Source organism: Ruminococcoides sp., assembly GCF_057037865.1.
In genome coordinates, this window is the sequence record NZ_DBLZMS010000008.1 from 57,672 (window position 1) to 115,342 (window position 57,671).

The following is a 57,671-nucleotide window of genomic DNA, read 5'->3' on the forward strand; positions in this document are numbered from 1 at the left end:
GATATTCTCCGCACCTTCGATTACATGGTAGTTTGTGATGATGTAACCGTCCTCGGAAATGATAACACCTGAACCTGCACCCTGCTGAACATACTGCTGAGCAAATCCGCCTGTTACAACGCTTTCGGTAGCAATTTCAACTACGCTGTCGGCTGTTTTCTTAACAATTTCGGAAGTTGTTCCGCTGAGAGCGGCATTGCTTGTGGTTGATGTGCTGTTTGCGGATGCCTGTTTGATGTTTACACTTGAAGATGAGTTGTTGTTAAGTGATGATGCAAGCATACTGCCACCGAATCCTGCACCGCCGCCGAGAATGATTGCAGCTACAAGCATTGCGGCTACAAAACCCTTTGATGCGGGTTTCTTCGGCTTTTTAGGCTTTTTAACTTTTACTTTCTTAGCCTTTGGTGCGGAATACTGTTGATTTGCATACGGTGAACCCGACTGTGAGCCGTATGGATTCTGTGACGGATTGCCGTATGAATAGTTGTTAGTCTGCTGTGAAGAATATGGGTTTGAAGAATACTGTGAACCGTATGAATCAGATGAGTAGTTCTGTGAAGATGTACCCGATGCTGCGTTTGAAGAATAAGCGCTTTCATAACGGTTAGGGTTGTGTGACGCATTCTCGTTGTTACCGTTTATATACGAATGGCGGTACTCACCCGAATTTACACTTGATGTTGAATTTGTGTTCCATTCATAAGAGCTTTCTGTGTTTTCTGCAGTTGATGCGGACTGTGAATCTGATGATGAATGAATATCCTGATAGTTGTTGTCAGCAGTATTATTATCTGACGAATAACCGTCATAACCGTTTTTATTGTTTTCAAAGTTATCGTTCATAACTGTACCTCCGATTAAAAGTTATATTTTCAAAAGACTTCATCGAATGTCGGTGTTGTTTTTTGATGTTGTAGATATAATAAAGCCCCAAAGTGAAAAGTATATGAAATACGGCTGAATTAATGTTGAAAGCAAGAAAATAGTATGTGAAAATTCAGTGTGCGTTGTGAGGAGTACGACACAATCATCTGTATTCACGAAAAAAGGGCAGAACAAAACGCTCTGCCCTATATAATGTTTAAGATAATAACAATTTTAAATATCAGTTATCCTTAATCTGATATTTACTAAATAACCCGTCAACAATACTTTTCATATTATTGAAGAACCTATTAGTAAGTTGTATGAACACACAAAAGAATATAATCACAAAGCCTACACCTTTAAAACGAGGATTAAGCGTTCCTGTCAAAATAAGATTACAACCGATAAAGAAGAGAAACGAAAAGATTATGAAAGCAACAACAATCATCGGACTTGGAATCATTCTGATTGTTAAATCAGAATATCCACAATCTTCCTCTATCTTACCTGAAAAAATCGGACTCAGACTATAAATTCCACCGTAATTTTTAGCCGGTACAAATTTCATTTTAAAGCCCTTATCCGTAAATTTTACATCATAGGAGTAATCCTCTCTCTTAATGTCAGCACCATACTTAGAATTACTTTTAATTATATCATTTATATGTTCTTCGGATAAAGAAAGTTTATAATGAAGTTTATCAAAGAATTTTATAATCATAGAAATAACTCCATATACAAAAGGCACTCAGTTTGCCGAAACGGTGTTGACCTGTTCTTTTGTTTCGGGCTTCTTTTCAACCTTTTCGTTAAGCTTTTTCTTTACCGAAACTTCGTCAAACTTCTTTTTGAAGGATACTCTGCCGTTGAACTTCTTTCTGCAATACTTGCATGAAAATTCGGCGGTAAAGCTTTTGTTGTGAAGTCGCCACTTTGAAAGCTGAACAAGCGGTTTTCCGCAATCTTCACAATCGAAAAACATAACGCTTTTGTCAACATCGGGACTGTTGATATCTGTAACAAAATGATTTTTGAACAGCAATCTGTCATAGAATTCGTCACAAACAGCATCCTTAATGTACGGCTTTAACGGATACTTACCGTAAAAAGCCTTCATACATTCCAATGTTAGGTACACATCGGCAAGCGCCCTATGCTGATCATCTTCCGAAAAATCAACACCTGCCATTTCGGCACAGGCACCAAGTCCCAGCTGACAAGATGAATCGTGCAAATCAAGACAATCTTCACAATAGCTTTGCAGATTGCAATAGCGTGAGAGAAACGGAAGTCTGGTTCTGCCCGTGTAGTAGCTGTAGTTTTCGATAAGAGCATGAAGGTCGGAGTCGCTCCATGTCATAAGCACACCGTCACCCAGAAAATCCGAGAACAGGCTGATTGCTTTGATAAAGCTGACGCCATCGTCCTTCAACTCTTCATTTGTTATTTTAGTAAGCTGTTTTACCTTACTGCATAGCTTTTTGCCGATTTTCGGAGCAACAAGCATTGTGAAGGTGTCACATACATTCAGTTCATCATCAAGCTTAACCGCACCGATTTCAATTATTTCATTGACAAATTTGTGCAGAACCTTGCTGTATGAACCGTTCCATTCAAGGTCAAGAATTACATAACTCATTATTTTAATTATTTCTTACGGAACGCCTGTTTCATACGCTGTTCTTTTGAAAGAATACGCTTACGCATACGGATATTTTCGGGAGTAACCTCAACAAGCTCATCATCAGCAATGAATTCAAGGCACTGTTCAAGCGACATAATTGTCGGAGGTGTAAGCTTGAGGGCATCATCAGAACCCGATGCACGGGTGTTTGTGATGTGTTTTTTCTTGCAGACATTAACTGTGATATCCTCAGACTTAGGACTTGCACCTACAATCATACCCTCATAAACAGGAACACCGGGTCCGATAAAGAGTCTGCCTCTTTCCTGAGCGGCATAAAGACCGTAGGTTACAGTTTCGCCTGTTTCAAAAGCGATAAGTGAACCCTGATGGCGGGTTACGATTTCACCCTTGTATGGCTCATAACCGTCAAATACATGGTTCATAATACCGTTACCGTTTGTATCTGTAAGAAATTCGGGGCGATAACCCATAAGACCTCTTGACGGGATTCTGAATTCGATGTGAGTAACACCGCCTTCACGAGTACCCATATTGATAAGCTCACCTTTTCTTGAACCGAGCTTTTCCATTACAGGACCGACATATGTGTCGGGAACTTCGATGATAAGAAACTCCATAGGCTCATGAAGCTTGCCGTCAATCATCTTTGTAATAACCTGCGGACGGGAAACCTGAAATTCATAATTCTGACGGCGCATTGTTTCGATAAGGATTGAAAGGTGGAGTTCACCTCTGCCCGATACCTTGAATGTATCGGCGCTGTCTGTTTCTTCAACACGAAGAGCAACATTTGTTTCAATTTCCTTGAAAAGTCTGTCACGGAGGTTACGGGAGGTTACATACTTACCCTCTCTGCCTGCAAACGGTGAGTTGTTTACGATAAAGTTCATTGAAACCGTAGGCTCGTCAATCTTTACGAATGGGAGCGGCTCAACGCAATCGTTTGAACAGATTGTTTCACCGATGTTGATATCCTGAACACCGCTTACGCAAACGATGTCACCGACTGTTGCAGTGTCACATTCAACTCTTTTAAGTCCTTCAAACTGATAGAGCTTTGCAATTCTTACATTCTGAGTTGTACCGTCTGTGTGACAAAGAACAGCAGCCTCTCCGTTCTTTGCAGTACCTCTTTCAACACGGCCTACACCGATTCTGCCGACAAACTTATCGGAGTCAATGTTTGAAATAAGGAGCTGGAGTCCACCGTTCATATCACCCTGAGGAGCAGGGATTTCTTTTACAATTGCGTCAAAGAGAGGTTTCATATCCGTACCGGGTTCATGATAATCCTCTGATGCATAGCCGTCACGGGCAGACGCATAAATTACAGGGAATTCAAGCTGATCTTCGTCGGCACCGAGTTCGATAAAGAGGTCGAGAACCTCGTCAACAACCTCCTCGGGTCTTGCACCGGGACGGTCGATTTTGTTAAGAACAACAAGCGGCTTTTTGCCGAGGCCGAGTGCCTTTTTAAGAACAAATCTTGTCTGCGGCATACAACCCTCAAATGCGTCAACAAGCAATACAACACCGTCAACCATCTGGAGAATACGCTCAACCTCACCGCCGAAATCGGCATGACCGGGGGTGTCAACAATGTTAATTTTGATGCCGTTGTACATTACGGCTGTTGGCTTTGAAAGGATTGTGATACCTCTTTCACGCTCAAGGTCATTAGAGTCCATTACTCTTTCTTCTACATTTTCATTTGCTCTGAAAACACCGCTCTGCTTCAAAAGCTGGTCAACCAGAGTAGTTTTGCCGTGGTCAACATGGGCGATAATTGCAATATTTCTTAAATTCTCTCTTACATCCATAAAAATACCTCGTTTTGCTAAAATCACTTAAATCTTATTGCATACATCAAGCATTATAACACTATAAAAGCTAAAATTCAATTTATATTTTTCATCACCTTTTATGCTAATATCCGACACTTTTTGAACATTTTTCCGATAGAAAACCGCAAAAAATATTTTTTAGTGAAAAAATAACGATTTTTGCTCATTTCGTGTGATTTTTTCTTTACAATATCTCAAGATTGTTATATAATTAACATAGTGTTTTGCATTTTTTTGCAGGACTGAATTATGATAGGCATTAATTTTTAGGAGGTAATATTATGGGCTACACGATTGCGCAGAAAATCATCAAGAATCATCTTGTCTGCGGAGAAATGACCGTTGGCAGTGATATCGGTCTTAAAATTGACCAGACTCTTACTCAGGATGCAACAGGCACTATGGCTTATATCGAATATGAGGCTATGGGCATTCCGAGAGTAAAAACAGAAAAAAGCGTTGCTTACATTGACCACAACACACTTCAGACAGGTTTTGAGAACGCCGATGACCACAGATTCATTCAGTCTGTTTGTAAAAAACACGGTATCTATTTTTCAAGACCCGGCAACGGCATTTGTCACCAGGTTCACCTTGAAAGATTCGGTAAACCGGGAAAGACTTTAATCGGTTCTGACAGCCACACTCCGACGGGTGGCGGTATCGGTATGCTTGCAATCGGTGCAGGCGGTCTTGATGTTGCTGTTGCAATGGGCGGCGGCGCATACTATATTACTATGCCGAAAATGGTAAGAGTTAATCTTACAGGCAAACTCAGTCCGTGGGTTTCTGCAAAAGATATTATTCTCGCAGTTCTTCGTGTTATGAGCGTTAAGGGCGGCGTCGGCAAGATTGTTGAGTACGGCGGAGAAGGTGTTGCCACACTTACAGTTCCCGAAAGAGCAACAATCACAAATATGGGTGCAGAGCTTGGTGCTACAACCTCTGTATTCCCGTCTGATGAAACAACAAGAAAGTTCCTCAAGGCTCAGGGCCGTGAGGAAGACTATACAGAGCTTAAGGCTGATGATGACGCTGTTTATGATGAGGTTATCGAAATCAACCTTTCAGAACTTGAACCTCTTGCTGCTTGTCCTCATTCACCTGACAATGTTAAGCCAATCAAAGAGCTTGAGGGCAAGAAGATTGATCAGGTTTGTATCGGTTCATGTACAAACTCAAGCTACCTTGACCTTATGAGAGTTGCTCACATTCTCAAGGGCAAAAAGGTTGCAGACAATGTATCGCTCGCAATTGCTCCGGGTTCAAAGCAGGTATTCAATATGCTCGCTCTCAACGGCGCACTCGGTGATATGATTGCGGCAGGTGCAAGGATTCTTGAAAGTGCTTGCGGTCCTTGTATCGGTATGGGTCAGTCACCTAACAGCGGCGGTATCTCACTCAGAACATTCAACCGTAACTTTGAAGGCAGAAGCGGAACGGCAGACGGTCAGATTTATCTTGTATCTCCGGAAACTGCGGCTGTTTCTGCAATCAACGGCGTATTTACAGATCCGAGATGTCTTGGTGCGGCTGCTGAGATTGAAATGCCCGAAAAATTCCTTATCAATGACAATATGGTTATTGATCCCGCTCCTGTTGAAGAAATGGACAGCGTAGAAATTCTCCGTGGCCCTAACATCAAGAGCTATCCCGAAACTCATCCGCTCACAGATTCTATCGAGGCATCGTGTTCACTCAAGGTCGGCGACAACATTACAACCGACCATATTATGCCTGCAGGTGCAAAGATTCTTCCGCTCCGTTCAAATATTCCGAAAATTTCAGAGCATTGCTTTACAGTATGCGACAAGGAATTCCCAACCCGTGCAAAGACACTCGGCAAGAGCATTATTGTCGGCGGTGAAAACTACGGTCAGGGTTCATCCCGTGAGCATGCGGCTCTCGCTCCCCTTTTCCTCGGTGTTAAGGCTGTACTCGTAAAGAGCTTTGCAAGAATTCACAAGAGCAACCTTATCAATGCAGGTATTCTTCCGCTTACATTTGTAAACGCAGAAGATTATGATAAAATCAAGCTTGGCGATATGCTTGAACTCCCGAATGTTAAGGACGAAATTGCAAACGGCAAGCAGGTTACTATTGTAAACAAGACAACAGGCGACACAATTGTTGCTGACTGTGAGCTTTCAGACAGAACAAGAAACATTATCATTGCAGGCGGTCTGCTTGACTACACAAAGGAGAACAGCTGATATGGAAAAAATTAAAATGGTCACTCCTCTCGTAGAGATGGACGGCGACGAGATGACAAGAGTCATCTGGAAACAGATTAAAGACATTCTCATCACACCTTATGTTGACCTCAAAACAGAATATTATGACCTCGGTCTTGAGCACAGAAACGAAACAGACGATCAGGTTACGGTTGACAGCGCCAACGCAACAAAAAAATACGGTGTTGCCGTTAAGTGTGCCACAATCACACCTAATGCCGCAAGAATGACAGAGTACAACCTCAAGAGTATGTGGAAATCACCTAACGGTACGATTCGTGCTATCCTTGACGGTACGGTATTCAGAAGCCCGATTCTTGTTAAGGGCATTGTCCCCTACATTCCTACATGGAAAAAGCCAATCTGCATTGCCCGTCACGCATACGGTGATGTTTATAAGAACACAGAGATGAAGGTTGAGGCAGGAAGCAAGGCAGAGCTTTGCGTTACAAAACCTGACGGTACCGAGGAAAGAAGCACAATCTTTGACTTCAAGACTGACGGTATTATTCAGGGTATGCACAACATTGACAAGAGTATCTCATCATTTGCCCGTTCATGCTTTAACTATGCACTTGATCAGAAGCTTGATGTTTGGTTTGCTACAAAGGATACAATCAGCAAGATTTATGACCACAGATTCAAGGACATCTTCAACGAAATCTTTGAGAATGAGTACAAAGAGAAGTTTGAGAACGCAGGTATTACATATTTCTACACACTTATTGATGACGCTGTTGCAAGAGTTATCAGAAGTGAAGGCGGCTATATGTGGGCTTGTAAGAACTATGACGGCGATGTTATGAGTGATATGATTGCAACTGCATTCGGTTCGCTCGCAATGATGACAAGCGTGCTTGTTTCTCCCGACGGCATCTATGAATACGAGGCTGCTCACGGCACAGTTCAGCGCCACTACTACAAGTATCTCAAGGGCGAAGAAACTTCCACAAACTCTGTTGCAACATTGTTTGCATGGACAGGCGCCCTCCGCAAAAGAGGCGAGCTTGACGGTCTTGACGATCTTATGAAGTTTGCAGACAAGCTTGAGGCAGCAACAATCAAGACAATTGAGGACGGCGTTATGACAGGCGATCTCTACGCTATCTCGACACTTGAGAACAAAAAGAAAGTAAACACAGAAGAATTTCTCAAGGCTATTGACGAGCGCCTTGCAGCATCTCTCTGATTTTAAAGTTAAAGGAGCATAGTGAGTAATGTCTAAGAATGACAGTATTTCAATGTCGGTTATCAGGCGTTTGCCAAGATATTACCGCTTTTTATCAGAACTGAATGACCAGAACATTGACAAAATTTCTTCAACTAAGCTTGCGCAAATTATGAATGTGACCGCCTCACAGGTAAGGCAGGATCTTAACTGCTTCGGCGGATTCGGTCAGCAGGGTTACGGTTACAGCGTAAGTCAGCTGAAAGAGGAAATCAAGAACATTCTGGGACTTAACAACGATTACAAGGCCATTCTTATCGGTGCGGGTAATCTTGGTAAGGCCGTTGCAATGCATATGAATTTTGAAAAACTCGGTTTTGAGCTTATCGCTTGTTTTGACAGCAACGAACAAAAAGTCGGTTCAAAGCTCAACGGAATTACAGTTAAAAACGAAAGTGAACTTGACGATTTTTGTAATAAAAATCATATTGACACAGCGTTTTTGTGCATTCCCCGTGTTTGTGTTGAAAATGTTCTCGATAAGCTATATTCACACGGAATCAAGAATTACTGGAATTTCAGCCACTATGATATAAATGCTCGTTATAATGATACTATGGTAGAGAATGTTCATCTCAGCGACAGCCTTATGACTCTCTGCTACAGAATGAACAACAACTGATAAACCAATGACTCCCCGACAGTTTTATAAACTGTCGGGGAGTTTTCCGTTACAGAGCAATAATAACCTTTTTTAGCGATTAAAAGGGCTGACCGTTTAAGGTCAGCCCTCTTTTGCAATTTGTGTTTGTGATTTAAGATTAACCGAGTGTAACCTGCTCAGCGATTGGAGCGTTGGGGTTAGTATCAGGGTTATCTGTGTAGAATGTAAGGTATGTACTGCCCATAACAGCAGAGTCATCAATTACAATCCACATTTCGTTATCTACAAAGCCCTTGTAGTCAATTGTTTGGTTAGTAGCGTTATCGGATACAATTACATTGTATGTACCTGCTCCCTTATATGTGAAGCTGTAATCAAACCAACCGTTTTCACCTTTAGTCATAGGATCACCCGGCCACTCTGACATAAAGTTGCCTGAGTCTTTGCCCTTGAGGTCTGAACCCCATATCCAGAGATATGGCGTCCATGTAAGTGAACCGTTGTGCTTTACGTGAAGTGTGATGTCAAGGCTTGAAGCGATGTAGTAGTAGTTTACCTCAGCATCACCGTAAGGAATTAAGCCAGACTGATTTTCCGGCATTCTGTCAGGATCAACAGCGTAGCCAACAACCTTGAATGCAGTTGACTTATATGTGCTGCCTGCTCTGCCTGCGAATACGATTGAATCAGTAAGCTTCTGCTGTTTTCCGTCAGCGTCTGTGTAGTAGTAGTTTACTGTTACTTTACCGGAAGATACAGGAATTCCAACAACATACTTCATTATCATTGTTGAATCTTCAACGTTGAAAGTACCATCATAGTTTAGGTCAAGAACTGATTCATCAACTGTAGGAGTTTCAAGCTTTACAATATACTTCTGAAGAAGTGTAGCGTCAATTACATTAACTTCACCGTCACCGTTGAAGTCAGCGTTCTTGAGTGATTCAGGAATGTAGTCTGTGTAGTAGTATGTAACCTCCTGCATATCGGAAGTATATTTGCCTTCTGCATTTCCGCCAATACGACTTACGATGTATGTATCGGGAACAACTGCACTCGGAACTGTTACATAACCTGAGCCTACAGGACCCTGAAGGATTACAGAATCTTCAAGCTTTTCGCCTGTTGCTTCGTAAACATAGTTAACCTTAACCTTACCGTTTGAAGATTTGATGCCTGCTGACTCATAGCCTGCCTTGTCAACAGCTACGATAGCCGAACGAGCAGGAACTGTGAATGTTGAGCCTGTCACCTCGCCGAGTGAGTCAAGACCTGCTGTTTCACCGTTAGCGATAACAACCCAATCTGTTACGGATGTGTCCGAAAGGGTTACATCTGCAGCTGTGGTTGCATTGTTATAAATAACAGCCATCTTGTTCCATTCACCCTCAACATCGTTCTGAATTGTGAATGAAATCTGATTTGTTGAAGCAGAAACCTTTTTTGTGAATGTGTATTTGTCAGCATATGAATTATCCATAGCTGTGAGAGGCGAGAATGCTGACTTAATCTGCATCATACCCTTGTAGTAAGAAACTACATCGGCATAGTCAACAACATTCTGCCATTTAATCATATTAAGGTCAGCTGCCGACTTGTAGCTGTTTGTGTCACCGTCTTTTGAACGAGCCATTTCTTCACCGGCAAGTGTGAATGAAATACCCTGTGATGTGTAGATAATTGCACTTGCAAGCCTGTTCATCTTAACAGCCTCGGAATTTCTCTCTCCGTAGTCTGCCAGACCTGTTGACGCAATAATCTGATCGTAAAGTGTTGCGTTATCGTGACACGCATCATAGGTTACGCACTGTGAAGGAGCCTGAGCCTTCCACTTGTATGTACCTGAGCTGTTGGCACGAACACCGTAGCTTACACCCTTTGCGGATGACTTTGAGCCCTGTATAAAACCAACATCGTTGATTTCCATTGCACTTCCCTTTATACCGTCACGGATGCCGTCATTGAAAATAGCGATTCTGTCGCTGAGTCTTGACGCATTAGCCTGTGTTGCAGGATAGAATTTTGTGCCTGAGCAAGTGTTAGTCGGGTGGTAGGAGTCACCGCCTGCCCAGCCTTCACCCCACATTGTGATTCGTGGGTCAATTTGGTCAAGCGCTTCTCTTGCCATATTCATTGTTTCAACATCCATAAGACCCATAAGGTCAAAACGGAAGCCGTCAACATGGTATTCGTTTACCCAATACTTGAGTGAATCAATAACATACTGTCTGTACATTGCACGCTCTGTTGCACCTTCGTTGCCGCAACCCGAACCGTCTGAGAATGCGCCTGTTGTTTTCATTCTGTAGTAGTAGTTAGGAACTGTGTACTGGAAGCATGAATCAGTTGAATAAGTATGATTGTAAACAACATCCATTACAACAGAAATGCCGGCGTCATGGAGAGCCTTGATCATTTCCTTGCACTCTTTGATTCTTACTTTACCGTCATACGGATTTGAAGAATACGAACCCTCCGGAACATTGTAGTTTACCGGATCATAACCCCAGTTAAACTGAGAATCATCGCCTGCCTCATTTACTGACTGGAAGTCATAGAACGGGTTAAGCTGTACTGTTGTTACACCGAGTTCCTTGAGGTAATCAATACAGGTTGAAACCTTGCCCTCGCCGTTAAGAGTTGTACCTGATTCTGTGAAAGCAAGGTACTTACCTCTGTTAGCGTCGCTTACGCCCGAAGCCTTGTCATAAGAAAAGTCTTTGATATGGAGTTCCCATACTGATGACTTTGTTGACTTGTCAAGAAGAACATGGCTGTCGTTTGACCAGCCCTCAGGATCTGTCTCGTCAAGGTCAACAATCATTGAGCGCTTGCCGTTTACGCCTGTTGCCGTTGAGTATACATCCTGTGTTTCATAAGTCTTTGTTGCATCTGAACCGATGTGTGTTGTGTCTGTTGTTGTGACTGAGTATGTGTAATAATAATCCTTCCATTCGCCGACGAGTGTAATCGTCCAAACACCGTTCCACTCACCGTCAACGAGCATTTTTTCAAGTGTGTAGCTGGCAACTTTAGATGCACCCTGCTCGTCATCCGAACCTTTTGTAAAGATATTGAGCTTAACACCGGTTGCTGTCGGTGACCAAACCTTGAATGTTGTAGCATCTTTTGTGTAAGTAACACCAAGATCATTACCGGAATAAGCATACTGAGCGTCAATATCTTCAGCAGCCTTTGTGTAAGAATTGTCTCTTGCGTAGTCGCTTGAAACTGCCGAACTGTCATCGGCTGTTGCGGCAAAGCTTGATACAACCGCTGTTGAGGCAAGCATGCACGCTGCAAGAACTGCAGAAACAATTTTCTTCGTAGTTCTCATAGATAATATTCCTCCTTATTAATTTTTATAATCTATTCCGTCAGCATACGGAAATAACTACCTTTAATTAATCTTCTTCAATATCAATCTTCTTCAATGTCAAGCTCTGACATAATGCGTTTTTTACGCTTGTTTGAAGAATAAATAACCGACGCCGCACACAGAGCAATTATAAGACCGGTGCCGACATACACAAACGGAAGCATCTGCTTGAGCGGATCGGGGTTTGACGAGTAACTGAACACTACATTGATTTCGCCCGATTTAAATGTTCCGTTTGCCTTTTCGGGAACGCTTACAAGATCTTTTTCCTCATATGTATTTTGAGAAAGTGAATAAGCCTGTCCTTCAACACCTGTGATTGTCTTTGTATCAAGAATTTTACCTGAATCGTCCATATAAATGGCATTGACTCTGCAAACAGTCTTATCCTCATCATCAGTTACACGGGTATATTTGTACGTAACGGTCTTGCTTGCGGAATCAAGCTTGCCTGCACCGTTTGTCGGGAGGTCGTCAAGAACAAGCTTGTAATTTTTAATTGACGGAAGGTCGGGAGTATAATACTGCTCGCCCTTTCTGTTTTTTACAAGAAAAGAATCTTCAATTTCCGTATTATTTGTTTCGTCAACAAACTTTACGGTAACCGTTGACATCTCGCCGTCATATTCTTCAACATAAACCTTTGCATGACCTACCTGATCCGTGAACACACCTTTGATTTCACCGTCGGTTTTCTTAACATCATAATTAAGAGTTGACGCAAGATTTGTCACATCATAGCTTGTGCCGAGTTCGCCTGTGAGCGTCTGTGACTTGATGAGTTTTTCGGTTTTGTTGTCATAATAATCAATGACAACAGCGCCCTCATCATCCATAATTCCCGCAGAATCATAGCTCTTTGTGTCAACCATAATAACGGCTGAATGCACCTCAACCTTTACGCTGTTTGTAACATTCTTTATGTTGCGAAGTCCTGCTGTCTTGTTATCTGCAAGAACAACCCAGTCACCTTTTGCGGTAACATTCTGTGCAGAATCGGAGCCGTTGAAGATTACGCACATCTGACTCCATTTTCCGCTCTCAGTGTTATTTATTGTGTAGCCCATAACACCCTTTGGAACATCGGAAAGATATGTAAGGCTGTTGGCTGTTTCAGCAGTAGAATCCGAGAATGCCGCAAAAGCGTCACGGATTTTATAAAGGCCTCTGTAATATTCAATTACATCTGAATAGAGATCGACATTTTCCCAGTCAAGCATATTTTCTTTTCTGCTTGACGCATAGCTGTTTTCATCACCGTCTTTACTGCGACAAAACTCCTCACCGCCGAGTGAGAACGGAATACCCTGTGAAGTAATAACAATTGCCGCAGAAAGCTTGTTCATTGCAACAAGATCTTCATATCTTTTGCGATATTTACCATCGGCACCGTAAACCGAGCCGACAAGCTTATCGTAAAGACAAAGGTTATCGTGACATGATGCATATGTTACACATTGCGACGGAACATTTGCCCAGCCTGTTGTTGTGTCACTCTGACCTGCTATACCTGTTTTCAGGTTGGCTCTGCGTGAACCTTCCTGAACAAAAGCACCGTCCGTACCGCCTGTACTGCCCTTGATTGCATCACGGATTGTATCATCAAACGCACCGATGCGGTCGCTCAACTGCTTGAGATTTTTCTGACTTGCCAATACTGTGCCTTCGTCACAATTGGTTGCCATATCCCACGCCTCACCGTACATAAGAATCTGACTGCCGCTGCCGTCTGCATAAAGATTGTCAAGTGCGGTACGAATTGAATTCATAGTTGTTACATCATGAAGTCCCATAAGGTCAAAGCGGAAACCGTCAATGTGATATTCGCTTGCCCAATATGTAACGGAATCAATCATATACTTTCTGAACATAAGATGTTCGCTTGCTGTATCGTTTGAACAGCCCGAACCGTTTGAGAAAGTTCCGTCATTGTTCATTCTGTAGTAATAATTCGGAACTGTTCTCTGAAGCCAAGAATCAGAGGTGTAGGTGTGGTTATAGACAACATCCATAATTACACCGATTCCGGCATTATGAAGTGCCTGAATCATCTGCTTACATTCCTTGATTCTCACTTCACCCTTTTTAGGATTTGATGAATAAGAACCCTCGGGGCAGTTGTAGTTGACGGGATCATAGCCCCAGTTGTACTGGTCCATAATGTTCTTGCTCTCGTCAACAGAACCGAAATCATAGAACGGCATAATCTGCACATACTTAACGCCGAGCTTTTTCAGATAGTCAACGCAGGTTGAAGATGCACCCTGAACACCGTTGACTGTTGTACCTTCTTCGGTAAAAGCAAGGTACTTGCCACGGTTAGCCTCACTCACGCCGCTTGATTCGGATGATGAAAAGTCTGCTACAGAGATTTCCCAGACCGACGCATCAGTCTGATTCTGTACAAGCACATGCTTATCATTTTCCCAACCATCGGGATTGGTTGTGCTTAAATCGACAACCATTGAGCGTTGACCGTTCACACCGCACGCCTTTGCATAGACATCAGCCGTTTCCTTGGTAGTTTTTCCGTGTGTTACCGAGTAGGTATAATATTTGTTAAGCAGGTCACCGTTAATTGTAACGGACCACACGCCCGTTGTTTTGTCAAGCGACATGGCTCTTGACATTATAGAACCTGCATCTCCCTCATTATCACTGCCGTGTTCAAAAATATTCACACGAACAGACGCCGCATTAGGCGACCATACCTTGAAGGTAGTTGCCTTTTTTGAGTAAGAAGCTCCCAAATCATTACCTGAATATGCCGACTTATCCAGATTTGCAGCATATGCCTGATAATCTGTTACAGTTTTCTTTTCCGCTGCCGAAACATCAGCCGCACACATTCCTGTAATCATCATAGCTGTCATTACTCCTGCCAATAATCTTTTTAGAAACAATCAAAAATGCCTCCTGACTTATTCGGATATGAGCAAAACAAAGGTTACAATCAGCACTGTTTTACAATAGTCCATACGAATTCCAATGTTAGCATTTCATTAATTCATTTTATCATATAAGGCAATATATTTTAATTCCGATTAAGAATATAGCAATTGATAAAGGCTTTATTGTTGTAGAATTTTCTTTGACAAATATGTGCAGTATGCTGAATTTCTAAAAGTTTATTTTTAAATTTATATTAAGCAAAGAAAAATCCGTCAAATAAATACAATTCGACAGTTAAATTTACTAAATTTATGAATTTTGTTATCAATAGAAAAAAATTCCCCGACCGCAGTCGGGGATGACAGAATCACAAGCCGTAGGTTGAAGTGTTGACAATTGCACTCTCAATCCGAAGAAGTCTGTTATATTTTGCAACTCTGTCGGTTCTGCACGGAGCACCTGTTTTTATCTGTCCCGAATTAACCGCAACGGCAATATCCGCAATGGTTGTGTCCTCTGTTTCGCCGCTTCTGTGTGAAATAATCGTGCGATAACCCGCCTTGTGAGCCGTGTCAATTGCATCAAGCGTTTCCGTCAGCGTTCCTATCTGATTAATTTTAATCAAAATTGCGTTGCCTGCTCCGAACTCTATGCCTTTTTTAAGTCTTTTTGTGTTTGTAACAAACAAATCATCGCCGACAAGCTGAACTTTGTTGCCGATTTTTGAAGTAATATTCTGCCAACCGTCCCAGTCGTGTTCGGAAAGCGGATCTTCAAGCGAGATAATCGGATAATCAGAACAGAGCTTGTCAAAATAATTAATAAGTTCGTCGCTTGAAAGCGAATCGCCTCTCTTTGGAAGAATATATTTTCCGTCGGAATACCATTCGGAAGATGCGGCATCGAGCGCAATTTTAATTTCATCGGTAGTATAACCTGTTTTTTCAATCGCCTTAATTATATACTCAATTGCATCCTCATCACTTTTCAGGCTCGGTGCATAACCGCCCTCATCGCCTACACCTGTTGACATATTATTCTCTTTTAGAATTTTGCCGAGTGTATGGTAGATTTCACAGCACTGCATCATTCCCTCGGAAAAACACCTTGCACCGACAGGCATAATCATAAATTCCTGAATGTCGATATTATTTGACGCATGAGCGCCGCCGTTGAGAATATTCATCATTGGAACCGGCATTCTGACCGCATATGTTCCGCCGATATAACGGAATAACGGCAGTCTGAGATTCTTTGCCGCCGCCTTTGCACAGGCAAGCGATACGGCAAGAATAGCATTTGCACCGAGCAATTCCTTATTTTCCGTGCCGTCAAGTTCGATCATTTTGCTGTCGATTGCACACTGGTCAAAAGGTGAGTCGCAACAAAGATTAGGCGAAATTATGCTGTTGATATTTTCAACGGCTCTCTGCACACCTTTGCCGAGATAGCGTTTTTCACCGTCACGAAGTTCAACCGCCTCAAATTCTCCTGTTGACGCACCCGAAGGGACAGACGCTTTTGCAAAGGTTCCGTCGGAAAGTCCGACCTCCGCCTCAACCGTAGGATTTCCTCTTGAATCAATTATTTCTCTGCCGATTATCGTATCTATTTTTATTTCCATTTATATGCCCTCTCGTATTGAAATTTTATAACATAAACCGTTTTCAGATATTTTTAATCTGAGCAACGCTGTGTTTTGTCTGCATTGTTATTTTTCCGTACACGGTTTATTTTATGCAGGAGTAACGCATTTTTGTCACAGGCATATATTGTTACTATGAAAAGCAAGGAGGACAGATATGGAAATGGTTCAGTACACCGTTCGTCCCGGAAATACGCTTTTTGGCATTGCGCAGTTCTTTCAGACAACGGTGAATGACATATTAAAATACAACAACATTCAAACTCCTGACGCTATTTTTGTAGGTCAGGTTCTTACGGTTCCCGCCGGTAGTGCGGAAACACAGTATCATGTTGCCCGTCCGGGCGATTCGCTGTGGATAATTGCACAAATGCACGGAACAACCGTTGAAAATCTCTCACGGCTTAACAGACTTTCAAATCCGAATGTAATTTATCCGGGGCAGATTATAAAGGTAAGATAACAAAGGAGGACAGCTTTCTGTTTAGAAAAGCTGTCCTCTTAAAATTTTATTTGATTATTTACTGTGTTTTCTAAGGTAATCGTCAATCTGATTTCTGTCAAAAATTCCGAGGTCATCGCAACCTGCAAGATACTCGTTATGATGGCGAACCTCGTGATGAAGTATTTCAACGAGCTTTTTTCGGTATTCCTCATTATCAAGTGAGCCGTAAACCCTGTTGATTGAACCGTAGTAAAACACAATTGCATTGCCGAGAGAATTGCGTATGTACTCACCCAAAATGAACAAATCATTGTTAAGTGCTTTTGGATGAACCTTTAACTGCGGAAGAAGGGAAATTCCTCCGTTTAAATCTCTGTATAATTCATAGGGCATGGAATCTGCAATTTCGTCAAGCATTGCGCCGCATTCATCAAAAGTAATCATAAAGTCTGATTAATAGTCAAGATAGTCCTTGAGCTTTCTGCTTCTTGAAGGATGACGGAGCTTGCGGAGAGCCTTTGCCTCAATCTGACGGATACGCTCACGGGTTACATTAAACTCCTTGCCGACTTCCTCAAGGGTTCTGCTTCTGCCGTCCTCAAGACCGAAACGGAGTTTGAGAACCTTGGCTTCACGGGGAGTGAGGGTTGAAAGAACATCCGAAAGCTGTTCACGGAGCATTGTGTGTGATGCGGCATCGGCAGGTGCGGGAGCATCGTTATCGGGGATAAAGTCACCGAGATGGCTGTCTTCCTCCTCGCCTATAGGAGTTTCAAGTGAAACAGGCTCCTGAGCAACACGCATAATTTCACGAACCTTGTCAACAGGCATATCAATTTCTGCGGCAATTTCATCGGCAGACGGCTCATGACCGTTCTGGTGAAGGAGCTGGCTCTGAACCTTTTTTACCTTGTTGATAGTTTCAACCATATGAACAGGAATACGGATTGTACGAGCCTGATCGGCAATTGCACGGGTAATGGCCTGTCTGATCCACCATGTTGCATATGTTGAAAATTTAAAGCCCTTTGTATAGTCAAACTTTTCTACAGCCTTGATAAGGCCGAGATTGCCTTCCTGAATAAGGTCAAGAAACTGCATGCCTCTGCCGAGATAACGCTTTGCAATTGAAACAACAAGACGAAGGTTTGCCTCGGAAAGACGCTGTTTTGCGGCAACATCACCGTCAGCGATTCTGATTGCGAGGTTGATTTCTTCATCGGAGGAAAGTAGCGGAACCCGTCCGATTTCTTTAAGATATACCTTTACGGGATCGTCAACCGAAACGCTGCCTGTTTCTGCAATCTGAGCGTGTGAGTCGCTGTCTTTGCCTTCATCAAAGCCAAGGTCGATATCGTCAATTTTAATATCGCCCGAATCCTCTACGATTTCAATGCCAAGCTGTGCAAGTGAATCATAAAGCTTTTCAAGCTGTTCGGGATCAAAGTCAATTTCACCGATTGCATCAAGAATGTCCTGGTTTGTAAGCTGACCTTTCTGCTTACCGAGTTCCATAAGTTCTCTTACGACTGTTTTCTTATCGGGTGTAGCTGCCATACTCATTTTCCTTTCCTGCGTTTACTGCTTCTTTTTCCTTATTTTATCAAGATATGCCATAAGCTCCTCATTTGAAACATCGGCTAAATCGCCGGAATTGAGCTTTGAGCTTTCCTCGTTGATAACATTTATGTATTCATTCATTGCCTCAGCGGTTGACGCCCCCGGAATTGCCTGTGACATCAGCTGATAAAGCTTTGAATTTTCATCCTGTGTAAAATCTGCCGCCGTATTCGTAAGAGGATCTTCTCCCCTCTCAATGCGAGCACTGAAATATTCAAAAAACCTCCGCATCAGAGTATTCTGAAACTGTTCGGGCTTTACCCTTGCAGAAATCTCCTCATATGCATCGGGATTGTTTAAAAGATAAACCAAAAGAGCTTCTTCGGCACTTGAACTGCGTGGCTTTTGGAAATGCTCAGGATTGATTTTGTCATTTCTTCGGCTGAGTTCAAGCTGAATTTGACGAGCCTGTTTCTTTTCTTCAGCCCTTTCACCTCTGCGTGACACCCTTGACACCTGCTGTTTAAATGCATTTTTGTCAACTCCGAGTTCGGATGCAACCTTTGAAGAATAGACATCCCGTTCAATCGGACTGCTGATTGTTGCAATCAGCTTTGCCGCCTCCTCAAGAAAAGCAACCTTGCCCTCCGTCAGCTGAATATTGTGTGCATTTTTTAGCTTTTGCAGTCGGTATTCAACATCGTTACCGCATTTGTCAAGCAATGCTTTGAATGCGGCAGGACCGTCATTACCCTTTGATTTGATAAATTCATCGGGATCCTTACCGCTTGGAATTGTAAGAACCTTAACATTAAGTCCCGAATTTCTGAGTATAGGAATTGCCCTTGCGGTAGCCTTTTGACCTGCCTCATCGGCATCGTAACAGATAATCACCTCATCGGCATACCGTTTCATCAAAACAGCCTGTTCACCTGTAAGAGCCGTTCCCAGGGTTGCAACGGCATTTGTAAAACCTGCCTGATTTACAGCGATGACATCCATATAGCCCTCGCAAAGAATCAGAGTTCTCTTGCCCGAATTTTTTGCGTTGTTGAGCGAAAACAGGTTTGCACTCTTTTTAAATACGGGAGTATCGGAGGTGTTGAGATATTTAGGCTTTGCATCGGACATAATTCTTCCGCCGAATGCAATAACATTTCCTCTCAGATCAATAATCGGAAACATAACACGATCTGTGAATCTGTCATAGATTCCGTTGCCGTTTCTGTGCCGAACCGCAAGATTTGCGGCAACAAGTTCGCTGTCATTAAAGCCTTTTGATTTGAGATGATTGCATAGTGACGACCAGTTATCATCGGCATAACCAAGTCCGAAATGACGGATTGTTCTGTCGGATAAGGCTCTTGAATGAAAATAATCAAGACCTTTTCTGCCTTGCGGAGAACACAAAGCGGCATAATAAAACCTTGCCGCCTCACGGTTAGCTTCAAACACTCTGTTTCTAAGACGGCTCATGCTGTCATCATAGCTGTTTTCGGGCATTTCAAGTCCTGCCCGCTGTGCAAGATACTTCACGGCATCGACATAGTCAAGATTTTCAATTTTCATAATAAAAGAGATGACATCTCCGCCTACTCCGCAGCCAAAACAATAGAACGAACCGTTTTCGGTATATACATTAAAAGAGGGAGTTTTTTCGCCGTGAAACGGACAAAGACCGACCATATTTCTTCCCCGTCTTTTGAGATTGACATAACCCGAAACAACATCCGTGATATCGTTTCGCATTTTTAAATCCTGCAAGAAACTTTCAGGGAAAGCCATAAAACTCCTCCTCTCGCTTACCTATTAGCTTTTTACGAAATTTTTTTGAATATTCCTTTAAATATTTGAAATTATTTTGAAAAGTATTTCATTTTTTAGCTTTTGAGGTCGAAAGCATAAAAAGTTTTGTCATAAAGAAAACTTTATAACTCAACGGCATAATATTTTTCCTCATCAAAAACCGCCTGAACCTCACCCGCAGTTGCATCTGCAAGCTTTTTGTTAAGCTGTGGCAGTAAATCGGGTTTTATATGGAATTTAATCAGCACATCGCCTTCATAGACAGTATCGTCAACAGTACCGCCGTTATCAGTTACAAGTGCCGAAACCTTGCCGTACCGGTTGTATGTACAACGAGCAGAACAGACAAGACAGTTCTGCATCATAACGATTTTTGCGGCGTCAAGGGCAATTTTTGCACCGTGAGAATATGCTCTCACAAGTCCGCCAGTGCCAAGCAAAACACCGCCGAAGTAGCGGGTAACAACAACACATACATCATAAATTTCATTTTTTACAATTACATCAAGGCAAGGCATACCGGCTGTACCCGAAGGTTCACCGTCATCACTGTAACGCTTTATGTTGCCCTCACGCAGAGAATAGGCATAGACATTGTGAGTTGCATTCCAATGTTCACTGCGTTTTTCGTTGATAAAATCAACAGCCTCCTGCTCACAGGTTACAGGCTTGCAATAGCCGATAAAGCGTGAACGCTTTTCAACAAATTCGTCTTTTGCGTTACTTAAAACGGTTTTGTAATCCTTTGCCATAATAATACCTCAATTATACAGACACTCTGCGCACGATTATGCAAAGTTTCCGTAAAGTAAACAAGGCGGCACAATGTGCCGCCTAAACAATTACATAATAAATTATTTATCCATACCGAAACGCTTCTTGAATCTGTCAACGCGTCCGCCGGTATCAACTAATTTCTGCTTTCCTGTAAAGAATGGGTGGCATTTTGAACAAATTTCAACACGGATGTCCTTCTTTGTTGAACCTGTTTCAATAACATTACCGCAAGCACAAGTAATTGTTGTTTTCTCATACTTAGGATGGATATTCTCTTTCATTGTTTTCACCTACCTGACATTACACAATTAACGGATTAATTATACAACATAATATTGCAAAATGCAAGCGTTTTTAAAAAATATTTATTTTATTTTGGGATTGCCTGTTTTTGAAGGTAGCTTTTGTACTCTTCAAGGCACATTCCGTAGGAACGCATACGCTTTGCGTTTTCAATCCCCACATATCTGTACAGCGAGTCTGACGGATTCATTCGTGTTACTGAGGTTTTGCTTTCGGTATATCTCTGAACAAATCCGTATTCAACGCAGTTTCGCTCAAGAAATGCCTTTGAACCCGAATTTGAAAAATCAAATTCAACAAGCAATCCCGTCTGTGACTCCGACTGTCCGCCATGAGGCGTGGTTTTTACGACCTCCGCCTCTGCTCTGACAGTTGTATATTTTGATGATTGCAACATCTTTTGAAGTTCGGACTGAAACCTTTCTTCCTGTTCATCATAACTCACATATGCAGTCTTGATTTTAAGCTCGGTGCCGTTTTCTTTTGACGCTTTCAAAAGATTCTCAAGAGGTTTCAGTGCGTCCCTGTTCACTCTGAATCCGTTCAAGGTTTCAAGATCGGGCACATAATCCTTATCAAGCGGATTTGCGCTGTCAACAACCGTCAGCAGCATTTCGCTTTCTGCCTGAATCTGTTCGGGAGTTTCGGGATTACTTTTCTGATTACTTTTAAGTATTGAAAAAATTCCAAACGCAATAGCTGCGACAAGAATCACACCGACACAAGCTAACGCAATGTACCTTCGCCGAGGATTTGACACGGGAAGAATTCTTCCCGTTCTCTCCTCAATAAGCGCCTGTTTTCGTCTGCGTTTTGATTCTCTGTAGCTGTTTTTATCAAACGGAGTGAATCCTCCGGACATCAGCATCCCTCCGAAAAAATTTCAGAATTATTTTTCTTTTGTATCTACTTCGTTCTTAACAAGAGCAACAAATTCGTCAACAGACATATTCGGGATTTCTCCTCTTTTTCTTGAACGAACCGTAACTGTTGATGAATTCATCTCGTTGTCGCCGATTACAAGAATATACGGAATTCTTTCAAGTCTTGCAGCCTTAATCTTTGGACCGATGTTTTCATCTCTGCTGTCAACAGTAACTCTCATGCCGAGTGAAGTAAGTCTGTCTGCAATACCCTGTGCATACTCAACATTACCCTCTTTTATCGGAAGAAGTCTGATCTGCTCGGGAGCAAGCCAAAGCGGCATTACACCGGCAAATCTCTCAATCATATATGCAAGAGTTCTTTCAAAGCAACCGAGTGAAGTTCTGTGAATAATATACGGAAGCTTCTTCTGACCGTCCTTGTCGATGTAGTACATACCGAATCTTTCGGCAAGGAGCATATCAATCTGGATTGTAACAATTGTGTCTTCCTTACCGAATACATTCTTGTACTGAATATCAAGCTTCGGACCGTAGAATGCGGCCTCGTCAATACCAATCTCATAGTCAACATCAAGGTCATCGAGAATAGTTTTCATAACAGCCTGTGACTCTTCCCACTGTTCCTTTGTGCCCTCATACTTATTATTCTTGTTTTCAGGATCCCACTGTGAAAATCTGAAAGTACAGTTTTCAAGAAGTCCTACCGTATCAAGGAAATATTTAGCAAGCTCAAGACAACCCTTGAATTCCTGTTCAAGCTGATCGGGACGGAGAATGTAGTGTCCTTCTGAAATTGTGAACTGACGAACACGGATAAGACCGTGCATCTCACCGCTTGCCTCGTTACGGAAAAGTGTTGATGTTTCCGTAAGACGCATCGGAAGGTCACGATATGAACGCTGTTTGTTAAGATAAACCTGATACTGGAATGGGCAAGTCATAGGACGAAGTGCGAAGCATTCCTTTTCTTCATCATGCGGATCGCCGAGTACAAACATACCGTCAAGATAATGATCCCAGTGACCTGAAATCTTATAAAGATCTCTCTTTGCAAGAAGAGGAGTTTTTGTAAGAAGGCAACCCTTTGACTGCTCAACATCTTCAACCCATCTCTGTAAAAGCTGAACAACTCTTGCACCCTTTGGAAGAAGAATAGGAAGTCCCTGACCGACATAGTCAACAGTTGTAAAGTATTCAAGTTCACGACCGAGCTTGTTGTGGTCACGAAGCTTTGCTTCTTCAAGCTTTTTGAGGTGTTCTTCAAGCATTGACGCCTTTGGGAAAGCTACACCGTAAACACGGCAAAGCTGTGCGTTGTTTGCGTCGCCTCTCCAGTAAGCGCCTGTGCAGGCAGTGAGTTCAATAGCCTTGATCGGTGCAACACTCATGAGGTGAGGACCTGCGCAGAGGTCGATAAACTCACCCTGTTTGTAGAATGTGATATGCTCGCCCTTGTCGGAATGTTCCTTAACAAGTTCAACCTTGTAAGGCTCGTTCATCTCTTCAAGTTTCTTTTCAGCCTCCTCCGGAGAAAGCTCAACTCTTTCAAGCTCAAGACCTGATTTTACGATTTTCTTCATCTCAGCCTTGATTTTTTCAAGGTCTTCGGGTGAGAAAGGCTTTTCAACATCAAAATCATAGTAAAAACCGTTGTCAACGGCAGGACCGATTGCACACTTTGCATTCGGATAAAGTCTTTTTACTGCCTGAGCAAGAACATGAGAGGCTGTGTGCCAGAAAGTTTTCTGACCGTCAACATTATCAAATGTGAGAAGTTCAACCTTACAATCTTTTTCAAGCGGTGTTCTGAGGTCACAAAGGTCGCCGTCAACCTTTGCACAGCAAACAGACTTGTACAAGCCTGCACCGATTGATTTTGCAATTTCGGCAGGAGTTGTACCATTTTCAAATTCCTTGACTGCTCCGCCTTTTAATTCAACATTAATCATAACCATTCTCCTTTTTAATATGTGATGAAAACAAAAAAATCCCAATATTCCAAAAACGGAATATTGGGACGAATAAATCGTGGTTCCACCCAAGTTCGGCTTAAAGCCCTCTTGACGGTTTTAACGCAACCAAACGCCGTGCCATTTCCTGCACAGTCTTAAAGGTGGTAACTTGCAATGCTTTTTGCGAAATATCACAGCAAATAATTTCGCTCTCTGGAAAAAGCAGGACTGCAAATCGTGTCCTCATCAAAAATCAATTTTCTTTTCATTTGTATAGTACCACTCTAAAACCTGAATGTCAACACCTAATTCGATGTTCTTAATTATTTTTTATCTTCAAGTTCCTTGAGAAGTCTGTCGATTTCGCTCATTCTGTCGTCTGAAACCTCTGTGTCTTCAACAGGGGCTTTAACAGGAGTTTCTGCCTTTACAGGCTCGGTTTTTTCCTCTGAAACATCAAGACGCTTTGCGTACACGGGTTCTTCGGGAATTTCAGGCTCTGCAGGAGCTTCTGCAACAGGCTTTGCAGTTTCCTCTTTTAAAGGCTCGGCGGCAATTTCTTCTGCAAGCTGAGTCTGATTTTCATTGTCGTAGCCGAGAACAAGACCGTCATTTATATTTTCGTTTTTGATTGTTGTATCGTCATATTTTTCCTCATCGTAGCCCATCACAAAATCGGAAAGTCCCTGTGCAACTGCCTCGTAGCTGTCATTGCTTGCAGGAACATCATCTTCCTTTTTATCGGAAACAACAAGCTCATCGTAACCGCCTGAGCTGATATAGCTGTTTTCGTATGTATCATCATCTTCGGGAAGGCTTTCGATAATCTCAACCTCCGCCTTTGTAAGGCAGCCTGCGAACATTTCAACAGAAAACGAAACAATATAAATGCCGAGAACAATAAACATAACTCCGTTCACAAGAGCACTGATGCCTGTGTTTTCAACGGATGATGTCAAAACAGCACCGACACCGTATGAAAGTGAAACAGCGGCAGCGGGCATACCGTAAATAAAGCAGGCTTTAACAGGATTTCTGCCCTTTACCCTTGAAACAACCATTGAACTTGAGAAAAGGTAAAGTGTGATGAAAATGTAACAGAAGAGCGGCGTCATATCGCTTGCTGAGATTGAAACCTTTGTTGCGGCGAGAAATTCCGAAACGAGTTCACTGCATCCCCAAAGTGCCGGGAAAACAAAGAACATCGACACATTTGATACGATTGATTTGCCTGAAAAATGCACCTTGCCGATCATAATCATAGCAATAGCCGCAGGAATCGAGAACAGAGCCGCAATGATGCTCAAAAGATAATTATCCGTGTTACCCGGAGTTGCGTTAATCAAAGCCAAAAATGACGAACCGACAATCGCAATACCCGAAATTACTGCAAACGCACCCGAAACAAAATTCTTTTTAACGGGATATACGGGAGCCGTCTTTCTGTCAAAAAGGTTAATTAAAACACAAACCGCAAAAAGCCCGAGTATGATTTCAATTATGAAATAGTTAATGCCCGACTTGTTCATGCCGAACAACAATCCGTTGCCGTCAACTGCGAACATACTCATAATTTTAAGACCTATAGCAGCTATTACAGCCGGAATAAATGGTATAACTGAATATTTGGTTTTCATAAAAATCTCCGTTTCTGTACCGTAACAAGACAATTTTAAAAAACGACTTTGTTACACGATTATTGATATGCCGCCGAAAAATCAAACAGCAAAAACAAATACAAAATGAATTGTAAGTAATTATTATTTCGAATCAATCATATATTATTTTAAGCCAACATAACCGTTATGTCAAGAAAAAATAAGTCACAAAATACAATAGTATTATTTATTTTTTTGTGCGAAATAAAGGAGCATGGTAATGAAGGAAAAATTAATTGCAGTTGTCCTTCTGCTGATTCTCACGGCAATCCTCCCTATTGCAGTTTCAAAATGTTCTGAACAGTCTTTTGCAAAACCGACAGTTTCAACATCCGACACCCCCGAAAAGCCAAAAAATTCGGGTGAAATTCTCTGTGCGTTGACGGCAGGATTGTATAAAGACAGCTACTCTGCCGAAACACTAAAGGCGATTGCAATTCTTATGAACACAAATTACAGAGCTAATCCCGATTCTTTCAAGGCAAATGATTTTCTGTATGAAGAAAACGCATCGGGAAGTATAAAGGATGTTTACGGTGAAATAAAAAAAGCCGCTGAGAGTGCAAAAAACAAAACGCTCCGCAAAAACAGCGAAGCGTTGTTTGTTCCCTATTCCGAAACTTCAAACGGTACTACATACAAAAACGAAAATTACAGGTATATTCACAGCGTTGCATCTCCGTGGGATTGTTACCAAACCGATTTTGACGCAAATGCCGAATGTGTCGGAGTGAGTCTTTCGGGAATTGATTACCTTTGCAAAAACGGCTACAGTGCCGAAGAAGCATTGCTGTGGTATCTTCCCGATTTTGAAATTGCTGACGATTAATTTACATAATAAGACGCAATATGTCTGAGTTTATCCCTTGCCTTCATAATGTGACGGGAAACCGTTGACGAGTTGACTCCCAGTTCTTTTGCAATCTCTTTTTCCTTTTTGCCGTTGAGATAGTAATCTACAATACAGATTCTCTGTCTTTCGGTAAGCTCGTTCAGAACAGCCATTGAAAGAATTTTCTTCATCTTATCACGGGAGTTTTCATTTGTACTGCCGTGCCAAAATCCCGAATCCGACATTAATCTGTGTTTGTTGTTGTCTGTAATATGTATAAATTCTCTTTTCATTTTATCATGCTCCGTAATATCTATCCATAAGATGGTTTGAAATGTGAATGCATTCATTATAATAAATCTTGTATTTTGCAATTCTCAAATCAAGTTCTTTTTTGTTGATTTCCGATTTGCCTCTTTTTTCTGCTTTGAGTCTGTCGATAACATCCTGAATGCTGTCGGCAGTATTTTTATATTCCATTGACCATTCAAAATAATTAACCATACCGATATCCTTTCCTTGATTTTATTCATTTAGAAGGTCGGCGGGGCTTTCAACCTTCTAATTCCATTATACAGAACATATCGAACAAATTCAAGAACATTTGTTCGATATTATAAGTGACATACATTCACTGTCCCTTTGTACGGACTATGCTCTGTTTTTCAAAATTTCTTTGTTTATGACATATAATTCGGATAATCAACAAAAAGATTTTGCGTTTTTACCAAAATTTTGGTGTGTAAATCAATTACAAAAGCATAATAAAAAGTGTATAATAAGAGTAATCGTGCAGCATTGAATGGCATAAGTCCGGATTTTCAATGCTGCACATTTTTGTGTCAAAAACATCGGAGGTTATATAATGGAAAAACCGCAAAAAATGAATAAAATGGGAACTGAAAAAATAAGCAGGCTTTTGCTTACTATGGGTGTTCCGATGATAATTTCAATGGTTGTACAGGCTGTGTACAATATCGTTGACAGCTACTTTGTAAGCTGTATGAAAGATCCGAATATACCCGCACTCGGTGATTATGCGGTAAATGCACTCACGCTGGCATTTCCTGTTCAGATGCTTATGGTTGCGGTCGGAGTCGGTACGGGAGTCGGCATCAACTCGATTTTGTCAAGAAGTCTTGGTGAGGGCAATAAAGAAAAGTGCAGTAAAATTTCGGGCAACTCAATTTTTCTTGCACTTTGCACCTGTGTTGTATTTGTGCTTTTCGGAATATTCGGAGTTGACGCATACATAGCCTCACAAACAAGCGATCCGATTATCACATCAATGGCTGTTTCGTATCTTAAAATCTGCACCTACAGTTCACTGGGCGTTAGTATGTACATGATTTTTGAAAAGCTGTTACAGGCAACGGGATATACAATGCAGACAACAGTTGCACAGATTGTCGGTGCGGTTGTGAACATGATACTTGATCCGATTATGATTTTCGGTTGGTGCGGTTGCCCGAAGCTCGGTATTGACGGTGCGGCTATCGCAACAGTTATAGGTCAGTTCATTTCATTCTTTATTGACGCATATTTCTATTTCAGATGCAATTCAAAGCATTTCAACACATCATTAAAGTATATGAAACCCGAAGGCAGGATTATCAGGCAAATTTATCAGGTTGGTATCCCCGCTATTATTATGCAGGCGCTTATGTCGATTTTGACATACAGCATAAATGTTATTTTTGTAAGAGTTTCAACGGATGCGGTTACGGCTTACGGTATCTATTACAAAATTCAGCAGTTTGTATTTTTTGCCGCATTCGGCATGAACAATGCGATGATTCCGATTATAGCGTTCAACTACGGCAAACAGGATAAAAAGCGAGTAAACGACAGCATTAAATACGGACTTATTTACACGGTATCAATTCTTTGTGCAGGAATTATAATTCTTCAAATTTTTGCAAAACAGATACTCGGAATATTCTCGCTTACAGAATCGACAACCGAACTTGCAATGCTTGCAATTAGAATAATCACACCCGGATTTATATTTGTCGGTGCTAACATTGCGTATCAGGGAATTTTTCAGGCACTCGGCAACGGTGTGCATTCGCTGATACTTTCGCTTGTACGACTTATTGTTGTTCCTCTGCCCCTTGCATACATCTTTTCATGCTTTGATTTTGCATCTTCAATAATCTGGATTGCATTCCCTATCGGCGAAGCTGTAGCCTTTATCGTTGCACTTGTTTTTATGGCAAATATCCGCAGGAAAAAGATTAATCCAATTAAAAATGGTGTTTAACAGTAAAAACAATATTTCTTATTGATTTACTTTTTGTTTATTTTGTATAGAGCCAATTATTAAAATCATCGTATTTGTCGGGTAATTTAAGATTCTAAAAAAATACTGCACAAACATCTTCTTGATTTTTTGTACAGTTTGTCTTTTCGACTGTATGAATATTAGAATTGCACCCTCTCACCTTGAATTTACCCCTAAAAATCGGTATAATATAAGACAATGAACAAAGATAAGGTTCAAAACTTTAATCTTACCTGTTCATTAAATATTAGGCAAAAATGTTTGCTTCTTTATTGAAACATTCATTTTCATAAAACACACAATCGCGAAAAGGATCGTCATTTGACGGTCTTTTTTGCGTTTGGAAAAAATTCATAATTACATAATTTCTGCATAAAAATCGGAGTCGTGAAAAATCACGACTCCTTTTTCTTTATCTTATTTTTTCAGTATAATCAAGTGCTATCCATCCGGCACCGCTTTTGAGTTTGCCCCACTTGGCTGCACCTGCACCCGACTTTTCATCGACTATCGTGTACGCTCCGCCCTTTGGAACAGCACCGTTCACATCGTAATTTGTACCCGGACCTTTACGGATATTCACGCCGTTTGACGAGGTTATTCTCACGATATAACGCCTGAAAGCTTTATCCGAACCCGCTTTTGAACTGTCTGAGCCTGCAGAGTCAGTTTTGTATTTCACATCAAAATAATTGCACATACCCTTGCAGATTGCCTCTCCGATTGCAACTGTATTCTTGCGTATCCAATCCGAGCCTGTCACGGTGTCGTGAAATTCACACTCAACATACACGGTTAATGCCTTCGGCACATTGATTTCGTAGAGATCGGTTTTGTAACTTACCGAATCATCCTTACCCGGTGAGATTGCTCCGAGGGCAGACTTTACCGCCTCGGCAGCCTTTCTGCCGTTTGAGTTCAGGCAAAACACTCTTGTACCGCCCGTATATTTGCCGTTAAACGCATTAGTGTGAATCGGCATATGAATGTCTGCTCCAAACTTATCCGATTCGGGACAGCGTGTCTGCATAAGCGTACCCGACTTTGCAACCATAACCTCAAAACCGCAACGCTTGAGTGCTTTGGCTGTGGCGGCGGCGATTTTGTCGCACTGAGCCATTTCATTCGTACCGCCCGTTGCATAGGTGTTGCCGTTTTGATTTGACGGACTGAGATATATTTTTTTACTCATTATCTTTATCTTCTCCCTCTTTTAAATTCATTACTGCCGATGCACCTGCCGCAACAGCCGCAACAGCAAGACCGATGAGAGCATTCTTTACAACATCACCGTCATTAAAATCAAGACCGCCCAAAGCGAGCGTTACATTGGTGATAACATAACCGAGAGCAGTCTGAATAAATGTTCTGAACGCTCTTTTTAAACACGGCTTTTTTAAGCATATTTTTATTTTACTCATTATATTATATTTTCCTTTCCTTGTTTTGTTCGTTTTCCAAATCCGCTATTCTGTGTTCCGCTGTTTTGATTTTGTTGTCATTAACTGCCTCGTGCTGCTCAATAAGATATACACGCTCAACAAGATTATTATGCTTGTCAACCTTTTTTTCGAGCTGTTCAATGCGATAATTTGATAATCTTGACGCTGTAAAAATGCCTGCAAGTGAGCCGGCAAGAGTTCCTGCAAATGAAATCAACGCTATAAGAATTTGGTCTGTCAAAAAAATCACCTCCCACTTACAGGCTCAAAAAAAGGAGAAATTGCACTAAACAATGCAATTTCTCCGAAATTTCTTTATATTTATTTTTATTATTACTTTACAAAAAGCAATACAAACAGTACAATAGATATCACAATTTAGTAATATTAAATGAATAAAATCAAAAATCTCAAGTGATTTTAAATTGAAATATATAATAGGAGCATACAAATGAAATACAAAATCTTATCAGCAATAATATCCATCGTACTTATGATTTCGCTTGTAGGCTGTCAGCAGAACAATACAATTATTAAGCCTGATATAGAAACAAAAACTGTGACGGAAAACAGCGAAGGTGATTATATAACTTTTTCACTTGATATTCCTTTAAACTGGAAATTATACGCTCAGAATTATACATCTATTGCTTGTTTTAGTCCTGATGCAAACGAAACAAATGCCGGCGAAAAAATTTCTCCCTACAAGTTAAGCATAGATAACTATATCATTCCATCACTAATGCCAATAGATGACAAATATAAACAAGCTTATAAAGATTTATTTAATGGCAAATATGATGGTGTTAAAGAATTAATTTGCGATAACATTGAATATATAAATATAGGTAAGATAATGGACAGTTTCCCGGATGTTAATTTTGAAACTCCTGAAAGCATTATGGATTACTTTAATATACTTGTTGACGGTACAAGTACACCGGATGTTACAATGCCGGAGTCATGGAATGACAAAAAATGGGCAACTGATTTTACTTTCAGTGAATATAACGGTAAGAACGGAAAGATTATTGCGGTAGAATATTCCTATGTAATTATAGATAAAACCTACAAAGCTATTAATTGCTACCGTGATGACGACTTTTCCGTATGCGGAGCTTTTGACGATGATACAGATCTTTCTTCGGGCGATTTAGCACTGTGGGTTGCTGATAATATGGAAATTACCAAACACTATAAAATTGAAGATAATATGATAAAGCAAGAGGGAGTAGATTATTAAATTTTATGTTTTTAAAATCTATATATTATAATTACAGCCGAAGTATTTTTCTACTTCGGCTCCAGTATTTTATTGGGTGCCATTTTACAAGCTCTCGCTAAATTCAAAATAGATATTCGCCCCCTATAAACTGAGATTTTTATTGGTACGGTTTGCAGTTCAAAAAGAAAAACAGCTCCCCGGCTTAACTGCCCATGCCATCCACCCAATCAGCACCGGCAAGCTCGAAGGCTTCAACAACAAGATAAAGGTCGCTAAACGAATCGGCTACTGTTACCGTGACGACGACTTCTTCTTTACCTTGATTCGCTATCTTTCTATTCCGTCTGTCCGTTCTCCATCCCACAAAAAATCGTGATGAACCATTTTTTAAACAATTGTTTTTCTCTATAAGAATTATAGCAACGGTTTAAGATACTGTCCCGTAAATGATTTTTCAACCTTTGCAACCTGTTCGGGAGTGCCTTTGGCAACAATTGTACCGCCGCCGTCACCGCCCTCCGGACCGAGGTCGATAAGATAATCGGCTGTCTTGATAAGGTCAAGGTTGTGTTCAATTACAACAACCGTGTTTCCGCCGTCAACAAGAAGCTGAAGAACATCAACAAGTCTGTGTACATCGGCAATGTGCAAGCCCGTTGTCGGCTCGTCAAGAATATAAATTGTCTTGCCAGTACTGCGTTTTGAAAGCTCTGTTGCAAGCTTTACACGCTGAGCCTCACCGCCCGAAAGCGTTGTTGCAGGCTGACCGAGCTTTATATAACCAAGACCCACTTCATACAGGGTTTTCAGCTTTCTGTAAATCTTCGGGATATTTGAGAAGAACTCCATTCCCTCCTCAACGGACATTTCAAGAACATCATTGATTGACTTACCCTTGTACTTTACTTCGAGGGTTTCACGGTTATATCTCTTGCCCTTGCAGACCTCACACGGAACATAAACATCTGACAAAAAGTGCATTTCAATTTTGATAATACCGTCACCCTGACAAGCCTCACATCTACCGCCCTTTACATTGAATGAAAATCTGCTTGGTGTAAAACCACGCATTTTCGCATCTGTTGTAGCGGCATAAAGCATTCTGATATCCGTAAACACACCTGTGTATGTTGCAGGATTTGAACGGGGAGTTCTGCCGATAGGACTTTGGTCAATGGCAATTACCTTATCAAGATTTTCCATACCCTTGATTTCCTTGTGCTTGCCGGGAATTGTCTTTGCTCGATTAAGGTCACGGGCAAGGGCTTTGTAGAGAATTTCGTTTACAAGTGAGCTTTTGCCCGAACCCGAAACACCTGTTACGCAGACAAATTCACCGAGCGGAATTTTAACATTGATATTTTTAAGGTTATTTTCAGCCGCTCCTCTGACTTCAAGGAAAAGTCCGTTGCCTTTTCTGCGCTTTTCGGGAACGGGAACTTTGCGTTCGCCCAAAAGATACTTGCCTGTGATTGAATTCGGACATTGCTTAATCTTTTCAACATCACCGACACAGACAATTTCACCGCCGTGAATACCTGCCCCGGGGCCTACATCCACAATGCAATCTGCGGCATACATAGTGTCTTCATCGTGTTCAACAACGATAACAGTATTTCCGAGGTCACGAAGTCGCTTTAAGGTTGCAAGAAGTTTTTCATTGTCACGCTGATGAAGTCCGATGCTCGGCTCGTCAAGAATATACAGCACACCCATAAGCGAACTGCCGATTTGCGTTGCAAGGCGGATTCGCTGACTTTCACCGCCGCTGAGTGTTCCCGAGCTTCTTGAAAGAGTAAGGTAGCCGAGTCCTACGCTCTTGAGGAAGTTAAGTCTTTCGTTAATTTCTTTTATAATTTCAGCACCGATAATCTGCTCTTTTTCTGTAAGCTTGAGCTGACCTACAAAGTCGAGTGCATCAATAACCGACATTTTGCAGAAATCGGCAATGTTAAGTCCGCCGACTGTTACTGCAAGGCTTTCGGCTGAAAGTCTGTCACCGTGACAAAGGTCGCACGGAATTTCTGCCATATACGAACGGATTTCATCCTTAATCCAGTTACTGCTTGTGTCACGATAACGGCGTTCAAGGTTGTTGATTATACCCTCAAATTTATGCTGATAAGTACCTCCGCCGTAAACAGATTTTTTATTGATTGTCAGCTCATCATCACCTGTGCCGTAGAGGATTTTGTCGATAGTTTCCTTCGGGAGATTTTCAAGCGGTTCATCAAGCGAAAAATTGTACTTTTTCGCTAAAGCCTCCATATACATTGCGGCAATTGTACTGCCTTCCATTGCCCAACCGCTGCCCTTGATACCGCCGTCACGGATACTCTTTGACATATCGGGAATAATTTTGTTCTCATCAATTTTGAGGAACACGCCGAGTCCCGTACACTTTGGGCACGCACCGAACGGATTGTTGAATGAAAACATTCTCGGTGAAAGCTCGTCAATGCTCACACCGTGTTCGGGGCAGGCATATTTTTGTGAAAAAGTCACATCCTCATCGCCGTTGAAGTTCACCGTAACAAGACCGCCGCCAAGCTTTGACGCTGTTTCGATGCTGTCTGAAAGTCTTGATGCTATTTCAGGCTTGATTACAAGACGGTCAACAATGATTTCTATATTATGCTTTTTATTTTTCTCAATCGGAATATTTTCCGACAAATCATAGATGATCCCGTCAACTCTTGCACGGACATAGCCCGATTTTCCGGCACTGTCAAGAACCTTTGCGTGTTCGCCCTTTCTACCCCTTACAACGGGAGCCATAACCTGAATTTTCGTACCCGTTTCATAGGTCATAATCTTATCGACAATCTGGTCAACTGTCTGCTGACGGATTTCCCTTCCGCAAACCGTACAATGCGGAACACCTATTCTTGCGTACAAAAGGCGGAGATAATCGTAAATTTCCGTAACCGTACCGACCGTTGAACGGGGATTCTTTGAAGTAGTTTTCTGATCGATTGATATTGCAGGCGAAAGTCCCTCTATGCTTTCAACATTAGGCTTATCCATCTGACCGAGAAACATTCTTGCATAGGAAGAAAGGCTTTCAACATATCTTCTCTGTCCCTCGGCATAGATGGTGTCAAACGCAAGCGAGCTTTTGCCCGAACCCGAAAGTCCTGTAATTACGACAAGCTTGTTACGGGGAATTTCAACATTTACATTTTTGAGGTTATGCTCTTTTGCACCTCTCACAATAATTTTATCCTGTGCCATTTCATCTACCCTTTACTGTGTCAAACACCTGACACAACTTCATACATTCGTTTAAATATTGATTCATATACACGCATAGCCTCTCATTGCGAGAGGCTATGTTTATTTGATATTAACCTTCTGTGGACTCGTCAACCTTTGTTTCGGCTGAGGGTTCTTTGTCGGCAGTTTCCTGCTCAACTTCTTCGGGTTCTTTATATGTGCCGTTCATTACGGCAGTAAAGTCCTCGCTGCCCATCTTCTCATGCTTGATAAGATATTTTGCAATATCGTGGAGCTTATCCATATTATCGCTGAGAATCTTAGTAGCGTCGCCATATGCCTTGTTGACCATATCAAGAACAAGCTGATCGATTTTAGCTGCGGTAGCCTCGGAATAATCCTGAGTTCTGCTGCCCATATCTCTGCCGAGGAATACGGAATTGTTGTCTGTGCCGTAGCATACACAACCGAGTTCCTTAGTCATACCGTACTTTGTAACCATTGCACGGGCTGTTTTTGTAGCCTTTTCAATATCGTTTGACGCACCTGTTGAGATGTCATCCATAATAAGTTCTTCGGCAACTCGACCGCCAAGACTTACAACGATATCCTCATACATACCTCTGCGTGAGTTATATGACTTGTCCTCACTCGGGAGCGGCATTGTGTAACCGCCTGCCATACCTGTCGGAATAATTGAAATCTCATGAACAGGGTCCTGAGTTTCGAGCTTATCAAAGAGAATTGCGTGACCTGCCTCATGATAGGCTGTGAGCTTTTTCTCTTTCTCACTCATTACTTTGCTCTTTTTCTCTGCACCGACAACAACCTTGACTGTTGCCTCCTTGATTTCGTCCATAGTAATGGCTTTTTTATCTTTTCTTGCGGCAAGAAGTGCGGCCTCATTAAGAAGATTTTCAAGGTCTGCACCTGTAAATCCGGCTGTTGTTTTAGCAATAGTCTTGAGATTTACATCGGGTGCAAGAGGTTTCTTTCTTGCATGAACCCTGAGGATAGCCTCACGGCCGTTTACATCGGGATAGCTTACAACAACCTGACGGTCAAATCTGCCCGGACGCATAAGAGCCGGATCGAGAACATCGGGTCTGTTAGTTGCAGCAATAAGGATTACACCCTCGTTAGCACCGAAACCGTCCATTTCAACAAGCAACTGGTTAAGAGTCTGCTCACGCTCATCGTTGCCGCCGCCAAGACCTGCGCCTCTCTGGCGACCTACGGCGTCAATCTCATCAATAAAGATGATACAAGGCGAGTTTTTCTTTGCCTGATCAAAGAGGTCACGAACACGGGACGCACCGACACCGACAAACATCTCAACAAAGTCTGAACCTGAAATTGAGAAGAACGGCACACCTGCCTCACCTGCAACAGCTCTTGCAAGCAATGTTTTACCTGTACCGGGAGGGCCTACAAGGAGAACGCCCTTTGGTATTCTTGCGCCGAGTTTGTTATACTTTTCAGGAGCCTTGAGGAACTCAACAACCTCTGCAAGCTCTTCCTTTTCTTCATCGGCACCTGCAACATCATCAAATGTTGTCTTGCGCTTTTCATCGTTTGTATTCTTAATCTTGGCTTTGCCAAAGCTCATTTCCTTGCCGCCAAGACCTCCGCCGCCCATTTTCTTCATAATGAGCACCCAGGCAACGATGAGAATAATCATAATGATTAGTGTCGGAATCATTTCCATAAGTATGGAATTATCCGTTGCACGGGTAAGGTTATGCGGAATTTCATCAGTTGACGCCGGATTGTAGTACGGCTTGATGTCATCAAGGAAACGCTGAATGTCGGCAAGCTGTCCTTTTACAACAATCTTTGATTTTTTGCTGTTCGAACGGGTTTCCTGCTGTTCAGTTGCGGGCTGAGTAGCAGTTGTTGCAGATTGAGAGTCGGAATCGGTTGATTTGATAGGACTCATACCCTCTTTAAGGGTAATTTCAATCTGACCTGAACCGTAGTCAATGTTAAAGCTGTCAACCATATCCTGAACAAAATACTGCTCAAGCTCCGAGGTTTTCGGTGAAGTTGACTTATTTGTGCTCAGCACAGCCGCTGTTATAATGATTATCAGAATGGGAATTCCGAGATAAAGCAGCAGATTGCGCACTTTCTTTTTATTGTCCAATGCTGTCACTCCTCTGTATAGTATTATTTTTCCGAGGTGGAAATATGTAATGCCACGAAAATTTGCGGCTTATTTTCGCATTAAAATCACGAATAAACTGACGGCTTTAATACGCCTACATAAGGAAGATTTCTGTACTTTTCGTCATAGTCAAGACCGTAGCCGACGATAAATTCATCAGGAATTACCGCACCTGCGTAGTCAATATGGATATCGGCAACCCGTCTGTCCGGCTTGTTAAAAAGTGTACAGAGCTTTACTGATTTTGCCTTCTTGGCTTTGAGATATTTTGTGATAAAGTCAAGAGTATTGCCTGAGTCGATAATATCCTCAACAATGAGAATATCCTTGCCCTCAACAGACTGAGAAATATCCTTCTGAATATTAACTCTGCCTGAGCTTACAGTACCGCTGCCGTAGCTTGAAGCAACGATAAAGTCGATTGAAAAATCAAGATTAACCTTTCTCATAAGGTCAACCATAAAGGCAACGCTGCCCTTGAGCAGACCGACCATTATAAAATCTTTGTCATTATAATCTTTTTCAATCTGTTTTGCAATAGTGTTCACAATATTTTCAATATCTTTTTCCGAATACAGAATTTTTTCAATATCCTTATGCATAATTAACCCTCTTTGTCTATATTTATGAGTAATTTTTCGGTTTTTTCGGTGTCATCTGCCTTTCCCTGCAATGAAACACCAAGCTTTTCACACCACAAAACGGTGTTGGATACCGCAATCAGTAACAGCCTGTCCCTCATTTCGGACGGGATTTTCTGTTCGTTAAAAACCTTGCGGAGCGGTTTTGTGACCATGCGGTCCGGATATGTAAACCTGTCGCCTGCTCTGCGTGTGCGAAAAACAGGATTTTCGCCAAGCCGCTTTTTGGAAACGAGGTTATTTTGATTTGTTACTTTTTCGGTAATTTCATTTACCGTGTATATTTTTCCGTCATAAGAAAAGGTCATATTATTCTTTAACGGAATTTCATTAAAATCAGGGGAGTTTTTAGGACATACAAAGCGAAGTATTCCCTGTTTTGAAACGGCTGTGCATTGTTTTGACAGTTCAACGCTTCCTCCGTTTCTGATTATTTCACACAATAGTAAAATTGTTTTTCTTTCGGGAGAAATGTTGCAATTATTCTTCAACAGAATAAACAACATTTCCTTCAGAACGGCAGAATCAAGGCTCAACAACTTTTTGCAGTCGTAGCCAAAATTACTTTTGCAGTCATGCACGGCTTTTTCGGCACATTTCTTGATGAAAGCAGCCGCCTCTCCGGCATTTTCACTCAAGCCTAAAGCCGTCCGTTCAAAAGAAGGATTCAGCTTTTTAAGACACGGAATAATGTTATGTCTAATGTAATTTCGTGTGTAATCATCGGCAAGATTCGTACTGTCGGTAACATATTCAAGGTTGTTTTCCTCGCAATAGCTTTCAATGTCACCTCTCGAAAGTTCAATCAGCGGTCTGATTATGTTCCCCCGTTTTGGAGGAATTGCCGACAAACCTGTCAAAGACGCACCCCTTGCAATATTGTATATCAGCGTTTCGGCATTGTCGGATGCCGTGTGAGCGGTTGCAATCTTTGCACAAAGTTTTTGCGAAAGTTCTTCAAAGAAAGCGTAGCGGACATTTCTTCCGCAAAGCTCTTCGCTGATTTTCTGCTGTTTGGCAAGTGTGGGAACATCAACGCTTTTTATGAAAAGTTCCGTGTTAAATTTCTTACAAAGAATTTTACAGAAATTTTCATCACGCTTTGCCTCATCACCACGGATATTGTGGTTGATATGAGCGGCATAAATCGAAAGATTGTATTTTTCTTTCAGAGAAACAAAAACGCTTAACAAAGCCGTGGAATCAGCTCCGCCCGAAAGTGCAACTATTACGCTGTCACCTTTTTCAAGCAAGCCGTATTTTTCAACGGTTGCTGTAACACGGTTAAGCATCTCGGTTGTCCGTTCCCGTAAAGCGCATGAACTCGCCCTGCCAATGCAGTTTTACAATATTAGTTTCACCGTGACGGTTCTTTGCTACGATACACTCGCCCGAATTCATATCGGCTGTCGGTGCGGCAGAATCCTCTCCGCCCTCTTTGTCATAGTAGCCCTCACGATAAAGGAACAGTACGATATCGGCATCCTGCTCGATAGAACCCGAATCTCTCAGGTCGGCAATCTGCGGTCTGTGGTCATCACGCTTTTCTGCAGCACGGGAAAGCTGTGACAGGGTGATTACGGGAACATTCATTTCCTTTGCAAGAATTTTCAGATTTCGTGTAATTTCCGAAATTTCATTTACACGGCTGTCAATCTTTCTGCTGCTCGACATAAGCTGAAGATAGTCGATTACAACGAGGTCAAGGTTGTGAAGTCGGCGAAGTCTTGACTTCATCTCAGGAATTGTAATACCCGGAGTATCGTCAAGATAGAGGTCGGTTTTGCTGAGAATATCGCTTGCGGGGATAAGTCTTGACCACTCCTCCTCGGTAAGCTGACCTGTTCTCAGTTTTGTACCGCCTATAAGCGCCTCACTTGAAAGCAGACGGCTTGCAAGCTGTTCCTTTGACATTTCAAGCGAGAAAAACGCAACGGTCTTTTTAGACTTACACGCAACATTTCGTGCAATATTGAGTGCGAAACTCGTTTTACCCATACCCGGTCGGGCGGCAAGAATGATAAGGTCGGAACGGTTAAGTCCCGTAATCATTCGGTCAAGGTCGCCTATGCCCGTTGGGATAGGTTTCATACTGTTGTCGGTTTCGCTGTTGAGTGCGTCAAGTCGGTCAAAAGTCTGTAAAATTACCGAGTTGATACGCTCAAGACCGTGCTTTTCATTGCCCTGTCTGATGTCAAAAATCTTCTGTTCTGCCGAATCAATCAGAACCGAGGGATCATCGTTGCCTGCAGTTGCGTCATCAATAATTTCTCGGGACGCCGTAATAAGTCTGCGAACATTGTACTTTTCCGCAATAATCTTCGCATACTCCTCGGCATTTGAAATTGACGGACAATTGTTGACAAGATCCATAAGGTAGGTTTTTCCCGTTGTCTCGTCAAAAGCTTTATTCTGTTTTAATTTTTCAAGCAGAGTGACAAAGTCGATGCTAAGGCCGAGTCCGATCATCTCCTGCATCTGTGCAAAAATCAGCTTGTGCAAAGAAACATAGAAATAATCGGGGCTTTTCAGGGTATCAACAACCTTGTCAAAGGTGTCGCTTTCAAGAATGATTGCACCTAAAACCGCTTGTTCCGCTTCGGGGCTGTACGGCAGATGAAGTCCGTCATAACTGCCCGCAAAATTTAAATCAGCCATTTTTACTCCTGTTTATTATGCCTCGGATACCTGAACATCAATCTTTGCAGAAACGCCTGTAAAGAGCTTTACCTCTGCGTGATATGTACCGAATTCCTTAATGTCGCAGTCAAGAACAACCTTGCGCTTGTCAACATCAATGTTGTACTGCTTTTTGATTTCCTCGGCAACCTGCTTTGAAGTTACGCTGCCGAAAAGTCTGCCGCCCTGTCCTGCTTTTGCAGTCATCTTGAAGGTTTTGCCCTCAAGAGTCTTTTTGTCATGTTCTGCCTGAGCCTTTTGGGTTGCAATTTTATAATTTTTGGAATTCTCGGCATTCTTATATTCATTCATAGCCTGAGCGTTTGCCTCTTTTGCAAGCTTTCTCGGAAGGAGAAAGTTTCTTGCATAGCCGTCAGACGCTTCAACAAGCTCGCCTTTTTTGCCGAGTGATTTTACATCCTGCATTAAAATTACTTTCATAACCAATCAACCTTTCTTACGAGTTTTCCTCATCATCAAGTGTGTTATCAATTTCAGACAGCAACTGTTGATAAGCAAGCTCTTTTGTAGTGTTTTTAAGCTGTGTCGCCGCCATGGTCTGATGACCGCCGCCGCCAAGCTTTTCCATTATAATCTGAACATTAACATTACCGTAGCTTCTTGCTGAAATGTTAATTTGACTGTTGTCTTCAAAAAGAACGAAGGATGCGTCAACGCCTTTGAGGTTGAGCATTTCATCAGCCGCCTGAGCCGACGCAAGCCTTATATCGCCGTCACCGCTCGGCGCAATCGAAATTGCACAGCCACGGTAAACATGAGCCTTGCACACAATGTCAACCTTTTCACGGTAGGTTTCGATGTTATCGGAGAACATACCCTTTACGGTGAGTGTGTTTGCACCTCTTTTTCTCAGATAAGCCGCCGCCTCAAATGTGCGCACACCTGTTTTAACGGCAAAATTCTTTGTGTCAAGTGTAATGCCTGCAAGCATTGCGTCTGCCTGAACATATGTGAGCGGAGAATCATCAAGACAGCTGATTATTTCACTGCACATTTCACAGGTGGAAGACGCCGAGGGTTCGTGACAGAACACAAGAGCGTTGTTTATGTAATCAACCGCCTTTCTGTGGTGGTCGATAATAATAACCTTTTTACATTTTTCGTAGAGCTCCGTACTTTCAAGAGAACGCTTCAGGTGCGTATCAACTATAATGAGAAGCGACTTCTGGGTAAGTCCCGAAAGAGCGGCTTCCGGAGAAATGAATATATCGGTGTCGAGTTTTTCATCAGTATATTCAATGAGCTGTTTTGCCATTGAGGTTTCTCGGTTAATGACAACCTTTGAATAACGCTTGAAAGTTTTCTCCATTATGCATTGAAGTCCGATTGCCGCACCTACGCAGTCAAGGTCGGAAAACTTGTGTCCCATAATAAAGACCTTGTCGCAGTCGGCAACAACACGGCTGATTGCGTTCGCAATAACTCTCATACGCACCTTGCTTGCTTTTTCCGCTGCGGCAACCTTTCCGCCGAAGAACTCGTATGTATTGTCTTTTTTAATGACAGCAACCTGATCGCCGCCTCTGCCCAGTGCCATTTCAAGGGCTTTCCTTGCGTTGAGCTCGCTCTCTTTGATGTTATTATAACCTCGGCAAAGACCTACCGAGATTGACGCACTGTGGTTGTTTATCGTAATTCCTCGGATAGTTTTAAGAATCGGGAACTTATCGGCTGCCATTTTTTCAACATCGGCATCTCTGAAAATTATCATATAACGGTTGTTGCCGATTTTTTTGTAAAGAGCCGAATACTGCTCAGCCCACTTTTGCAGGCAAACTTCAATATCGAGCATTGCCTCGGAAAACGACTCGTCCGAATTATCGGAAAAGTCCTCTGCATTGTCAAAAACGGCAATCGCAACGCACGGCTTGGAAGCAAGATATTCCCTTGTAATCTGCTTGTAATAGGTGTTTTCGATAAATTCACAGACAGCGCCCTCGCCTGTAGAACGGCAATAAACCGTGTATTCTCTGCCGTCAATGGCAACATCACAGCCCTCACCCTTTTTCAGACAGTCAATTTCTTTTCCCGAAAGGTAGGCTTTGATATTATCGCCCTCTGCGCCCTTTCCGCCGCACATTGCCTTGCGGAATCGTGAATTGCACCATACAATGTCACCCTGTCTGCCTATAACGGCAACAGGGCAACTGAATTTTTCAAGGTACTCTTCGTTAATACCCTTTATACTTCCGACTATATTTTTTACCGTACTTTTTACATAGCTTGTAAATCGCAATGAAGTTATAAGCACAACGGCTAAGGAAAGAACAGACACACCGAGTTCGATATAGAACACAACAGGCGAATAGTCATAGCTGACAACAGCCATGGCAAACATTATCACCGAAAAAATTATGAACCACGGTGTAAGCGTCCAATTTCTTTTTCTCATGTCAAACCTCTGTTAATAACAAAATAGCAAAAAATAAATCAGCGAATAAAACTTAAACCTCCTGAAGAATAGGAAGAATCATCGGAGCTCTCCTTGTACGCTGACCGATAAGTTTTGAAACATCATCCTTGATTCTGTTCTTAATAATGCCCCATTCGTGAACATTATTCTCTGCACAATCCTCAAGAATTGCAAGAGCGGTCTGCTTGACCTCTTCAAGAAGTCTTTCGCTCTCACGAACATATACAAATCCTCTTGAAACAATATCGGGACCGCTGATAACATGACCGTCATAAACATCAAGAGAAGCAACAATAATGATAAGTCCGTCCTGTCCGAGGTGCTTTCTGTCACGAAGAACGATACTTCCGACATCACCAACGCCAAGACCGTCAACGAACACCTTGCCTGCCTGAACAGGCGGAAGCTCTTTCATATAATCCTCGTTGATTTCAAGAACACTTCCGACATCACCGATGTAAATGTTCTTGCGTTCCATGCCGAGAAACATTGCAAGATCGGCATGTTTTCTGAGGTGTTTCTGTTCGCCGTGAACAGGGATAAAATACTTTGGCTTTACAAGCTTCTGCATGATTTTGAGTTCCTCCTGACAGGCATGACCTGAAACATGAACTTCATACATTGACTCATAAATTACCTTACAACCCTTTTTAAGAAGTTCGTCAACAACATTGCCGACTGTTTTCTCATTACCGGGAATCGGATTGGCTGAAATTATGATGAAATCGCCCTCACCGACCATTACCTTGCGGTGGTCTGAATATGCCATTCTTGAAAGCGCGCTCATCGGCTCGCCCTGACTGCCTGTTGTAACAAGAACAACCTGCTGCGGCATATACTTGTCGAGCATATCAATATCGATAAGAATATTTTCGGGAAGATGAAGATACCCGAGCTTTTGTGCAACATCCATATAGTTGACCATACTTCTGCCCGAAAAAGCAACCTTTCTTCCGTACTTTTCTGCACAGTCAATAATCTGCTGAACACGGTTTACATTTGACGCAAAAGTTGCAATTATAATTCTGTAATTTTCCGCACTCTTGAAAAGATTATCAAGGCTGTCGGATACAGTTCTTTCCGTAGGGGTGTATCCGGGTCTTTCTGCATTTGTACTCTCCGAAAGAAGTGCAAGAACACCTTCGTCGCCCACTCTTGCAAAGCTTGAAAGGTCAATCATATCACCCGTGATAGGTGTGCAGTCAATCTTGAAGTCGCCCGTGTGAACAATAGTACCGCCCGGAGTGTGAATTGCAAAAGCAACAGCATCGGGAATCGAATGGTTTACATGAATGAAGTCAATCTTCATACAACCGAGCTTTATTGACTGACCTGCATTTATTACATTAAGCTGAGATTGATTGTAAAGACTATGCTCCTTGAGCTTGTTGCCTACAAGACCGAGCGTAAGCGGTGTACCGTAAATCGGAACATTCACCTTTGAAAGAAGAAAAGGCAAACCGCCGATGTGATCCTCATGTCCGTGTGTAAGAATAATACCCTTAACTCTGTCGGCATTCTGTTCAATATATGTGAAATCCGGAATTACAAGGTCAACGCCGAGCATATCCCCGTCAGGAAATGCCATACCGCAGTCGATGATGATTATATCGTTTTCACATTCAACAAGGGTGATGTTCTTGCCTATTTCGTTAAGACCGCCGAGAAATGCAATCTTAATTGACGGCTTCTGAGCATTCTTTTTTGGATAACCCTTTGACTTTGACGGATATTTCTTTTTACTGTAATTTGACTTTCCGTTCGATTTCGGCTGAAATCCGTCATCATTTTTCTTATAGTAAGCGTTGTAGGAATTTTTACCCGAACCACTCTTTTTTGAAGCATTATTTTTAGAGTATTGCTTCACATTCTTTTTGCCTTTTGAGTACCTTGACTGTTTAAGCATAAAGTTTTCATTCCTCTTTTCTGTACTCACAAATCTACCTCCGTTTTCTGAAATATGTACTGAATAAAAGAAAAATAAATATATCAAAGACCTCTGAGCGCCCGTGAGGTCTTAATTTATTTATAAAATAAATTCTCCGTTCTGATAACGGTGAACGTCTGTATTTATAATAATATCCGCAAAATATACGAATTTTATTCCCGTAATTATGGCAACACATAGCTACCCTATCATAGTTTTTCATTTTATTTTACCGCATATCCTACTGCAATGTCAAGAAATTTTCATAACAAACACAAAATCCAAGGCTTGCAATCCGCATAACAAAGGCAATTTTATGCATAAAAATTTGAAATTTCCGTAAAATAAAACCCGTAAGCGATTTTTTAATTGCAATATTATGTATAAATTTCAAAATTTGTTCAAACACCTACCAAAGTTATCAGAATTATATCAAATAATGGGTTGCAATTGTCGTTTCAGCGTATTATAATCTATAGTGCGGATTTTAATATTTTGAATAATTAGTACACTCTGAATTAAAGGAGAATTATTTTTGAAACAAGTTGAAATTTTTACAGACGGTGCTTGCAGCGGAAATCCCGGTCCCGGCGGTTGGGGTGCTGTTTTAAGATATAACGGTCACGAAAAGGAAATTTCAGGCGGTGAGGCAAACACAACCAACAACCGTATGGAGCTTTCGGCTGTTATCAATGCACTCGCCATGCTCAAGGAGCCGTGCAAGGTAACGCTTTACAGCGACTCGCAGTATGTTTGCAACGCACTAAAACTCGGTTGGGCTAAAAAGTGGAAAGCAAACAACTGGATGCGTAATAAAAAAGAAAAGGCTTTGAACCCCGAACTTTGGGACAGGCTTCTTACCCTGTATGATACTCACGAGGTTGAAATTGTGTGGGTAAAAGGACACGCAGGTCATCCCGAAAACGAGCGTTGCGACCGACTTGCCGTTGCAGCCGCAAAACAATTTGCATAACAATAAACTTATATAAAGGTGGATATAAAATGAGATATGTTTATGCCGACAACTCGGCTACTACAGCACTTTCGCCGAAGGTGCTTGAAAAAATGATGCCATACCTCACCGAGGTTTACGGAAACCCGTCAAGCATTTATACAATCGGTGCAAAGGCAAGGGCTGCCGTAGAAACTGCAAGAGAAAACATTGCAAAGAATCTCGGTGCGGCTAACCCGAATGAAATTTACTTTACCTCAGGCGGAAGTGAATCCGACAACTGGGCGCTCAAGGGTGTTTGTCACGCTCTCAAGGCAAAGGGCAAAAAGCACATCATTACTTCAAAGTTTGAGCATCACGCTATTCTTCACACATGTGAGGCTCTTGAAAAGGAAGGCTTTGAGGTTACTTATCTTGATGTTTACGAAAACGGTATCGTTCATCCCGAGGATGTTGAAAATGCAATTCGTGAGGACACGGCTATAGTTTCGATTATGTATGCAAACAACGAAATCGGTACAATTCAGCCGATTTCAGAAATCGGTGCAATTTGCAGAAAGCACGGCGTTCTTTTCCATACAGACGCAGTTCAGGCGGCAGGTTATGTGAAGATTGATGTTCAGAAAGAAAACATTGACCTTCTTTCAATGACAGCACACAAGCTCCACGGACCGAAGGGCTGCGGTCTTCTCTACATCAGAAAAGGCGTAAGAATTGAAAACCTCATCTACGGCGGTGCTCAGGAGAGAAACAAGCGTGCCGGTACCGAAAATGTTGCAGGTATTGTCGGTCTTGATGCCGCACTTCAGCTTGCAGTTGATGGTATGGACGAAAGAAACGCAAAGCTTGAAAAGATGCGTGACAGACTTATTGATGGTCTTTTAAAGATTGAGCGTTCAAGAATCAACGGTGACAGAGTTCACAGACTCCCCGGCAATGTCAATATGTGCTTTGAGGGTATTGAGGGTGAAAGCCTTCTTTTAAGACTTGACCTCAAGGGTGTCTCGGCATCATCGGGTTCTGCTTGTACATCGGGCAGTCTTGATCCGAGTCATGTACTTCTTGCAATCGGTCTTCCCCATGAAATTGCTCACGGCAGTATGCGTCTTTCATTCTCTGACGACAATACAGAGGAAGATATTGATTATATTCTTGAAATCGTTCCCGAAATTGTTTCGTACCTCAGAAGTATGTCACCTCTTTGGGAAAAGATTAAAAAGCAGGAAGCTCAGGGTTGATTGACAACCCGTTAAAATTCGTATAAAATTGAATAGATATTCGGCAACAATATATTCAGGAGGATTAAAATGGCTTATTCGGAAAAAGTAATGGATCATTTCGCTAATCCGAGAAATGTAGGCGAAATTGAAAACGCAGACGGCATCGGCGAGGTCGGTAACTCAAAATGCGGCGATATTATGAAAATGTACATTAAGGTTGATAACGATATCATCACAGATGTAAAATTTAAAACATTCGGTTGCGGTGCGGCTATTGCAACAAGCAGTATGGCAACAGAGCTTATCAAGGGCAAGTCAATCAATGACGCTCTCAAGCTCACAAACAAGGCGGTTATGGAGGCTCTTGACGGACTTCCGCCTGTCAAGGTTCACTGCTCTGTTCTTGCAGAACAGGCAATCAAGGCAGCCGTTTCGGACTACTACAAAAGAAGAGGCGTTGATCCCGAGCCAATCGTGGGCAATGTTCCCGAATGTGACAGCTGTGGCTGTGAAGGCTGATTAACTTAAAATCATACATCTGCCCGACTGCGTAAAAGTCGGGCATTTTTTTGCTCCCGATTATACCGTAGAATCAGTTGCACAAAAAAACGATTGAAATCCGAAAGGAAATCAATCGTTTTTTATTTGTGTGATTATTATTTTGCAATATATCAGCCGATTGCGGCATTAAAGATTTTTTCGCTGTTTTTCATCAATCTGTCAACCGCCTGCTGACCGCATTTTTTGGCAATACATTCGATTGCGTCGGAATAAAGCTCAGGTGTATTATGATTGAGTGAATGTGCGTCCGTACCGATAATGTCGATAAGTCCTGCACCTACAAGCTTTAACATTCTGCGGCGTTTCATCATTGGAGCTTTCTTTGTGTAATTTGAAATATTTGTCTGAATAACAACACCGAGCCGTTTTAAATCTTCAATCACATCAGGATTGTCAACAAGAAAGCTGTAACGCTCAACATGAGGAATTACGGGAATAAGTCCCTGTTCGCTCATAAGCCTGTCGAGCATTTCATACGAATTGTCCGAAAATGTTGCATTATACGGAAACTCAGTGAGAATATAGTTTGAATTTCCGTAGTTTATACCTTTGATATTTTCATTGTTGAAAAGATACTTTGTAACATAAACCTCTGTTCCGAGAACGATATTCATACCGTTCGGAATGTGCGGCTTGAATTTTTCAAACTTTTCCGCCCTCTCGGCAATAAAATCTTCAAGGCTGATTTCATTTGTATAAAAATGAGGTGTAAGACAAACATTCGTTACTCCCTGATTTTTAAGACAGGAGAGCAACTCCAGACTGTCCTCAACCGTTTTTGCACCGTCATCTATACCCGGAAGAATATGAGAGTGCATATCGAAAAGCTGCATACCGTTCACCAATTAAAGTGCCTCACAAACACGGTCGCCCATTTCGTCACAGCCAACCTTTGTGAAACCCTCTTCATAGATATCGGGCGTACGGTAGGTTTCAAGAACCTTTGCAACAGCTGCCTCAATTGCGTCTGCCGCCTCGCTCTGATCAAGTGAATAACGGAGCATCATTGCAACAGAAAGAATTGTAGCAAGAGGATTTGCAATATTCTGACCCGCAATGTCAGGAGCAGAACCGTGGATAGGCTCATAAAGACCGAGCTTGCTGCCCGAAAGGCTTGCAGATGCGAGCATACCGATTGAGCCGGCAATCATTGATGCCTCGTCAGAAAGAATATCACCGAAGATATTTGATGTGAGAATAACATCAAACTGACGGGGATTTCTTACAAGCTGCATAGCGCAGTTGTCAACATACATATGGTTAAGCTCAACCTCGGGATAATCCTCGGCAACTCTCTTAACTGTTTCTCTCCAAAGTCTTGAAGACTCAAGAACATTTGCCTTATCAACGCTTGTGAGCTTTTTATTTCTCTTCATAGCAAGGTCAAAAGCAACTCTTGCAATTCTCTCAACCTCACCGACTGTGTACATTTCCGTATCCCAAGCCGCAGGCTGACCGTTAACTTCTTTTCTGCCTCTTTCGCCAAAGTAGATACCGCCTGTAAGCTCACGAACAATCATAACATCGAGGTTGCCGCCGATAATTTCATCCTTGATAGGTGATGCACTCTTGAGCGGTCCGAAAATAACCGACGGACGAAGATTTGCGAAAAGTCCGAGTGCGCCTCTGATACCGAGAAGTCCTGCCTCGGGACGGTTGTTACCCGGCTGTGAATCCCACTTAGGACCGCCTACCGCACCGAGAAGCACGCTGTCCGACGCCTTACACTTTGCAACTGTTTCATCGGGGAGCGGAACGCCTGTTGCATCAATAGCACAACCGCCGAGAAGTGCCTCGTCATATGTAACGCCAAAACCAAATTTTTCAGCGGCACAATCAAGAACCTTTACAGCCTGATTTACGATTTCAGGACCGATACCGTCGCCCTTTAAAAGAGTAATTTTATAATCTGCCATTTTTATATCTCCTTAATCAATTGTTTATCAATGGATATTATCCCACAATATACGGCAAAAGATTGTAAACTGTGCTACAATTCTGCCAAAGTTTCAAAAAATCAGTCATTCTCCGACGGAAGCGGAATCGTCTGAAAAACTTCACAGACTTTGTCCCTCTGCCAAAGTACGGGAGTAACTCTGAGTGAGTAGCCGAAACCGTTGTCCATTGTCCATTCAAACGGTTTTGCCTGCGGAAGTCCGTAGACTGCAAGCAAGGTCATAATAACACCGCCGTGAGTGACAATTACACTTTCGGTTGTGCCTGTTTTCATAAGTCCCTCAACAATGCTTTCAAACATTTTGCATACTCTGCGTGTAAAATCGGCATTGCTCTCCCCCCTCGGAGGTTTTACGGAAGAATCGCCTGCAAGCCACTTTTTAAAATCGGGATCGTTTTTCAGCTCATCGGCAGTTTTGCCCTCCCATTCACCGAAATTACATTCGGAAAGGTTGTCGATAACAAGCGGATTTTGTTCGGGATAAAGAATTTTTGCGGTTTCGGTACAACGCTTTAACGGACTTGTGAACACAACCTGCGTACCCGGATATTTGTACTCATAATCGAGTTTTCTCAAATCCATTCTGCCCCTGTCGGAAAGCGGAGCGTCTGTTGTTCCGATATATTTCCCCGCAAGTGTATCATCAATCGAACCGTGTCTTATAAAATGAATTATATATGATTTCATAGCTTCTCCCATAAACCGACTTTCAGCAAATCGGCACTTGATTATTTACAAAAAGTAAATTTTGTATTATACTGTCTGTATAGAAAGTATATTGCTGTAAATGCTTTCAATGCACTAACTATGCACTATATATTATTAGAGCAAATTCTGCTTTGCTTTTTCTGACAATCAAGTTAATTATACTATCTTTAAAAATGAGGTGTCAAGTCTTGAACAAAGATTTTCCGAGAATTATAACATTTCTTCGTAAAGAAAGAGGTTTGAGTCAAAAACAGGTTGCAGGCGATATGGGAATTTCGCAGGCACTTTTGTCACATTATGAAAAGGGAATCCGTGAATGCGGTCTTGATTTTCTCGTAAAAACAGCCGAATACTACGGTGTTTCAACCGATTATCTTCTCGGCAGAACCGTACAGAGAAATTTCACAGCCGATCCTTTTGAGGCTGCCGAAGAAGAGGTTGTCATCAATACCGAAAAAGGCAGTATGATCAATAAAATAAACCGCAGTCTTTTGATGAACACCACCTCGGTAATCTATGATTTGCTTGCAAAAATCGGCAACAAGCACCTTACAAACGCAGTCAGCAACTACCTTATGAGTGCCGAATATGTAATTTTCCGCACAATTTATAATTCCGAAAAAAATAACTCGCAAACTATGTTTTCGCTTGATAAGAACCGCTACAGAAATCTCACGGACGCATCAATGATTCTTGACCTTGAAATCATCAACGAACTTATTGAAAATGATAAGCTTACCCTCACCCTCTCCCCCGATGTCATTTCGGTATGTTTTGAAAAAGATGCCCCGTCACTATTCAACCTAATTCAATATTCCGAAAGAAACATAAAAAATGTCTATGCAGGAAAAAGGTGATTTTTAACTCTTTTTCAGAATAACAAGTTTACTTTCGTGCTACATATATGCTTATAATGTAGCATAAAAATAACACAACAAACAAAGGTCGGTTGGCTTGGAGTTTTTCTCAAGCTGAACCGACCGTTTTGTTGTCTGTTTATTTTCTTTTATAGCATTATCCGTATGTAATGCGGAATTATGCGTTAAGACCGAACGAGATTGATATTGCGTTATTTATTTCGTTCATAGAATTTTCATCAACAGTACCCATTTTTTCTTTGAGCCGTTTTTTGTCGATTGTTCGTACCTGTTCAAGCAGAACAACGCTGTCTTTGGCGAGTCCCGAGCTGTCGGCGTGCAATGGAATGTGGGTAGGCAAATTTGCCTTTGACTGCTGACTTGTAATTGCGGCGGCGATTACAGTCGGACTGAATCGGTTGCCGACATTATTCTGAACAATAAGCACAGGTCTGATTCCGCCCTGCTCCGAACCTACAACGGGACTCAGGTCGGCATAATAAATATCTCCTCTTCGTATATTCAAGGCTTTCACGCTCCAAATAATTGTTTACTTGTATTTTTGCCTTTCCAAAAGCTTTTATACAGCTATTACATAATATTTTTGAGCGTAAAATTTGTGAATCGGTTCAGTCGTTTGCATCTTTCACATCGGAAAGCACCATTTCGTAATCTTCGCCGTCAACGCTGATTTTGCTTATACAACCCTTTGAATTTGTGCTGACAACGGCTTTGCCGAACGCTGAATCAAGTCTGTATGTACACACATCTTCGCACTTCCCCTCAAAAACCGCCCTGCCGTCTGCAATTCCGTATAAAATTTCTTTTGTAATATTCGGGAAACTGCTTTCGGGAATGTACGCTTCATCGGCGGAGCAAATCATATTCTCCCTTGAAATTTCAAGATCAGAACCCTTATATGTAACCGACAAACCGCTGACCGTGTTCGGAGAATCAAGCGAAATATTGATGAGCTTTTTGCCGCTTGCCGACAGCTTTCCCGTGATGTTCATTTTTCTGTATTCACAGCTGAAATCGGCAATAAACGAGGATTTCGGAGAAAGATTTTCCTGCACTTCATCACACCCCGTAATGACAAAAACAGGCATAACAAAAAGGACACATAATGCAATCAAGATTTTCCGTGCCATAAGACACCTCCCGATACATTATATGTCCTGTGAATTTTTTAATACATTGTACAAATAAGTGATTAATGCATTTTATCTTAATATCCGTGATCAATATGCTGCCATTTTCCGCCTTTTGTTCTGACTAAAATCCAGTTCCAGTTATTATATGTGGAATTCGGATTTAATGATCCGTCGCCGCCTGATGAATCAACATCAAATGAAGATAACAGCACAATAACTTCATCTGCATTGTTCCTGTCGGCAAATTCCTGAAAATCGGTGCAGTAATCATCTCCTGCATAATAAATTTCCGTGAGGGTACAGCCGTTCCAATTGGCGTCGAACTCTTTTTCAATAGTATCAACAGCAGAGTTAATATCATCTGCGGAATAGATTTCAGAATCCACATCGTGAGTCTTCACTTTGCTTATATCTCCTCCGCAGGCACTCAAACCGATAACAAGAAATACACACATAACTAAACATAAAATTTTCTTCATCATTACTCCTTTCAAAATCGTCATCATTTTGACAACTTTTTATCGCAAAAAGATTCCCGTTTCTTACTTGTATTTTAAATCAAAAACCGCAACGCTTTTTATTCTTATAAAGGATAATTCAACTTACGATTGATTAACTGTTTTGTATATATTATTTCCTGTTTTTTTCTCAAAATAATTTTTTAATCTTATGTTTGAATTCCATTTTTCTTGTGGGTAATAACCATATCTTTGTTTTACATCTCTCATACGATCTTCAATATTCAACACCCCGTCACTGCCTGCCAATGCATCGCATAACTGAATTAATTTGTCATAATCATCCATATTCACTTTAGCAAGAGCAGTTTCTATCAATTCAAGTTCTTCATCAGAAACATCGAATTTACCAATGTATTCCTTTACGGTTGAATTATTAAACGAATGTGTCAGGCAAATTTTTGCGACCTCATCATATCCCAATGACATCATGTATGTATATCCGTCATAAACATGACCTAAATGCCTAACACCAAACTTTCTGCCAATATCATGGAGTAACCCTAATATGTATGCCTTTTCCGAATCCAAATTTTCACATAATTCCGCAATCTTTTCAGCGCATTTTGCTGTAATGCGACTGTGATTTACCCAAGGACCCGAATTACATTGTTCAGCTTCTTCTAATATTTTTTCAGCTTCCGCTCTTGTTGGCATCATTTTTATTCGCCTCCATAAACAGAGTTATATGCAAAACATTACCTCACACTAGTGCATAAAAGTAATTTTGTGACATTTATATAATCTGACTTAATATAAATTTTGAGTTGTTACTTGCGGGTGGATAATATCCGCCACTACAAAATCGTCATCATTTTGACAACTTTTTTTCGCAAAAAGATTCCTGTTTCTTACTTGTATTTTAAATCAAAAACCGCAACGCTTATATGCAAGTGGGATACAATTTATCAGGTCTGTGGGGAGCATTGAGATTTTGCCGTATTTTTCGGCGGCAATGTCGCCTGCAAGGCCGTGGAGATATACTGCCGCTGCGGCTGATGAAAACGCACTTGCGCCCTGTGCAAGAATTGATGCGGTCATTCCTGCAAGCACATCACCGCTGCCGCCTGTTGCCATTCCCGAATTGCCTGTCGGGTTCACAAGCACCTTGCCGTTTGGAGAGGCAATTACCGTTCCCGCTCCTTTGAGAACGGTTACAACACCGTACTTTTGTGCAAAATCGAGGGCAACTCTCTCCCTTTCCGCATTTACAAGCGGAGTTGCAAGACCTGTAAGTCTTGACATTTCGCCCGGGTGAGGAGTAATTATAATCGGCGCATTTTTCCTTAAAAGAATTTCAGGCTGTTTTGCAACACAATTGAGTGCATCTGCGTCAAGCACAAGCGGTGTTGTGGAATTTTCTATTAAAGAAAATACAATTTTTAATGTATCGTCGCACACACCGAGTCCGCAACCGACAAGAGTTGCAGAGGATTTGCACGATTCGCTGACTAAAAACGGAACATTTACCTTTGAGATTCTGCCGTCTGCATTTTCGCTGAGAGGATAGTAAACGCTCTCAAGAATCGTTTGGGCAACAATCGGGTAAATACTTCTCGGCAAGGCACATTTTGCAAGACCTATGCCCGTTCTTAACGCACCCTTTGCCGACATAACCGCCGCCCCTGCCATTCCGTAGCTTCCGCAAACGCAGAGCAATGAACCCAGAGTTCCCTTGTTTGCATCATCGGGGCGTTCAAAAATTGCACTTTTTACAACATTTACATCTGTTACTGTCATACAATCAACTCATTTTTCTTTTATAGAATAACTGAACCACAATATTCTTGTTGAGGTGCGGTTTCATACCGTTGAGAATATCCTCGTTCGGAGTAAAAACAAGAAGACATCTGCCGTATGCAGGACTGTTGAAAACAGCGAAATAGTTTTCGTCCTTGGAGTCAATATCTCTTGCGGCGATAAAAGTTTTGAGAAACCTCATCTTCTTGATTTCGGTATCGTCTTTTTCAAGTCTTTCAATCTCGTTAATCTGAACCTTGCACATGGTTTTTCTTTTGCGCAATGCAACAACCTTTGCAATTTCAAGCTCATTGCCCGAAACCGAATATTCAAAATCGACTTTCTGAATACTGAACACATACCAAACAGCATAAATTCCGCCTACAAACACGAAAAAAGCCACATAGATAAGATATGCAATTGTTGCAAAAGCAAGTAAAAACAATGTTGTCGGCACTAAAATAAGCAAAAGCACCGAAACAATTTTTATAATCAGATTTTTAGGTTTGTTAACCCGTCTTACAACCTGTTCGTTAAAATTATTCAATGTATTTTCTCCTTTTTGATTGATATTTCATATGATATCACAGGCTGTTGTTTTTTTCAACAAAAGATACAAAAACTCTTGCAAAAAAAATGTTTTGGTGTTATCATAGAAAAAGATAACATGATGACGAAGAAAGTAGCGTTTGCGTTATACCGTCAAAGAGAATGTGTGCCGGGGCTGAAAGCATACAACGGTGTTGCAGGTGTGAAGTTCCCTTCCGAGTGGTGAGGTTGAAATTTTCAGTAGATCTCAACGGCTGACTCCGTTACAGGTTGTGAAAGTGTCTGCTTTCGGGAGTGTTTGCTTTGATGCAAAAATCAGGGTGGTACCACGGATTATTTCGTCCCTGCGTAATTGATTTTACGCAGGGCTTTATTATTTTTACGGAGGTAATTTATGAACGAGAAATTATTAAGTTTAAAAGACGAAATCAAGTCAAGACTCGGCGAAACACAAGATTTGACCGACCTTGATAAAATCAGAGTTGCTTACCTTGGCAAAAAGGGCAGCATCACGGCTCTTTTAAAGGGTATGAAAGACCTTCCCAACGAGGAAAGAAAAACTTTCGGTGCTGAGGTAAACAAGCTCAAGGCACAGGCCGCACAGCTTATTGAAGAAAGACTTGCGGAACTTAAAGAAAAGGAAATTCAGCGTGAAATCGCCTTGATGCCGCAGTTTGACATTACATCGCCTGTTGCGCTTGCAAGGGGTTCTTATCACCCAATCACCCTTGTTCAGAGAGAATGCGAAAAGATTTTCTCATCAATGGGATTTAACATTGAGGACTACTCCGAAATCGTAACCGACTACGAATGCTTTGAGGCTCTTAACATTCCGAAGCACCACCCCGCAAGAGATATGCAGGACACTTACTACCTTGACAACGGTCAGCTTTTAAAGTCACACACATCAGCCGCACAGAACGCAATTCTTAAAAAGTACGGCAAGGGACTTATTGAAAACGGCACCCCTATAAAAGCCATCTTCCCCGGCAGATGCTTCAGAAACGAGGCTACGGACGCTTGTCACGAAAACACATTTTTCCAGATGGAAGGCGTTATGGTTGACAAGGACATTTCAATTTCAAACCTTATCTACTTTATGAAAACAATGCTTTCCGAGGTATTCAAAAAGGATATCAAGGTAAGACTTCGCCCCGGCTTTTTCCCATTCGTTGAACCGGGTTTTGAACTCGACATCAGCTGTCTTATCTGCGGCGGCGAGGGTTGTCCGTCATGTAAGCACAGCGGTTGGCTTGAGCTATGCCCCTGCGGTATGATTCATCCCAATGTTCTGCGTGAGGGCGGAATTGATCCCGAAAAATACACAGGCTTTGCGTTTGGTCTCGGTCTTACAAGACTTGCAATGATGAAGTACGGAATCAAAGATATCCGTGACCTTAACAGCGGCAGTCTTAAAGCACTTTCACAGTTTACTGATGACGAATAAGAGAGGAGATACAAAATGTTTTTATCTATGAACTGGATTCAGGACTTTGTTGATTTGAGCGGTCTTGATAAAATTGAACTTATCCGCAAATTTTCTCTTTCCACAGCCGAGGTTGAAAACGATATTCTCCGCAAGGGCAGTGAAATCAGCGGTATTGTTGTAGGTGAAATTAAGTCGGTTGAAAATCATCCCGATTCAAAGAAACTTCATCTCCTCAAAATTGATGCAGGCGAAGATGAACTTATTGATGTTGTCTGCGGTGCTCCGAATGTAAGAGTCGGTCTTAAAACCGCTTTTGCAAAGATTGGCGCTAAAATCGGCGAAATCACGATTACACCAAGACCTCTTGCCGGCTTTACATCAAACGGTATGTGCTGCAGTGAGGCTGAAATCGGTATCAGTGATGACAACTCCGGCATTATGGAAATTACAGATGATGTTAAGAACGGCACAGACCTTAAGGATATTTACGAAATTGACGATATTGTTTTTGAGGTTGATAACAAGTCGCTTACAAACCGTCCCGACCTTTGGGGACACTACGGAATCGCAAGAGAATTTGCCGCACTTGCAGGCAGAGAGCTTAAACCTTTTGACCTTGACGATTTAAAGGCATATGACGGTCTTAAAAAGATTGATATGAAGATTGAGGACACTCTCTGTCAGAGATACAGCTGCTTACAGATTGAGAACATCAACCGCAATGTAAGCCCCGTAAATATGAGAATCCGTCTTTTCTACTGCGGTATGAGAGCAATAAACTATCTTGCTGACCTTACAAACTACCTTATGCTTGAAATGGGACAGCCGATGCACGCTTTCGATTCAAGAAAGGTTGAAAAAATCAGAATCAAGCGTTTTGACAAGCCTTTCACTTTCAAAACACTTGACGGTGTTGAAAGAAACATTGACGAAAACACACTTATGATTTGCAACGGCAACACTCCTGTAGCAATTGCCGGTATCATGGGCGGTCTTGATTCGGAAATTGTTGACGATACAACTACTCTCACACTTGAATCCGCAACATTCAACGCAGTTTCCGTAAGAAAGTCAACAGTAAGACTTGCTCACAGAACAGACGCATCAATGAGATATGAAAAATGTCTTGATCCTGAAATGACTGTTACTGCAATTGCAAGATTTGTATATCTTCTCAAAAAGTATGACAGCGACATCAAGGTTGTTTCTTCGCTCACAGACGAGTACGCATTCAGGTATGACACAGTTGTTCTTGACTTTGACAAAAACTTTGTTGACCGCTACACAGGCATTGAAATCAGCAACGACAGAATTGTTGCAACACTCGAAAGCCTCGGCTTTAAGGTTGAGCTCAACAACGATAACTTCAGCGTAACGGTTCCAAGCTGGAGAGCAACAAAGGATGTTACAATCAAGGCTGACATCATTGAAGAAATCACCCGTATTT

The 57,671-nt window shown here is 41.8% G+C and carries 51 protein-coding genes and 1 other annotated feature (2 of these 52 cut by a window edge); of the genes, 14 read left to right on the forward strand and 37 right to left on the reverse strand.

Features of this window, described 5'->3' with window-relative positions:
- The 4 genes from AC2HW8_RS08150 to typA all read right to left on the reverse strand — a co-directional run.
- A protein-coding gene (locus tag AC2HW8_RS08150; RefSeq protein WP_484327404.1) for a S1C family serine protease crosses the window boundary here: on the reverse strand, positions 1-846 show its start. 858 nt of this gene lie to the left of the window's left edge; 846 of the gene's 1,704 nt are visible here — the first part of the coding sequence; the start codon lies at positions 844-846; its stop codon lies off the left edge, out of view.
- 262 nt (positions 847-1,108) lie between these two features.
- Positions 1,109-1,591, reverse strand: coding sequence for a hypothetical protein (locus tag AC2HW8_RS08155; RefSeq protein ID WP_484327405.1), 483 nt, complete (start codon positions 1,589-1,591; stop codon positions 1,109-1,111).
- Between the two features lie 27 nt (positions 1,592-1,618).
- Positions 1,619-2,509 (reverse strand): 3'-5' exonuclease, encoded by an 891-nt coding sequence (locus AC2HW8_RS08160; protein WP_303666162.1) that lies wholly within the window; start codon positions 2,507-2,509, stop codon positions 1,619-1,621.
- 8 nt (positions 2,510-2,517) lie between these two features.
- On the reverse strand, positions 2,518-4,338 hold the full coding sequence (gene typA / locus AC2HW8_RS08165; protein ID WP_015523657.1) for a translational GTPase TypA: 1,821 nt from the start codon (positions 4,336-4,338) through the stop codon (positions 2,518-2,520).
- Positions 4,339-4,643: 305 nt separating this feature from the next.
- Here typA and AC2HW8_RS08170 point away from each other — a divergent pair, with 305 nt between their 5' ends.
- Genes AC2HW8_RS08170 through AC2HW8_RS08180 form a run of 3 tightly spaced genes read left to right on the forward strand, consistent with a single transcriptional unit; the run spans position 4,644 to position 8,446 of the window.
- The gene (locus tag AC2HW8_RS08170) at positions 4,644-6,575 is read left to right on the forward strand and encodes an aconitate hydratase (protein WP_484312343.1); all 1,932 of its coding nucleotides are present in this window, start codon (positions 4,644-4,646) and stop codon (positions 6,573-6,575) included.
- Position 6,576: 1 nt separating this feature from the next.
- The gene (locus AC2HW8_RS08175) at positions 6,577-7,785 is read left to right on the forward strand and encodes an NADP-dependent isocitrate dehydrogenase (RefSeq protein ID WP_021883331.1); all 1,209 of its coding nucleotides are present in this window, start codon (positions 6,577-6,579) and stop codon (positions 7,783-7,785) included.
- Positions 7,786-7,813: 28 nt separating this feature from the next.
- Complete coding sequence (locus AC2HW8_RS08180) at positions 7,814-8,446, forward strand: redox-sensing transcriptional repressor Rex (RefSeq protein WP_015523654.1); 633 nt, start codon at positions 7,814-7,816, stop codon at positions 8,444-8,446.
- A 139-nt stretch (positions 8,447-8,585) separates the two neighbouring features.
- On the opposite strand, the gene pulA (AC2HW8_RS08185) is transcribed toward AC2HW8_RS08180, so the two are convergent.
- The 3 genes from pulA (AC2HW8_RS08185) to eno form a co-directional block, all read right to left on the reverse strand.
- The gene (gene pulA / locus AC2HW8_RS08185) at positions 8,586-11,765 is read right to left on the reverse strand and encodes a type I pullulanase (protein ID WP_021883332.1); all 3,180 of its coding nucleotides are present in this window, start codon (positions 11,763-11,765) and stop codon (positions 8,586-8,588) included.
- An 83-nt stretch (positions 11,766-11,848) separates the two neighbouring features.
- Positions 11,849-14,671, reverse strand: a complete 2,823-nt coding sequence (gene pulA, locus AC2HW8_RS08190) for a type I pullulanase (protein WP_484327406.1) — start codon at positions 14,669-14,671, stop codon at positions 11,849-11,851.
- 395 nt (positions 14,672-15,066) lie between these two features.
- Positions 15,067-16,323, reverse strand: coding sequence for a phosphopyruvate hydratase (gene eno, locus AC2HW8_RS08195; protein WP_484327407.1), 1,257 nt, complete (start codon positions 16,321-16,323; stop codon positions 15,067-15,069).
- 178 nt (positions 16,324-16,501) lie between these two features.
- On the opposite strand from eno, the gene AC2HW8_RS08200 reads away from it, so the two are divergent.
- Complete coding sequence (locus AC2HW8_RS08200; RefSeq protein ID WP_303932163.1) at positions 16,502-16,807, forward strand: LysM peptidoglycan-binding domain-containing protein; 306 nt, start codon at positions 16,502-16,504, stop codon at positions 16,805-16,807.
- Between the two features lie 54 nt (positions 16,808-16,861).
- Here AC2HW8_RS08200 and AC2HW8_RS08205 read toward each other — a convergent pair whose 3' ends face one another.
- The 8 genes from AC2HW8_RS08205 to AC2HW8_RS08240 all read right to left on the reverse strand — a co-directional run bounded on the left by AC2HW8_RS08205 (position 16,862) and on the right by AC2HW8_RS08240 (position 25,711).
- Positions 16,862-17,233 carry a metallopeptidase family protein gene (locus AC2HW8_RS08205; protein ID WP_303932166.1) on the reverse strand — a complete coding sequence of 124 codons (372 nt, stop codon included), beginning with the start codon at positions 17,231-17,233 and terminating at the stop codon, positions 16,862-16,864.
- Between the two features lie 9 nt (positions 17,234-17,242).
- Positions 17,243-18,346 (reverse strand): RNA polymerase sigma factor RpoD, encoded by a 1,104-nt coding sequence (gene rpoD / locus AC2HW8_RS08210; protein ID WP_101069886.1) that lies wholly within the window; start codon positions 18,344-18,346, stop codon positions 17,243-17,245.
- 21 nt (positions 18,347-18,367) lie between these two features.
- A complete protein-coding gene (gene dnaG / locus AC2HW8_RS08215; protein ID WP_015523647.1) occupies positions 18,368-20,134 on the reverse strand; it encodes a DNA primase in 1,767 nt (588 codons plus the stop codon).
- Between the two features lie 143 nt (positions 20,135-20,277).
- Positions 20,278-20,907, reverse strand: a complete 630-nt coding sequence (locus AC2HW8_RS08220; RefSeq protein ID WP_484327408.1) for an IMPACT family protein — start codon at positions 20,905-20,907, stop codon at positions 20,278-20,280.
- A 102-nt stretch (positions 20,908-21,009) separates the two neighbouring features.
- Entirely contained in the window at positions 21,010-21,213 is a 204-nt protein-coding gene (rpmE, locus tag AC2HW8_RS08225; RefSeq protein ID WP_015523645.1) for a 50S ribosomal protein L31, read from the reverse strand.
- Between the two features lie 89 nt (positions 21,214-21,302).
- The gene (locus tag AC2HW8_RS08230; RefSeq protein WP_484327409.1) at positions 21,303-22,097 is read right to left on the reverse strand and encodes a M15 family metallopeptidase; all 795 of its coding nucleotides are present in this window, start codon (positions 22,095-22,097) and stop codon (positions 21,303-21,305) included.
- Positions 22,098-22,124: 27 nt separating this feature from the next.
- The gene (gene thrS, locus AC2HW8_RS08235) at positions 22,125-24,071 is read right to left on the reverse strand and encodes a threonine--tRNA ligase (RefSeq protein ID WP_117881275.1); all 1,947 of its coding nucleotides are present in this window, start codon (positions 24,069-24,071) and stop codon (positions 22,125-22,127) included.
- Positions 24,072-24,397: 326 nt separating this feature from the next.
- Positions 24,398-25,711 (reverse strand): hypothetical protein, encoded by a 1,314-nt coding sequence (locus tag AC2HW8_RS08240; protein ID WP_484327410.1) that lies wholly within the window; start codon positions 25,709-25,711, stop codon positions 24,398-24,400.
- A 241-nt stretch (positions 25,712-25,952) separates the two neighbouring features.
- On the opposite strand from AC2HW8_RS08240, the gene AC2HW8_RS08245 reads away from it, so the two are divergent.
- Positions 25,953-26,561 carry a hypothetical protein gene (locus tag AC2HW8_RS08245; protein WP_484327411.1) on the forward strand — a complete coding sequence of 203 codons (609 nt, stop codon included), beginning with the start codon at positions 25,953-25,955 and terminating at the stop codon, positions 26,559-26,561.
- Here AC2HW8_RS08245 and AC2HW8_RS08250 read toward each other — a convergent pair.
- Together AC2HW8_RS08250 and AC2HW8_RS08255 are read right to left on the reverse strand one after the other, a co-directional pair.
- The gene (locus tag AC2HW8_RS08250) at positions 26,558-26,857 is read right to left on the reverse strand and encodes a sigma-70 family RNA polymerase sigma factor (protein WP_021883342.1); all 300 of its coding nucleotides are present in this window, start codon (positions 26,855-26,857) and stop codon (positions 26,558-26,560) included. The two genes, AC2HW8_RS08245 and AC2HW8_RS08250, sit on opposite strands and share 4 nt — an antisense overlap.
- Before the next feature lie 4 nt (positions 26,858-26,861).
- On the reverse strand, positions 26,862-27,068 hold the full coding sequence (locus AC2HW8_RS08255; RefSeq protein ID WP_021883343.1) for a hypothetical protein: 207 nt from the start codon (positions 27,066-27,068) through the stop codon (positions 26,862-26,864).
- Positions 27,069-27,429: 361 nt separating this feature from the next.
- Here AC2HW8_RS08255 and AC2HW8_RS08260 point away from each other — a divergent pair, with 361 nt between their 5' ends.
- Positions 27,430-28,827, forward strand: a complete 1,398-nt coding sequence (locus tag AC2HW8_RS08260; RefSeq protein ID WP_046431812.1) for an MATE family efflux transporter — start codon at positions 27,430-27,432, stop codon at positions 28,825-28,827.
- A 433-nt stretch (positions 28,828-29,260) separates the two neighbouring features.
- Here AC2HW8_RS08260 and AC2HW8_RS08265 read toward each other — a convergent pair whose 3' ends face one another.
- Genes AC2HW8_RS08265 through AC2HW8_RS08275 form a run of 3 tightly spaced genes read right to left on the reverse strand, consistent with a single transcriptional unit; the run spans position 29,261 to position 30,531 of the window.
- Positions 29,261-30,040: an N-acetylmuramoyl-L-alanine amidase gene (locus AC2HW8_RS08265; protein ID WP_303786371.1), complete on the reverse strand. Its 780-nt coding sequence runs from the start codon at positions 30,038-30,040 to the stop codon at positions 29,261-29,263.
- Positions 30,033-30,269: a hypothetical protein gene (locus tag AC2HW8_RS08270; protein WP_015523636.1), complete on the reverse strand. Its 237-nt coding sequence runs from the start codon at positions 30,267-30,269 to the stop codon at positions 30,033-30,035. Before AC2HW8_RS08270 ends, AC2HW8_RS08265 begins: the two co-directional genes overlap by 8 nt.
- A 4-nt stretch (positions 30,270-30,273) precedes the next feature.
- Positions 30,274-30,531, reverse strand: a complete 258-nt coding sequence (locus tag AC2HW8_RS08275; protein WP_021883346.1) for a hypothetical protein — start codon at positions 30,529-30,531, stop codon at positions 30,274-30,276.
- A gap of 210 nt (positions 30,532-30,741) precedes the next feature.
- On the opposite strand from AC2HW8_RS08275, the gene AC2HW8_RS08280 reads away from it, so the two are divergent.
- On the forward strand, positions 30,742-31,533 hold the full coding sequence (locus AC2HW8_RS08280; protein WP_215638858.1) for a hypothetical protein: 792 nt from the start codon (positions 30,742-30,744) through the stop codon (positions 31,531-31,533).
- Between the two features lie 142 nt (positions 31,534-31,675).
- On the forward strand, positions 31,676-31,891 hold the full coding sequence (locus AC2HW8_RS08285; RefSeq protein ID WP_215638857.1) for a transposase: 216 nt from the start codon (positions 31,676-31,678) through the stop codon (positions 31,889-31,891).
- Between the two features lie 38 nt (positions 31,892-31,929).
- Here AC2HW8_RS08285 and uvrA read toward each other — a convergent pair whose 3' ends face one another.
- The 8 genes from uvrA to AC2HW8_RS08325 form a co-directional block, all read right to left on the reverse strand.
- Positions 31,930-34,749, reverse strand: a complete 2,820-nt coding sequence (gene uvrA, locus AC2HW8_RS08290) for an excinuclease ABC subunit UvrA (RefSeq protein WP_484327412.1) — start codon at positions 34,747-34,749, stop codon at positions 31,930-31,932.
- A gap of 112 nt (positions 34,750-34,861) precedes the next feature.
- Positions 34,862-36,877 carry an ATP-dependent zinc metalloprotease FtsH gene (gene ftsH / locus AC2HW8_RS08295; RefSeq protein ID WP_207658475.1) on the reverse strand — a complete coding sequence of 672 codons (2,016 nt, stop codon included), beginning with the start codon at positions 36,875-36,877 and terminating at the stop codon, positions 34,862-34,864.
- 86 nt (positions 36,878-36,963) lie between these two features.
- Positions 36,964-37,500: a hypoxanthine phosphoribosyltransferase gene (gene hpt / locus AC2HW8_RS08300; RefSeq protein WP_015523634.1), complete on the reverse strand. Its 537-nt coding sequence runs from the start codon at positions 37,498-37,500 to the stop codon at positions 36,964-36,966.
- A gap of 2 nt (positions 37,501-37,502) precedes the next feature.
- Positions 37,503-38,831, reverse strand: coding sequence for a tRNA lysidine(34) synthetase TilS (tilS, locus tag AC2HW8_RS08305; protein ID WP_482605833.1), 1,329 nt, complete (start codon positions 38,829-38,831; stop codon positions 37,503-37,505).
- On the reverse strand, positions 38,824-40,197 hold the full coding sequence (gene dnaB, locus AC2HW8_RS08310) for a replicative DNA helicase (protein WP_101069912.1): 1,374 nt from the start codon (positions 40,195-40,197) through the stop codon (positions 38,824-38,826). The genes tilS and dnaB overlap by 8 nt, the downstream gene beginning before the upstream one ends.
- Positions 40,198-40,212: 15 nt before the next feature.
- A complete protein-coding gene (gene rplI / locus AC2HW8_RS08315) occupies positions 40,213-40,659 on the reverse strand; it encodes a 50S ribosomal protein L9 (RefSeq protein ID WP_015523631.1) in 447 nt (148 codons plus the stop codon).
- 16 nt (positions 40,660-40,675) lie between these two features.
- Positions 40,676-42,631 carry a DHH family phosphoesterase gene (locus AC2HW8_RS08320; RefSeq protein ID WP_117950680.1) on the reverse strand — a complete coding sequence of 652 codons (1,956 nt, stop codon included), beginning with the start codon at positions 42,629-42,631 and terminating at the stop codon, positions 40,676-40,678.
- Between the two features lie 52 nt (positions 42,632-42,683).
- Positions 42,684-44,558 carry a ribonuclease J gene (locus AC2HW8_RS08325; RefSeq protein WP_483259343.1) on the reverse strand — a complete coding sequence of 625 codons (1,875 nt, stop codon included), beginning with the start codon at positions 44,556-44,558 and terminating at the stop codon, positions 42,684-42,686.
- Positions 44,559-45,114: 556 nt separating this feature from the next.
- Here AC2HW8_RS08325 and rnhA point away from each other — a divergent pair.
- The 3 genes from rnhA to nifU all read left to right on the forward strand — a co-directional run bounded on the left by rnhA (position 45,115) and on the right by nifU (position 47,270).
- Positions 45,115-45,552: a ribonuclease HI gene (gene rnhA, locus AC2HW8_RS08330; protein WP_046431823.1), complete on the forward strand. Its 438-nt coding sequence runs from the start codon at positions 45,115-45,117 to the stop codon at positions 45,550-45,552.
- Between the two features lie 29 nt (positions 45,553-45,581).
- Positions 45,582-46,769 carry a cysteine desulfurase NifS gene (gene nifS, locus AC2HW8_RS08335; protein ID WP_215638854.1) on the forward strand — a complete coding sequence of 396 codons (1,188 nt, stop codon included), beginning with the start codon at positions 45,582-45,584 and terminating at the stop codon, positions 46,767-46,769.
- Between the two features lie 69 nt (positions 46,770-46,838).
- Positions 46,839-47,270, forward strand: a complete 432-nt coding sequence (gene nifU / locus AC2HW8_RS08340; protein ID WP_015523628.1) for a Fe-S cluster assembly scaffold protein NifU — start codon at positions 46,839-46,841, stop codon at positions 47,268-47,270.
- Between the two features lie 152 nt (positions 47,271-47,422).
- Here the strand turns inward: nifU and AC2HW8_RS08345 are convergent, their stop codons facing one another.
- The 3 genes from AC2HW8_RS08345 to AC2HW8_RS08355 all read right to left on the reverse strand — a co-directional run bounded on the left by AC2HW8_RS08345 (position 47,423) and on the right by AC2HW8_RS08355 (position 49,956).
- Positions 47,423-48,154, reverse strand: coding sequence for a tyrosine-protein phosphatase (locus AC2HW8_RS08345; RefSeq protein ID WP_482594158.1), 732 nt, complete (start codon positions 48,152-48,154; stop codon positions 47,423-47,425).
- Between the two features lie 3 nt (positions 48,155-48,157).
- Positions 48,158-49,228: a 3-isopropylmalate dehydrogenase gene (leuB, locus tag AC2HW8_RS08350; protein ID WP_117837520.1), complete on the reverse strand. Its 1,071-nt coding sequence runs from the start codon at positions 49,226-49,228 to the stop codon at positions 48,158-48,160.
- A gap of 101 nt (positions 49,229-49,329) precedes the next feature.
- Positions 49,330-49,956 carry a histidine phosphatase family protein gene (locus tag AC2HW8_RS08355; RefSeq protein ID WP_021883356.1) on the reverse strand — a complete coding sequence of 209 codons (627 nt, stop codon included), beginning with the start codon at positions 49,954-49,956 and terminating at the stop codon, positions 49,330-49,332.
- A gap of 209 nt (positions 49,957-50,165) precedes the next feature.
- Between AC2HW8_RS08355 and AC2HW8_RS08360 the strand changes: the two genes are divergently transcribed.
- Positions 50,166-50,834 carry a helix-turn-helix domain-containing protein gene (locus AC2HW8_RS08360; RefSeq protein WP_021883357.1) on the forward strand — a complete coding sequence of 223 codons (669 nt, stop codon included), beginning with the start codon at positions 50,166-50,168 and terminating at the stop codon, positions 50,832-50,834.
- Between the two features lie 178 nt (positions 50,835-51,012).
- Here AC2HW8_RS08360 and AC2HW8_RS08365 read toward each other — a convergent pair whose 3' ends face one another.
- The 6 genes from AC2HW8_RS08365 to AC2HW8_RS08390 all read right to left on the reverse strand — a co-directional run bounded on the left by AC2HW8_RS08365 (position 51,013) and on the right by AC2HW8_RS08390 (position 54,793).
- Entirely contained in the window at positions 51,013-51,360 is a 348-nt protein-coding gene (locus tag AC2HW8_RS08365; protein WP_021883358.1) for a type II toxin-antitoxin system PemK/MazF family toxin, read from the reverse strand.
- A gap of 103 nt (positions 51,361-51,463) precedes the next feature.
- The gene (locus AC2HW8_RS08370; RefSeq protein WP_484327413.1) at positions 51,464-51,985 is read right to left on the reverse strand and encodes a hypothetical protein; all 522 of its coding nucleotides are present in this window, start codon (positions 51,983-51,985) and stop codon (positions 51,464-51,466) included.
- Positions 51,986-52,062: 77 nt separating this feature from the next.
- Positions 52,063-52,470 carry a hypothetical protein gene (locus tag AC2HW8_RS08375; protein WP_243137878.1) on the reverse strand — a complete coding sequence of 136 codons (408 nt, stop codon included), beginning with the start codon at positions 52,468-52,470 and terminating at the stop codon, positions 52,063-52,065.
- Positions 52,471-52,590: 120 nt separating this feature from the next.
- On the reverse strand, positions 52,591-53,166 hold the full coding sequence (locus AC2HW8_RS08380; RefSeq protein ID WP_278419268.1) for an HD domain-containing protein: 576 nt from the start codon (positions 53,164-53,166) through the stop codon (positions 52,591-52,593).
- A gap of 207 nt (positions 53,167-53,373) precedes the next feature.
- Positions 53,374-54,246 carry an NAD(P)H-hydrate dehydratase gene (locus tag AC2HW8_RS08385; RefSeq protein WP_484327414.1) on the reverse strand — a complete coding sequence of 291 codons (873 nt, stop codon included), beginning with the start codon at positions 54,244-54,246 and terminating at the stop codon, positions 53,374-53,376.
- 4 nt (positions 54,247-54,250) lie between these two features.
- The gene (locus AC2HW8_RS08390) at positions 54,251-54,793 is read right to left on the reverse strand and encodes a hypothetical protein (protein ID WP_117949601.1); all 543 of its coding nucleotides are present in this window, start codon (positions 54,791-54,793) and stop codon (positions 54,251-54,253) included.
- A 114-nt stretch (positions 54,794-54,907) separates the two neighbouring features.
- Positions 54,908-55,144, forward strand: a binding site (T-box leader).
- A gap of 45 nt (positions 55,145-55,189) precedes the next feature.
- Between AC2HW8_RS08390 and pheS the strand changes: the two genes are divergently transcribed.
- Both pheS and pheT read left to right on the forward strand, forming a co-directional pair.
- Positions 55,190-56,242 (forward strand): phenylalanine--tRNA ligase subunit alpha, encoded by a 1,053-nt coding sequence (gene pheS, locus AC2HW8_RS08395; protein ID WP_117950674.1) that lies wholly within the window; start codon positions 55,190-55,192, stop codon positions 56,240-56,242.
- A gap of 15 nt (positions 56,243-56,257) precedes the next feature.
- On the forward strand, positions 56,258-57,671 hold the 5' portion of the coding sequence (pheT, locus tag AC2HW8_RS08400) for a phenylalanine--tRNA ligase subunit beta (protein ID WP_118101310.1). Its footprint extends 956 nt past the window's final position; 1,414 of the gene's 2,370 nt are visible here — the first part of the coding sequence; the start codon lies at positions 56,258-56,260; its stop codon lies off the right edge, out of view.

Coding starts and splice junctions, on each gene's coding strand:
- AC2HW8_RS08155 (WP_484327405.1), bottom strand. CDS start 1,591: ATGATTATAAAATTCTTTGATAAACTTCATTATAAACTTTCTTTATCC.
- AC2HW8_RS08160 (WP_303666162.1), bottom strand. CDS start 2,509: ATGAGTTATGTAATTCTTGACCTTGAATGGAACGGTTCATACAGCAAG.
- typA (WP_015523657.1), bottom strand. CDS start 4,338: ATGGATGTAAGAGAGAATTTAAGAAATATTGCAATTATCGCCCATGTT.
- AC2HW8_RS08170 (WP_484312343.1), top strand. CDS start 4,644: ATGGGCTACACGATTGCGCAGAAAATCATCAAGAATCATCTTGTCTGC.
- AC2HW8_RS08175 (WP_021883331.1), top strand. CDS start 6,577: ATGGAAAAAATTAAAATGGTCACTCCTCTCGTAGAGATGGACGGCGAC.
- AC2HW8_RS08180 (WP_015523654.1), top strand. CDS start 7,814: ATGTCTAAGAATGACAGTATTTCAATGTCGGTTATCAGGCGTTTGCCA.
- pulA (WP_021883332.1), bottom strand. CDS start 11,765: ATGAGAACTACGAAGAAAATTGTTTCTGCAGTTCTTGCAGCGTGCATG.
- pulA (WP_484327406.1), bottom strand. CDS start 14,671: ATGATGATTACAGGAATGTGTGCGGCTGATGTTTCGGCAGCGGAAAAG.
- eno (WP_484327407.1), bottom strand. CDS start 16,323: ATGGAAATAAAAATAGATACGATAATCGGCAGAGAAATAATTGATTCA.
- AC2HW8_RS08200 (WP_303932163.1), top strand. CDS start 16,502: ATGGAAATGGTTCAGTACACCGTTCGTCCCGGAAATACGCTTTTTGGC.
- AC2HW8_RS08205 (WP_303932166.1), bottom strand. CDS start 17,233: ATGATTACTTTTGATGAATGCGGCGCAATGCTTGACGAAATTGCAGAT.
- rpoD (WP_101069886.1), bottom strand. CDS start 18,346: ATGGCAGCTACACCCGATAAGAAAACAGTCGTAAGAGAACTTATGGAA.
- dnaG (WP_015523647.1), bottom strand. CDS start 20,134: ATGGCTTTCCCTGAAAGTTTCTTGCAGGATTTAAAAATGCGAAACGAT.
- AC2HW8_RS08220 (WP_484327408.1), bottom strand. CDS start 20,907: ATGGCAAAGGATTACAAAACCGTTTTAAGTAACGCAAAAGACGAATTT.
- rpmE (WP_015523645.1), bottom strand. CDS start 21,213: ATGAAAGAGAATATCCATCCTAAGTATGAGAAAACAACAATTACTTGT.
- AC2HW8_RS08230 (WP_484327409.1), bottom strand. CDS start 22,097: ATGTCCGGAGGATTCACTCCGTTTGATAAAAACAGCTACAGAGAATCA.
- thrS (WP_117881275.1), bottom strand. CDS start 24,071: ATGATTAATGTTGAATTAAAAGGCGGAGCAGTCAAGGAATTTGAAAAT.
- AC2HW8_RS08240 (WP_484327410.1), bottom strand. CDS start 25,711: ATGAAAACCAAATATTCAGTTATACCATTTATTCCGGCTGTAATAGCT.
- AC2HW8_RS08245 (WP_484327411.1), top strand. CDS start 25,953: ATGAAGGAAAAATTAATTGCAGTTGTCCTTCTGCTGATTCTCACGGCA.
- AC2HW8_RS08250 (WP_021883342.1), bottom strand. CDS start 26,857: ATGAAAAGAGAATTTATACATATTACAGACAACAACAAACACAGATTA.
- AC2HW8_RS08255 (WP_021883343.1), bottom strand. CDS start 27,068: ATGGTTAATTATTTTGAATGGTCAATGGAATATAAAAATACTGCCGAC.
- AC2HW8_RS08260 (WP_046431812.1), top strand. CDS start 27,430: ATGGAAAAACCGCAAAAAATGAATAAAATGGGAACTGAAAAAATAAGC.
- AC2HW8_RS08265 (WP_303786371.1), bottom strand. CDS start 30,040: ATGAGTAAAAAAATATATCTCAGTCCGTCAAATCAAAACGGCAACACC.
- AC2HW8_RS08270 (WP_015523636.1), bottom strand. CDS start 30,269: ATGAGTAAAATAAAAATATGCTTAAAAAAGCCGTGTTTAAAAAGAGCG.
- AC2HW8_RS08280 (WP_215638858.1), top strand. CDS start 30,742: ATGAAATACAAAATCTTATCAGCAATAATATCCATCGTACTTATGATT.
- uvrA (WP_484327412.1), bottom strand. CDS start 34,749: ATGGCACAGGATAAAATTATTGTGAGAGGTGCAAAAGAGCATAACCTC.
- hpt (WP_015523634.1), bottom strand. CDS start 37,500: ATGCATAAGGATATTGAAAAAATTCTGTATTCGGAAAAAGATATTGAA.
- tilS (WP_482605833.1), bottom strand. CDS start 38,831: ATGCTTAACCGTGTTACAGCAACCGTTGAAAAATACGGCTTGCTTGAA.
- dnaB (WP_101069912.1), bottom strand. CDS start 40,197: ATGGCTGATTTAAATTTTGCGGGCAGTTATGACGGACTTCATCTGCCG.
- rplI (WP_015523631.1), bottom strand. CDS start 40,659: ATGAAAGTAATTTTAATGCAGGATGTAAAATCACTCGGCAAAAAAGGC.
- AC2HW8_RS08320 (WP_117950680.1), bottom strand. CDS start 42,631: ATGAGAAAAAGAAATTGGACGCTTACACCGTGGTTCATAATTTTTTCG.
- AC2HW8_RS08325 (WP_483259343.1), bottom strand. CDS start 44,558: ATGCTTAAACAGTCAAGGTACTCAAAAGGCAAAAAGAATGTGAAGCAA.
- nifS (WP_215638854.1), top strand. CDS start 45,582: ATGAGATATGTTTATGCCGACAACTCGGCTACTACAGCACTTTCGCCG.
- nifU (WP_015523628.1), top strand. CDS start 46,839: ATGGCTTATTCGGAAAAAGTAATGGATCATTTCGCTAATCCGAGAAAT.
- leuB (WP_117837520.1), bottom strand. CDS start 49,228: ATGGCAGATTATAAAATTACTCTTTTAAAGGGCGACGGTATCGGTCCT.
- AC2HW8_RS08355 (WP_021883356.1), bottom strand. CDS start 49,956: ATGAAATCATATATAATTCATTTTATAAGACACGGTTCGATTGATGAT.
- AC2HW8_RS08370 (WP_484327413.1), bottom strand. CDS start 51,985: ATGGCACGGAAAATCTTGATTGCATTATGTGTCCTTTTTGTTATGCCT.
- AC2HW8_RS08375 (WP_243137878.1), bottom strand. CDS start 52,470: ATGATGAAGAAAATTTTATGTTTAGTTATGTGTGTATTTCTTGTTATC.
- AC2HW8_RS08380 (WP_278419268.1), bottom strand. CDS start 53,166: ATGATGCCAACAAGAGCGGAAGCTGAAAAAATATTAGAAGAAGCTGAA.
- AC2HW8_RS08385 (WP_484327414.1), bottom strand. CDS start 54,246: ATGACAGTAACAGATGTAAATGTTGTAAAAAGTGCAATTTTTGAACGC.
- pheS (WP_117950674.1), top strand. CDS start 55,190: ATGAACGAGAAATTATTAAGTTTAAAAGACGAAATCAAGTCAAGACTC.